Below are 52,584 nucleotides of genomic sequence, written 5' to 3'. Positions count from 1 at the left end.
ACCTGGTGTGCTACGCAGTCAAGGCCAACTCCAACCTGGGTGTACTGAATGTCCTGGCGCGTCTTGGCGCTGGTTTTGACATCGTGTCCCGTGGCGAGCTGGAACGCGTATTGGCCGCCGGCGGCCAGGCGGACAAAATCGTCTTCTCCGGCGTCGGCAAGAGCCGCGAAGACATGCGCCGCGCGCTGGAAGTCGGCGTGCATTGCTTCAACGTCGAATCGACCGACGAGCTGGAGCGCCTGCAGGTGGTCGCCGCCGAGATGGGCGTGCGTGCGCCGATCTCCCTGCGCGTCAACCCAGACGTCGACGCTGGCACCCACCCGTACATCTCTACCGGTCTCAAAGAGAACAAATTCGGCATTGCCATCGCCGACGCCGAAGACGTGTATATCCGCGCCGCCCAACTGCCGAACCTGGAAGTACTGGGCGTCGACTGCCATATCGGCTCGCAACTGACCACACTGCCGCCGTTCCTGGATGCCCTCGACCGCCTGCTGGCTCTGATCGACCGCCTGGGCGAGTGCGGCATCTACCTGCACCACATCGACCTCGGTGGTGGCGTGGGCGTGCGTTATCGCGATGAAGAGCCGCCGCTGATTGCCGACTATATCCAGGCCGTGCGCGAGCGCATCGAAGGCCGCGACCTGACGCTGATGTTCGAGCCGGGCCGCTACATCGTTGCCAACGCTGGCGTGTTGCTGACCCAGGTCGAGTACCTCAAGCACACCGAACACAAGGATTTCGCCATCGTCGATGCGGCGATGAACGACCTGATCCGCCCGGCGCTGTACCAGGCCTGGATGGATGTCACCGCCGTGACGCCGCGCACAAGCGAAGCGCGCGCCTATGACATCGTCGGGCCCATCTGCGAGACCGGCGACTTCCTGGCCAAGGATCGTCAGTTGGCTCTGGAAGAAGGTGATCTGCTGGCCGTGCATTCGGCCGGTGCCTACGGGTTTGTCATGAGTTCCAACTACAACACCCGCGGGCGTACCGCCGAGGTGTTGGTGGACGGTGATCAAGCATTTGAAGTGCGTCGCCGCGAGACGGTAGCCCAGTTGTATGCTGGCGAAAGCCTGCTGCCGGAGTAAGCCATGCTGCTGCGTTTTACCAAGATGCACGGGCTGGGTAATGATTTCATGGTCCTCGACCTGGTCAGCCAGCACGCGCACATCCTGCCCAAACACGCCAAACAGTGGGGCGACCGTCACACCGGCATCGGTTTCGATCAGTTGCTGCTGGTGGAGGCGCCGAGCAATCCGGAGGTGGATTTCCGTTACCGGATCTTCAACTCCGACGGTTCCGAAGTGGAACAGTGCGGCAACGGTGCGCGCTGCTTTGCACGCTTTGTGCTGGACAAGCGCCTGACCGCCAAACGCCAGATTCGCGTCGAAACCAAGGGCGGCGTGATCGAACTGGATATTCGCAGTGACGGCCAGATCAGCGTCAACATGGGCGCGCCACGCCTGGTGCCGGCGGATATTCCGTTCCAGGCCACCGAGCAGGCCCTCAGCTACCCGTTGGACGTGGATGGCAAAACCGTGGAGATCGCCGCCGTGTCCATGGGCAACCCCCATGCGGTGCTGCGGGTCAACGACATCAATAACGCCCCGGTGCACGAACTGGGGCCGAAGATCGAACATCACCCGCGCTTTCCCGCACGGGTCAATGTGGGCTTCCTGCAGGTGATCGACCGTACCCGCGCGCAATTGCGCGTTTGGGAACGTGGCGCCGGCGAAACCCAGGCTTGCGGTACCGGCGCTTGTGCCGCTGCCGTAGCTGCGATCAGCCAGGGGTGGATGGATTCGCCGCTGCTGATCGACCTGCCCGGTGGACGCTTGTCTATCGAATGGGCAGGCCCTGGCCACCCGGTGATGATGACCGGGCCGGCCTCGCGCGTATACGAAGGACAGGTCCGTCTATGAGTGAGCCAAACCAATGACCGATAAGCCTCAAGTACCCGCACACGCTACCCCGAGTGAAAGCCTGGAGGCCGCTGCTGTCGCGGCGTACCTTGAGGCTAATCCGGACTTCTTCGTCGAGCATGAAGAACTGCTGCCGGCCTTGCGCATTCCCCACCAGCGCGGCGATACCGTGTCGCTGGTGGAGCGGCAGATGAAGATCCTGCGCGAGCGCAATATTGAAATGCGCCATCGACTCTCCCATCTGATGGACGTGGCGCGCGACAACGACCGCTTGTTCGACAAGACCCGCCGCCTGATCCTGACCCTGATGGACGCCGCCAGCCTGGAAGAAACGGTGATCGCCGTGGAAGACAGCCTGCGCGAGGATTTCCAGGTGCCCTTTGTCAGCCTGATCCTGTTCAGCGACAACCCGATGCCGGTGGGTCGCTGGGTCACAGGTGGTGAAGCACAGACTGCCATCGGCGGCCTGCTGTCCGAAGGCAAGACGGTCAGCGGCACCTTGCGTGAACATGAACTGGACTTCCTGTTTGGCGCCGAGCAGCGCAAGCAGATCGGCTCTACGGCCGTCATCGCCCTCAGCCATCAAGGCTTGCACGGCGTGCTGGCCATCGCCAGCCGCGATCCTGCGCACTACAAAAGCTCGGTAGGCACGCTGTTCCTGACCTATATCGCCCAAGTGCTGGGCCGCGTCCTGCCGCGCCACACCACCACACTGCGCGCGGTGCGCTGACCATGGAGCGGCAACTGGACGCCTACTGCGCTCACCTGCGCAATGAGCGCCAGGTGTCGCCCCACACCCTTGAAGCCTATCGGCGGGACTTGAACAAGGTCCTGGCCTACTGTGAGAAACAGCACGTCAGTAGCTGGAAAGCCCTGGATATCCAGGCCCTGCGCAGCCTGATCGCCCGGTTGCACCAGCAAGGCCAGTCCTCGCGTAGCCTGTCTCGGCTGCTGTCGGCGGTGCGCGGCCTCTATCACTACCTCAATCGCGAAGGCTTGTGCGATCACGACCCGGCCAATGGCCTGTCCCCACCCAAGGGCGAGCGGCGCCTGCCCAAGACCCTGGACACCGACCGTGCCTTGCAGCTGCTCGATGGCGCGGTAGAGGATGACTTCCTGGCCCATCGCGACCAGGCGATCCTTGAGCTGTTCTATTCCTCGGGCCTGCGCCTGTCGGAGCTGACAAGCCTGAACCTTGATCAGTTGGACCTTGCCGATGGCCTGATACAAGTGCTCGGCAAAGGCAGCAAGACCCGCGTGCTGCCGGTGGGCAGAAAAGCCCGCGAAGCCTTGCAGCTATGGCTGCCACTGCGCCTTTTGACCAACCCGGCGGACGATGCGGTGTTTGTCAGCCAGCAAGGCCGACGCCTGGGGCCACGCGCCATCCAGCTTCGGGTCAAGGCCGCCGGCGAGCGGGAGCTGGGGCAGAATCTGCACCCGCACATGCTGCGCCATTCCTTTGCCAGCCATCTGCTGGAGTCCTCTCAGGATCTGCGCGCGGTACAGGAACTGCTCGGCCACGCCGATATCAAGACCACCCAGATCTACACACACCTGGACTTCCAGCACCTGGCAACGGTGTACGACAGCGCCCATCCACGGGCCAAACGCATCAAAGGCAGCGACTCATGAGTATCAAGCTGATCACCTTCGACCTGGACGACACCCTCTGGGACAACGTACCCGTCATCATCAGCGCCGAAGCGTCGATGCGCGAATGGCTGGCGCTTAACGCCGCCAAGGTCGGGGACCTGCCCCTGGAGCATTTCGCCAGCCTGCGTCAGCAAGTGTTGCAGCGCCATCCCGAGCTCAAGCACCGCATCAGCGTCCTGCGTCACCGGGTGTTGATGTTGGCATTCGAGGAGGCCGGCTATCCCCAGCCTGAAGCGATGCAAATGGCGGATGTCTGCTTCGAAGCGTTTATCCATGCTCGCCACCAGCTCACCGTGTTCCCGGAAGCGGAGCCGATGCTCAAAGCGCTGCGCCAGCATTTCCTGCTGGGGGTGATCACCAATGGCAATGCCGATGTGCAGCGCGTTGGCCTGGCGGACTATTTTCACTTTGCCCTGCGCGCTGAAGATATCGGCATCGCCAAGCCGGATGCACGGCTGTTTCATGAAGCGCTGCAACGTGGCGGTGTGGACGCCAGCGCGGCGGTGCATGTGGGCGATCATCCGGGAGATGACATTGCCGGCGCGCAGCAGGCGGGGCTGCGGGCGGTGTGGTTCAACCCTACGGGCAAGGCCTGGGAGGGAGATAAGCACCCGGATGCGCAGATTCGCAGCCTGACAGAGTTACCGCCACTGCTGAGTCGCTGGAGCTAACACTGACCCCAATGTGGGAGCTGGCTTGCCTGCGATAGCGGTGGATCAGTCAACACAGGGCTCGCAGATAGACCGCTATCGCAGGCAAGCCAGCTCCCACAGGGTATTGCAGCAAACCGGTAAATTGCTCCAGGCATGAAAAAGCCCGCAGCGACGGCGGGCTTTTTCTTACAAGCAGGAGGCAGACCCTAGATAGGTCGGCTGCCGTACTTGTTATCCGGCTTCTTCGGTGGGTCTGCGACCACGTTAGCCTCAACTTCGACCACTTTGCCGCCTTTAGCGAGGAATTCCTCCATCGCACGGGCCAGGGCATCGCGCTCTTTGTTCTTGGCTTCAACGCTTGGCAGCTCGTCTACCGAAACCGCAGCCTTGGCTTTGCCCTTGGCTTTGGGCGCCGCGTCATCGGCACCGCCGTCATCGGCATCGTCAGCAACGTCTTCCGCCGCTACTTCAAGACCTTCTTCGGTGTCGTCTTCATCACCTACTTCGAGGTCGTCTTGTTCCAGATCATCGTCGCTCATGTTCTACCTCATGACTTGCGAAAAGCAGATTAGTTATAGCCCAGCTTCACCCTCTGTCGAGGTCGCCGGAAAAAAATCAACATCCACCGGATCTCCAGTGGCTTAAGCCTCTTCACCGTGCAAGGTGGCGAGGACTTTACGAGCACCGCCATGATCACGGTGCTCGCCCAGATAAACACCTTGCCATGTCCCCATCGCCAAGCGGCCGGCCTTGACCGGCAAACTCAGCTGGCAGCCCAGCAGACTGGCCTTGAAGTGCGCCGGCAGATCATCCGGACCTTCGTCGTTGTGCTCAAACCCTGCGCGACCCTGTGGCACCAGCAGGTTGAAAAAACGCTCGAAGTCACAGCGAACCGCCGGGTCGGCATTCTCGTTGACGGTCAACGAGGCCGAGGTGTGCTGCAGCCACAGATGCAACAGGCCCACACGGCAAGCCTTCAATTCAGGCAAGCCGGCAAGCAACTCGTCCGTTACCAGGTGAAAGCCCCGGGGCTTGGCCCGCAGGGTAATCAGGGTCTGTTGCCACATACAGTTCTCCGCCCATCGGCGCGCATTCTAGCGCGCTCTGGGAAAAAACAAAGTGCCGAATACGCCTTCATGCCTGTAAGACATTTGCACTCTGAAAAGTGCCGTGTGGATCCCATCACAAAGTTGATAAAAAACCCATACACCTTTAGCCAAAGACAAACACCAGACAAAAAAATGCCCGGCAAGCCGGGCATGTTTTTTTCACGTAGTTACAAGTTGTAGCCACGCTCGTTGTGTTGCGCCAGATCGAGGCCCACAGCCTCTTCTTCCTCAGTGACGCGCAGGCCCATGACCATATCCAGCACCTTGAGAATGACGTAGGTCACGATGGCTGTGTAGATCACTGTGAAGCCGACGCCTTTGCACTGGATCCAGACCTGGGCGGCGATGTCGGTCACGGTGCCGAAGCCGCCGAGTGCCGGGGCTGCGAACACACCGGTGAGGATCGCACCGACGATACCGCCGATACCGTGAACACCGAAGGCATCCAGGGAGTCGTCGTAGCCCAGCTTGCGCTTGAGGCTGGTGGCGCAGAAGAAGCACACCACACCGGCGACCAGGCCGATCACCAGGGCACCCATCGGGCCCACGGTGCCAGCGGCCGGCGTCACGGCGACCAGGCCGGCCACCACACCCGAGGCAATGCCCAGTGCACTTGGCTTGCCGTGGGTGATCCACTCGGCGAACATCCAGCCCAGCGCCGCAGCAGCGGTGGCAATCTGGGTGACCAGCATCGCCATGCCCGCCGTGCCGTTGGCCGCCGCAGCAGAACCTGCGTTGAAGCCAAACCAGCCGATCCACAGCATGGCCGCGCCGATCAAGGTGTAACCCAGGTTGTGGGGTGCCATCGGTGTGGTCGGGAAACCTTTACGCTTGCCGAGCACGATGCACGCCACCAGGCCGGCCACACCCGCGTTGATGTGCACGACGGTGCCACCGGCGAAGTCCAGCACGCCCCAATCCCACATCAGGCCACCGTTGCCGCTCCAGACCATGTGCGCGATAGGCGCATAGACCAGGGTGAACCAGACAGCCATGAAGATCAGCATCGCGGAGAACTTCATGCGCTCGGCGAAAGCACCGACGATCAGCGCCGGGGTGATGATGGCGAAGGTCATCTGGAAGGTGATGAACACCGCTTCCGGAAACAGCGCCGCAGGCCCGGTGATGCTGGCCGGGGTGACACCCGCCAGAAACGCCTTGCCCAGGCCGCCGAAGAAGGAGTTGAAGTTGACCACACCCTGTTCCATACCGGTGGTGTCAAACGCGATGCTGTAGCCGTAGACGACCCACAGGATGCTGATCAGGCCGGTGATGGCAAAGCACTGCATCATCACCGACAGAATATTCTTGGAGCGGACCATGCCGCCGTAGAACAGCGCCAGGCCAGGGATGGTCATGAACAGCACCAGAGCGGTGGCGGTCAGCATCCAGGCGGTGTCGCCGGAGTTGAGGACTGGAGCAGCCACTTCGTCTGCCGCCATGGCCAGGCTTGGCATTACGATGGACAGCAGGGCTCCGAGCCCTGCGAATTTACGCAGAGTCATAGTGTTTTCTCCTGGGGCGTTGGGGTTTGGCGGCTTAGATTGCGTCGGTATCGGTTTCGCCGGTACGGATGCGAATAGCCTGTTCCAGATTGACCACGAAGATCTTGCCGTCACCGATCTTGCCGGTGTTGGCCGCCTTGGTTATCGCCTCGATAACCCGGTCAAGATCCTTGTCGTCAATGGCGACATCAATCTTCACCTTCGGCAGGAAATCGACTACGTATTCCGCGCCGCGATACAGCTCGGTATGACCCTTCTGCCGACCGAAGCCCTTGACCTCAGTAACGGTAATGCCCTGCACGCCGATCTCGGACAGTGACTCGCGTACATCGTCCAACTTGAACGGCTTGATGATGGCAGTGACTAGCTTCATGAAAACTCTCTCCCGAATTGGTGGACTTGCCCCAGGAAAACAAACCCGTCTCAAGTCTAAGCGCAGTGCCTGGCTTTGTAACGCATCGTCGCCTCGGCATTTACCGTTGCGACGCCAGCGATCCACTGGTGACGAAACCTGTACCCCTGATCCGTCGGCGCACTGCATTCGTCACAGCGACTGCATCAGTGCATGGGTCATGATCGTCTAAGCAGAAACCTTGCCAGCTCCGTAAAAATCACTGAAATCAGTCCCTTGCCCACTTGTGCCCACCCACGGGGCGTGTGCGCGGCCGCAATGCGCATCAAAACGGTGCGAAGCCGCCCGCCTTGATGCGCGAAAACCGTGCGCAACGCGGCATGAAAAAGACTATAGACGCTGCGTGATACACTGCCGGCCAACTGTTTTCCGGAATATTTCCCATGCTCGCGCCCAAAGACCTCCTCGACGCCCTGAGCGGCCACGCCTCTCGCCTGTTCAGCAGCGACACCCCCCTGCCCCGCAATGAAATCGAAAGCCAGTTCAAGGCTTTGCTACAGAGTGGTTTCAGCAAGCTCGACCTGGTCAGCCGGGAAGAGTTTGACAGCCAGATGGTCGTACTGGCCCGCACACGTGCGCGATTGGAGAGCCTGGAGGCGAAGGTAGCTGAACTTGAAGCACGGTTGGCGCCATCCTCTGCTGAATAAACATGGTTAGTGTGGGAGCTGGCTTGCCTGCGATGGCGGTGCATCAGCGGATGATTCTTTGCTGACATACCGCTATCGCAGGCAAGCCAGCTCCCACATTTGTTTTGCATTGCCGCCCGGATACGTTCTGTAAAACCTCCCTACCTCGCTAGACGCCCACCTCGTCTACCCTTGAAAAATCCGCAGGAAGCGGCCCACCCTTTCAAGGAACGAGCATGTCCCTCGCTATCGTGCACAGCCGCGCCCAGGTCGGCGTCGAAGCCCCCGCCGTCACTGTTGAAGTGCATATGGCCAATGGATTGCCATCGCTGACGCTGGTGGGCCTGCCGGAAACTGCGGTGAAGGAAAGCAAGGACCGCGTCCGCAGCGCCATTCTCAACTCAGCGCTGCAATACCCGGCCCGGCGCATTACCCTCAATCTCGCGCCCGCCGACCTGCCCAAGGACGGCGGGCGTTTTGATCTGGCGATTGCCCTGGGGATCCTGGCGGCCAGTGTGCAGGTGCCGGCCTTGATGCTTGATGACGTGGAGTGCCTTGGGGAGCTGGCGTTGTCGGGCGAGGTGCGGGCGGTGAAAGGTGTGCTGCCGGCCGCGCTGGCGGCGCGCAAGGCCGGGCGCACCGTGATAGTGCCCAGGGCCAATGCCGAGGAAGCCTGCCTGGCATCGGGGCTCAAAGTGATTGCGGTGGACCACCTGCTGCAAGTGGTGGCGCACCTCAATGGGCACGTGCCGATTGAGCCCTACAGGTCCGATGGCTTGCTGTACCTGAACAAGCCTTACCCGGACCTGAGTGAAGTGCAGGGCCAGTTGGCAGCCAAACGTGCCTTGCTGATTGCGGCGGCCGGCGCACACAACCTATTGTTCAGCGGGCCACCTGGCACCGGCAAAACTCTGCTGGCCAGCCGTCTGCCGGGCTTGCTGCCACCGCTGAGCGAGCAGGAGGCATTGGAAGTGGCCGCAATCCAATCCGTGGTCAGCCTGGCACCGCTGAGCCATTGGCCTAATCGCCCGTTTCGCCAGCCGCACCACTCGGCATCCGGCCCTGCGCTGGTGGGTGGCGGCTCGAAGCCGCAGCCGGGGGAAATCACCCTGGCCCATCACGGCGTGCTGTTTCTGGATGAGCTGCCGGAATTTGATCGCAAGGTACTGGAGGTGCTGCGCGAGCCATTGGAGACAGGGAGGTGTTATTCTCACACTTCCAGAATCATCGCAGGACGCTCGGAATGCCTACCGCATACGCTTACATCCGTTACTCATCGAAAGCCCAAGGCGAAGCCGGTAGGGACTCCGTAGACAGACAAATGTCGTCAATCCAAGCCATTACCAAGCAGCAAGGTATCGAGTTGCTGCCGGAAAATATTTTCAGCGACACTGGCGTATCTGGATTTGATGGTTCAAACAAAAATAAAGGCAAACTAAAAGACCTTATTGACTTAATCATTAGTCAAACAGTCCAAGAGGGAGACTTCATTTTTGTTGAATCAATAGACCGATTGTCTCGACAAAAAATGAGACTATCAAAAGAGCTTGTCTATTCCATTTTAGACCGTGGCGTAACTCTTGTAACCACCATTGACGGCCAAATGTATAGCCGCAATAAAGATGGCATGGAACAAGATATCATGCTTTCCGTTATTTCAACCCGTGCTCACGAAGAAAGCAAAACAAAATCAGTTCGTCGTAAATCTGCTTGGAACAGAGCAAAAAAACTAGCAGATGAAGACAAAGCCATTTTCAATGGTCACAATCCACCATATGGCATATCTTACAACAAAGAAGAAAACCGCTTTGAAATCGTAGAAGACGAAGCCCAAGAAATAAGAAATATTTTTGAAAGTCTAAAATATGTCGGCGTCTCGCTAACTATTCGCAAGATTAACGCTTACGCCAAAAGAAAGTGGACCAACAAGAATATTCATCTATTACTTCAAACAAAATATGTTCTTGGCTCCTACATGGCTCAGCGTAGGGACGAAAATAAAAACAAAGTTTTTGAACGTTTTATTGAAGGTTACTATCCGCAGATTGTTTCATATGAGTTATTCAATGAAGCTCTTGAAGCAATGAAATTGCGGGCACATAGAAAACATTATGGCAATCAAACAGTAGGCAGTTTGAATATTTTTAGACATTCCATAAAATGTGATTGCTGCAATGCTTCCATGCTATTTGAAAAACAAACAAATCCCAAAGGTGTTTGCTACGGATATTTCCATTGCTTCACCAGAAAGGAGTTAAAGACGAATTGCAACCAGCCACGATTTCGTTTTGATTTAGCCTATGGTCTATTTTTAGAGTTGGTATATCAAGCTACCACAAAAGAAGATTTTGATGTTCACCCTTGGCAGAACTTAGAGCTTGAAGAAGAAAAGAGAAACCGTGATTATGTCACTATCGGGGAGAGCACCCGCCTTTACATGGCAACCCCAGAAGACAACGAAATCGATGAAAAGATAGAAAGTTTCAGAGAGCTGCTAATCAGCTTGCTATCAAACAAAAAACGTCAAGCAGCAGATAACAAGAAGCTTGTGGAACTACGCAATGCACTGCTTGAACAAAAAAGTTACAAAGATAACCTATTGAAGTCATTTGCAGGTTTTACGAACGGCATTATCCCACATGAGTTCTTAGCAGTCGTCAGCAGCACAGAACTAAAAATCAATGATATTGAAGCCGAGCTTTCTAAGCTACAAGTAGAAATAAACACCCGCAAGACTTCAATCAACATCTATTCGGAAAACGATATTATTGAGCTATACAACACAGAAGAAGGCAGGTTGAAAATAAATCAATTCTTCATCACAAATGATATCGTGTTCAAATTCAATTTTGAAAAAGAAACCAGAACACTATATTGCAAGATTCACTATCAGGGAATGATGATTGACCGGATTGCAAAACAGTTTGACCTTCATAATCCTTTGAAAGAATTTGGTATCAACAATCTGAACGAATACTTCAACTGACAACGCCTTTATTCCAGATTACCAAGCCACCTTTCTAGGTGGCTTTTTTGTGCTTTCTATACATTTTTGACTTCATGTTTTCTGTTTTCAATAACGTGGCAGTCTTGGGATACTTGAAAGCATTAAAATATATGTTAACTTATTTATATGGAAGTCTAACTACATGCGAGCAATAACAATGGAGTGCCACTTCGTGGACTTCCATTGTTGCTCGATTTTCTGCACTTCGTTTAGAAAATGGAAAAGCGGAAAGACTGCCACAATTAAGATAACAATTTATGAGGTTAACATGAGTGAATTATTTCCACCTAAACAGAACAAACCAGTAAACAGAAGTAAGCAATCAACCATCACTATCAGAACCACAGAGCAGACTGCAAATGCTTTCAAAGAACTGAAAGAAAAGACCGGTCTAAACTATGACCAATTGATTGAGAAAGTTATCGAGGATGGTTTCGGCTTAATTATCGAAATCAATAGTAAATCCCTAAAAGATACTTACGAAATTTTTGAGAAAAAAATAGCAGAGCCGTATAACAATCTTAATCAAATAGCTAAACATCTCAACGGTCACGAAAACGTTCCCGATAATCTCTGGAAATCATTAGAGTCAATTGAAAAAATGTTCAACATGTTAAATGGATACCTTCGTGACCAAAAGAGATATGTGAAGGTAGAAAAGAAAAACAACAACAAGGAGTAACATGATAAGAAAAAAAGCCAGCAGCCAAAAAACCAAAAGAGGTATTAAAAAAACAGCCAATTACATTCTTAAAGATAAAGGCTGCTGTCTTTATGAGGCCAGCTTTATCCACAACCCAAAAACCATAAAGGGTGATTTAGTCGAAAGGTTGTCCAAAGAAATTGATGATGATGTGAACTATCACAACAGCAATAGAAAAGTAGGCTCCGCCCAACAAGTAAGAACTTATCATGATATTGTGAGCTTTCACACCAATGATGATATGAATCCACAGAAAGCATTACAGATTGCAAAAGAACTTTATGAGAGAACCCATAATCTCAGCAATCGTAAATATCTCATGGCCGTTCATAATGATACAGATGAAATGCACGTTCACATCATCTGGTCAGTTAGAGATAACAATGGAAAGACCTACAAGCAAAAAGATGACTATCGCATCATAGAAATTGAATGCGACAAGCTAGAAGATAAATACACATTGTTTAAGCCGCAAAATCGAAAAGCTACATCCACGAAGAAAAACGACCTTGAAAAACTTCCTTCAACTAATGAAAGAATGCTTGATGTTCGTGGCATTACTTCTAACAAAAAACAGTTGAAAGACGCCTTAAAGCCTTTCCTTGACAAAGCAAAAAGCCCATCAGATTTTATAAATCGGATATCACAGAATGGCTTTAATATCATTCATAATGGGAAATCAGCTTTTTCAATTCAACATGATGACCAGATATTCAAAGCATCAGAGTTGAACCTTTCCTACAAAACATTAAAAGCAAAGCTTGGAGAAGATTTAGAATTTGAGAAGACCCTTGCTTTAAGGCATGGAAAAAAAGAATATGAGCAATGTGGCATTTCTTCTAATGATGACAAGCCAGAATTCATGAAAAGAATTCACCCGCAATCAACACTTGCCAAGCATTTCACCTGCACGCCTTTTAATGACAAGGTTGAGTATTTCTATAATTCAGCAAAAGACAAGAAAGCTTTTGAATATCATAAAGACCCTGCAAAGGTTCTCTTTAATGACATATCAAGAAAATCAGCAAAAGCTGGCTTGCAACGTCTTGTAGCTGACACAAAAGCACCATCAACCCTAACTGTATTTGGTGCAAAAGAATTCAGACGTAATGCTTGGATAGAGGCTCAGCTAATGGGATTGGAAGCCAAAGGCTTTAAGCTTGAAGGTTACACCCCAACCCCAGCAGACTTGGAGCTGGTGAAGAAAACCCAAGAGCAATATGCTTCTATGAATAAGAAGCCAGAACCCAAACCAGAAGCTCCTACGGTGGCCGTAGAGCCACCTAAACCAGTAGATTCTATTGTTCCACCTGTCATGTCTACACCCGTTCACAACGAACCAGAACAGCTTGTAGAGTCTACAAAGCAAGTTGAACAGGAAAGCAATTTCGATAGCTTATTTGATGAACTGGAAGATGAGTTCAGTGACAAAACATCCCCAGTGGATAGCTTTAAAGAAATTTTGTCAAAGGTCACAACAGACATGCTTTGCGTTACACACGGCAGCATAACTTGCCGCATCTGCTTTGGTTCAAACATGGAAAATGCACCGGCATTTCAACATGATGAGTTCATTAGCATCAATCATGAAATAGCAACCGCATATGCTGATGCTGGCAGAGCGTTGAAAGATGAATTTAATCAGCTATTGAGTGACAAGATTGACGAATTGAAATCAACACAAGAGCATCAAGAGAAAATTGAAGCCGAACATATTGCAAATGTAGAAACTGATTTTCATGACTTTATTGAAAGCCTTATTGATAAACATACAGACTACAAGAAGATTGAAATATTAAGGCATGTTCAAGACGTTTTAGAAGACAACGGCAATATTATTCCAGACGCGGCTCTGTATGATGATATCACGGAGAAAGTTAATCAATTAGATAACCATGAGCGTGAAATATGTTCAGCTTATGTTCAAAAGCTAATTGATGATGATGGCTCAGGTGCTCCAATTGATGGAGAGTTGAAGAACGCAGATGTAAAAAGCAAAAGAATAATTAGATACAAACCGTATTAGTGTTTGGGCGGCTTATAATTTGACTTTTAGAATGTAAATGATAACATACATATAAGTGAACCCCGAATATGGTTAGTATTCAGGGTTCGGCGTTGATACTGATAGCAGCAGTTTCAACTTGTAATTAAAGTTATAACATACAAATTAACTTATTCAAGTCAACCTGCCGCAAAAATCTCAAATCATAATAATAAATTTCAGTATTCACGCCTTGAACAATGTAGGAAATACAAGTGATTGTTTCGTTGTTCTAGCGAAGAAAATAAAACGGGGATACTGGAAATTTTCGACCCGCCAGCCATATGAAAATATGTTAAACAGGGTTCCAGTTAGGTGCTGATATAGCCTATAAGTGTTTAAAGTTTAAACTGAATATCACAGATTTAAACCCCGAGCTAAAAAGTTCAGGTAAAGCGAAACTGATTTTAATTGATAAAGTCAGGAAGACCAGCTTTGCCCGAGCTTTATTCTGGTAAGAATAAAAGCGAAGGGCAAGGCTGGAAAAGCTAAAAGCGAAAACCCCTTAGGGTTTTCAAGACACGCATGTAGGCACGTACACATGTATGACCCACATACACCTAACACACCCACCCATCCCTACACTGACCCTGCCCATTTTTCTCCCTTACTTCAAAATTCGGTCATTTGCTGGTGTTTCTTGTTCTAGTGATAGTAAATCACCAATGAAACTAAAAAACGCTTAAAAGGCATATTCCTGTAAGCCATATTTGCGGTTTTCATTTTTCCAAGAAGGGCAAAATCAAAAGCATCTGGTTATTGCGAACTATGTTCACATGTTAAAGCAAAGGCAGGTTGGCTAGTAAAATTTGTGAAAATCAAAACAGACGGAATCGCCGTTTTATGAGGGGGATTTAACGCTTGTGTATAACAATACGGGAAATTTAAATACGCCATAATTTGCCCATTTCCGTTAGTTGGCAAAAAATAGCGTAGGAGGATATTTTTGGATTTGTTACTGTTTTTTTGAGTTTTGATTATTTGACACAGTCATTTTTTGGCTTGCAATCAACAAAAATCACTGTCAATAGCAAAGCAAAAATAAATTTAAGGTCTAACCCTATTTGTCAAATAGGGTCGGACTCTAATCAGAATAATCACCTGCTCATTTTTCGCACTTGAACAAGTTCAAGCACTCAAAACGACCATCAAATATTCCTACCTATGCTTAGCACCGCTTTCCGCAATTAACAAACCTACGATACGGGCACCCCATGTAACAACCAAAACGCCAATAACGATAAAGAAAACTATCCACATCCCTTTAAAAGCACTAGCCAACAATGCAAACGGCACTACTGCCCCACCAAGTAACATCATCCCCAAAATAGCCCAAAAACCACCCCAGAGAAACCATGTAGTCAAAAGACTAATGAGGAAAGTCAGCAGAGCGAACACATAGGAGAATATGAATATCGTTGTACCAGTAAAGACCCGAAGCCGTTTAAAAATTGAAAGTGGAAGAAGCACGAACAAAATTAGCCCTACGCATATCCAGCCTATGGATATTAAGGGGGGGAGTATGTGCTCGTAAGCCGTTGTAATACCGGCAAAAAACAAAAAAGGTAGAGCAAATAACCCCAGAAAAACGGCAATGCCGAACGCAATGCTTCCAGCCTTCGATAGAAACTCCATACAACCTCCTGTTGGCGAGAGGATCATTTTCGTCCCAAACGCTAGCAAAAAGCCATTCCAATAAAATGTGTGATATTTATGGCTACCATTCGAGTCGGGGCATATCGTGATCTCCCGAGCCCGTGACCGGGTGAGTTTCCCGGCGCGCTTCCAACTGGTCGCGGCCATGAACCCCTGCCCTTGCGGCTACATGGGCGAACCCAGCGGGCGTTGTCGGTGTACGCCGGAGCAGATACAACGCTATCGCAACAAGCTATCCGGGCCGCTGCTGGACCGGATTGATTTGCACCTGACAGTCGCGCGGGAGGTCACCGCACTGAACCCCTCACAACAGGCCGGCGACACCACCGCGCAAGCGTCCGCCCAGGTGGCGCAAGCCCGTGAGCGCCAGCACCAGCGCCAGGGTTGTGCCAATGCATTCCTCGATCTGCCCCGGCTACGGGAACACTGCCAGTTAGCCAAAGCCGATGAAAGCTGGCTGGAGAGCGCGTGTGAACGGCTGACATTGTCGCTGCGTGCAGCCCACCGACTGCTCAAGGTCGCTCGCACCCTGGCGGACCTTGAGCAAGTGGAAGGCATCGCCCGTCATCATCTGGCGGAAGCCTTGCAGTACCGACCAGCCGCTCATGGCTAGCGCGTGTCAGGAGAGAGCGGCGCGGCGGGCGCTGGCCGGGGCGACCACTAAGCCTCAACGAAACCGATCCACCTCCTGACGCAAACCTGCCGCCAGGGTCTCCAGTTCCTTGGCGGTGACTGCCAGGTTCGACACCACTTCACGCTGCTCGCTGTTGGCCAGGGCAATGCTTTGCAAGTTACTGCTGAGCAGGGTTGCGGTGCTGCTCTGCTCCTGGGTGGCGGTGGTGATCGCAGCGAATTGCTGGCCGGCCGAGCGGCTTTGCTCATCGATACGCGCCAGGGCCGAGGCGACGTCGGCGTTGCGCGACAGGCCGTCCTGCATCAAGACCTTGCCGTGCTCCATGGTGCTGATGGCGTTGCCGGTTTCCTGCTGGATGCTCTGGATCATCGCCGAAATTTCATCGGTGGCCTGGCGGGTGCGCGAGGCCAGGTTACGCACTTCGTCGGCGACCACGGCAAAACCACGACCTTGCTCACCGGCGCGGGCGGCTTCGATGGCGGCGTTGAGCGCCAGCAGGTTGGTCTGTTCGGCAATGGACGTGATCACGCCGACAATCCCACCGATTTCCTGGGAGCGCTGGCCCAGGGTATTGATCACCGAGGCGGTACTGTTCAGGGCAGTGGCGATATGTTCCAGCGACGATGACGCCTCTTGCATCGAGCTGCGGCCGATCCGGGTCTGCTGGGCATTCTCTTGCGCCAGGCGCTCGGTATTGCCCATGTTGTCGGCGATGTTCAACGAAGTGGCACTGAACTCTTCCACCGCGCCGGCCATGCTGGTGATCTCGCCAGACTGTTGCTCCATGCCTTCATAGGCACCGCCGGATAACCCCGACAACGCCTGGGCACGGCTGTTGACCTGTTCGGCCGCGCTGCGGATATGCGAAACCATGGTCGACAGCGCTTCACCCATCTGATTGAAGCTGCGCGCCAACTGCCCGATTTCGTCATGGCTGGACACGTTGAGGCGTGCGCTCAAGTCGCCCGCGCCCAGAGCCTCTGCCTGGCGTACGAGGTCGCTCAATGGCGCCAGTTTGCTGCGCAACAGCCACACCGTGGCGCCCACTGCCAGCAACATCGCCAGCACACTGCCGATCACCAAGCGGATACCGACTTCCCACGTCACAGCGCGAATTTCCGCCTTGGGCATACTCGCCACCACCGCCCAGGGGCCTCCTTCGAACGGCACCGAGACACTGTAGAAGTCTTCGTTGTTGTCGCTCCAGAAACGCCCTACCCCCGGCGTCTTTGCCAGGTCGAGCATCACGGCAATGGCCTGATCCGGTGCTTGCACGCCGGCTGGCGGTACCAGCCAGTGCTTCTGTTCATCCAGCAGCGCCAGGGAGCCGGTCTGACCGAGACGGAAGCGCTTGAGATTTTCAAACTGAGCGTTCTGGGCGTCGGTGTAATCGAAGCCGATAAACAGCACGGCGATGACCTTGCCGCTGCTGTCACGCACCGGGCTGTACTGGGTCATGTAGGAACGGTCGAACAATACCGCACGGCCGATATAGGTTTGCCCGTCGGCCACACGCTGGTAAGCCGCGCCCTGGCGGTCAAGCACAGTGCCGATGGCGCGGTTGCCATCCTGCTTGGTCAGGGACGTGCTGACGCGGATAAAGTCGTCGCCGCTGCGCACGAATACGGTGGCCACACCGCCGGACATTTGCTTGAACTCATCCACTTCTTCGAAGTTATTGTTCAGCACCTCGTTACCCAGATACAGGCTCGGCGTTTGTACACCGGCCACGGCCACGGGTTGGTCGGCACGCACACTCAAGCCGGCGCCGAAGCGCTTTTCAAACAGCCCGCTCAAACGCTGGGTACTCTCGCGCAAGGTGCTGTGGAAGGTATTGAGTTGGTCGGCGAGCAAACGCGCCTCGCTGGCCAGGTGTTCCTCACGAGTATCGAGGTTGGCGGAATCGAGAGAACGCAGGGCAAACACGGTACTGCCGCTGATAACGACAGCCAGAATCACGGCAAGGGCGAGACCTAACTGGGAGGCAATCCGGGCACGAGGTTGAGACATGACAGCTCCTGGCCGAGGCCAGGATCATCCTGATCTCATAGCGCTGCTCGGCAAATTATCTAGTGGGAAACGTTGGTGCACGATGGTTCCAACACACCTTCTTCGGCGGCACTTGGTAATACTTGAGCGAATCACAGGGGTATCCCGCAAACGATTGCATGGATTGCCGGCCCCTGCTCAATCGAGACGTTCAACCTGGGGCAATTCCATCGCTTTGACTTCACCTTGAAGAAACTCCGCCAGCCGTCGCAAACGTTCTCCACCGGGACGGGTTTTCGGCCACACCAGGTAGTAGCTTTCCCCACTGGAGACCGCCGTGGGCCACGGCAGGCTCAGGCGTCCCTGGGCCACGTCTTCAGCCACCATCAGCAAATCGCCCATGGATACGCCATAGCCACGCGCCGCCGCGATCATGCCCAATTCAAGGGTATCGAACACCTGCCCGCCCTTGAGAGACACCTGGGACGACAACCCCATGCGCGCCAGCCAACTGCGCCAGTCGCGACGGTCAGGCGTGGGATGCAATAACTCGGCACTCGCCAGGCGTGCGGCGTCCCAAGGGCCATCCTCCAGCAGGTTCGGCGCGCCCACGGGGATCAGCAATTCGGGGAACAGGTAACTGGCCTCCCAATCCGCCGGAAAATGCCCGTCGCTCAACAACACCGCACAGTCGAAGGGTTCCTGGTTGAAGTCCACTTCATCCACGCTCATCCACGCACTGGTCAGTTGCACCTCATTGCCTGGCTGCAAGGCGCGGAAGCGACTCAGGCGCGCCAACAGCCAGCGCATGGTCAAGGTGGACGGCGCCTTCATGCGCAGAATGTCATCTTCAGTATTCAAGGTATGACAGGCGCGCTCCAACGCCGCGAAGCCCTCGCGCACGCCTGGCAGCAACAGGCGCGCGGCTTCAGTGAGCTGCAGGTTGCGACCGCTGCGCTGGAAAAGGCGGCAGGCGAAATGCTCTTCAAGGGTGCGGATATGTCGGCTGACCGCACTTTGGGTAATGGACAGTTCCTGCGCCGCACGGGTGAAGGAGTTGTGCCGGGAAGCGGCTTCAAATGCACGCAGGGCATACAAGGGAGGAAGACGACGAGACATTGGGAAAGCTCCGACAGCGCAATGTCGGCACCCTATCAGAATCAGTCAGGCATGAGTTTTTATCATGTGAATGATCGCATTTATCCTTTTGTGTAAAGCGCCCAAAGCGCCGAGAATCAACCGTCCCCACCTTTCTGACTATTCGAGTGTGATGATCATGCAACATCCGGCACGTACCGAACTCTGGGCCATTCTGCGGCTGTCGGGGCCGTTGATTGCCTCACAGTTGGCGCACATGCTGATGGTGCTGACCGACACCCTGATGATGGCGCGCCTGAGCCCCGAAGCCCTGGCCGGCGGCGGCCTGGGCGCGGCGAGCTATTCGTTCGTGGCGATCTTCTGCATCGGCGTAATTGCAGCGGTGGGCACCCTGGTCGCCATTCGTCATGGCGCAGGCGATATCGACGGCGCCACCCGCCTGACCCAGGCCGGGCTGTGGCTGGCGTGGTTGATGGCCCTGGCAGCGGCCCTGTTGCTATGGAACTTGAAACCGGTACTGCTGATGTTCGGCCAGACCGAAACCAACGTGCAAGCGGCGGGGCAATTCCTCACGATCCTGCCGTTCGCCCTGCCCGGCTACCTGACGTTCATGGCACTGCGCGGTTTTACCAGCGCCATCGGCAAGGCAACGCCGGTGATGGTGATCAGCCTGTGCGGCACGGTGATCAACTACCTGCTCAACCACGCATTGATCGAAGGCATGTTCGGCTTGCCGAAACTGGGCCTGATGGGCATTGGCCTGGTGACCGCCATCGTTGCCAATGGCATGGCGCTGGCCTTGATGTGGTACATCCGCAGCAACCGCGCCTACGCCGCCTACCCGTTGGGTACCGGCCTGCTGCGCCTGAATACTCACTATTTGCGCGAATTGTGGCGCCTGGGCCTGCCGATCGGCGGCACCTATGCAGTAGAGGTCGGGCTGTTTGCCTTTGCCGCGTTGTGCATGGGCACCATGGGCAGCACGCAGTTGGCCGCACATCAGATTGCCCTGCAAATTGTCTCGGTGGCGTTCATGGTGCCGGCGGGGATGTCCTACGCAGTGACCATGCGCATCGGCCAGCATTACGGTGCCGGGCAGTTGTTGCAGGCACGCATGGCGGGTCGGGTCGGCATAGGCTTTGGCGCCATGGTAATGCTGGGATTCGCCGTGGTGCTGTGGCTGTTTTCCGATCCGTTGATCGGGCTGTTCCTCGACCATGACGACCCGGCATTCCATGACGTGATTGTCCTGGCCGTCAGCCTGCTGGCCGTCGCCGCGTGGTTTGAATTGTTCGACGGCGTGCAGACTATCGCCATGGGCTGTATTCGTGGTTTGAAGGACGCCAAGACCACCTTTCTGGTGGGGCTGGGTTGCTATTGGCTGATTGGCGCACCGTCGGCCTGGTTGATGGCGTTCACCTTGGGCTGGGGCCCCACTGGCGTCTGGTGGGGACTGGCACTGGGCCTGGCGTGCGCAGCGGTGAGCCTGACATGGGCGTTTGAGGCGAAGATCAAGCGGATGATTCGGCAGGAGCCGGATGCTCCTGTCGGATTCCGAGCGGCCCTGCCTGACTAGCGAGTGCACGCGATCCATGTGGGAGCTGGCTTGCCTGCGATAGCGGTGTGCCAGGCTAATCATTATTAGCTGAACGACCGCTATCGCAGGCAAGCCAGCTCCCACATTTGAACCACTTTGAAGGCTTAGCCCAACAACACCTGCTGGCTTTGCCCAAACATCAGGTACTCCACCAGTTCCGGCAATGGCAACGGCTTGCTGATCAGGTACCCCTGGGCCTGGTCGCAACCGAACAAGCGCAACAGCTCAAGCTGCTCGGGTGTCTCCACGCCTTCGGCCACCACTTCCAGGTTGAGGTTGTGAGCCAGGTTGATCATCGCGTGCACCAACTTGCGGTTTTCTTCGCGCTCTTCCATGCCGCCGACAAAACTCTTGTCGATCTTCAACAAGGCGATCGGCAGGCTGTTGAGGTGCACGAACGACGAAAAACCGGTGCCGAAGTCATCCAGGGAGAACCGCACGCCGAGGCGGCCCAGGGCGTCCATGGTCTGTTTGACCAGGTCACTGCGGCGCATCACCGCGGTTTCGGTCAATTCGAACTCCAGCCATTGCGCTTCCACGCCACGTTCGGCAATCAGGCGACTGAGTGTGGAGAGCAATTGGCCGTCCTGAAACTGGCGAAACGACAGGTTGACGGCCATGTGCAGCGGCGGCAGGCCGCGTTCGCGCAGGTCTTGCATGTCGCGCAGGGCCCGGGAAATCACCCAGTAGCCCAATGGCACGATCAGACCACTCTGCTCGGCCAGCGGCACGAATTCGCTCGGCGGCAACAAACCGCGCTCGCCGTGGCGCCAGCGCACCAGGGCTTCAAGGCCGACGATATGGCCGTCGTCCAGGTCCAGGCGCGGCTGGTAATGCAGCTCCAGCTCATCGCGGCGCAAGGCCCGGCGCAGCTCACTTTCCAGGTCGGCCAGGCTGCGCGCGTTGCGGTTGATGCGTTCATTGAAGATGTGAAAAGTGCAGCCCTGGGTGCTTTTGGCCTGTTGCATGGCGATATGGGCGTGCCACATCAATGGGTCGGCGCCGGCGCGGGCGCGGGCATGTGCCACGCCCAGGCTGCAGCCGATCAACAGGCTTTCGCCATCGACCCAATAAGGCTCGGCCATCACTTCGGTGATGCGCTCAGCCATCCACTCGGCACGCTGGGGCGCGCGGCGGGTGTCGATCAGCAGGGCAAATTCATCGCTGCCCAGGCGCGCCAGTTGGTCCCCGGCTTCGAGCTGGCTCTTGAGCCGCGACACCACTTGCAGGATCAAACGGTCGCCGGCCTGGTGGCCAAGGGCGTCGTTGGCATGACGGAAGTTGTCCAGGTCCAGGTGGCCCAGAGCCAGGCCGCGACCCTCGTTTTCCGCCAGCCGCGCCGCCAGCAACGTCTGGAAGCCCTGGCGGTTGGCAATGCCCGTGAGCGGGTCCTGCTCGGCCAGGCGCTGCAAGGTGTTTTCCAGAACACCGCGCTCGCGCACATGGCGCAAGCAGCGGCGCAATGTTTCAGCGTTCAGCCCGTTCAGAATCAACCAGTCGCTGACCCCGAGCGGCGACACCAGCGGCTCCTCCTCCAACAGCAATACACATGGCAGGCTGCAGCGGCCAGGGCCGGGCTGCAGGCTTGGCGTGGTCAATAGCACGGCACCCTGGTCGTCATCGAACAGACGACTCACCGAGTCCCAGTTGGGCGCACTGATCAGCACAGCCCCTTCGCCCATCGGCACCAGGCACTCGCGCAACAACGCTGCCCATGCAGGCTCTTCGGCCAGCAGCAGCAAACGCAAGGGTTCGACAGGCGTAGACACGCTAACTCCCTAGACTCTGCAAAATTTCATTAGCGGTGCCATTATGACGTGCGGCCTGACAATGACAAAGGATGACAAATGATAGGTGTTATCAAATACGCAGACTGTAAATAATCGTCTCGGATATTCCTCCACATCCTGCGGCAAAGTAGCAAAACCGGCAAATTTAGATCGAGTGGTACGTCACACCGTCGTTCTATGGCGGCAGAATCTTTCCAGCCTGTTAAAATGCCCGCCCTTTTGAACAACGACCCCTAAAATTCCGTATGTCCCGACTCAATCCCCGGCAGCAAGAAGCCGTGAACTACGTCGGCGGCCCTCTATTGGTGCTCGCCGGTGCAGGCTCCGGCAAGACCAGCGTGATCACGCGCAAGATCGCGCACTTGATCCAGAACTGCGGCATCCGCGCCCAGTACATCGTCGCCATGACCTTTACCAACAAGGCGGCGCGGGAAATGAAAGAGCGGGTCGGCACCCTGCTCAAAGGCGGCGAAGGCCGCGGCCTCACCGTGTGCACCTTCCACAACCTGGGCCTGAACATCATCCGCAAGGAGCATGTGCGACTGGGCTACAAGCCCGGCTTCTCGATCTTTGACGAGACCGACGTCAAGGCCCTGATGACCGACATCATGCAGAAGGAATACGCGGGCGACGACGGCGTAGACGAAATCAAGAACATGATCGGCTCGTGGAAAAACGACCTGATCCTGCCCGCCGAAGCCCTGGAAGCCGCACGCAACCCCAAGGAGCAGACCGCCGCCATCGTCTACACCCACTATCAGCGTACGCTCAAGGCGTTTAACGCAGTGGACTTCGACGACCTGATCCTGCTGCCGGTCAAGCTGTTCCAGGAACACAAGGACATTCTGGAAAAGTGGCAAAACAAGGTGCGCTACCTGCTGGTGGACGAATATCAGGACACCAACGCCAGCCAATACCTGCTGGTGAAGTTGCTGATCGGTACGCGCAACCAGTTCACCGTGGTGGGCGACGACGACCAGTCGATTTACGCCTGGCGCGGCGCCCGCCCGGAAAACCTGATGCTGCTCAAGGAAGACTACCCGTCGCTGAAAGTGGTGATGCTGGAGCAGAACTATCGCTCCACCAGCCGCATCCTGCGTTGCGCCAACGTGCTGATCTCCAACAACCCCCACGAGTTTGAAAAACAACTGTGGAGCGAGATGGGCCATGGCGATGAGATCCGCGTGATCCGCTGCCGCAACGAAGACGCCGAAGCCGAGCGCGTGGCCGTGGAGATCCTCAGCCTGCACCTGCGTACCGACCGGCCCTACAGCGACTTTGCGATCCTGTACCGCGGCAACTACCAGGCCAAGCTGATCGAGCTGAAACTGCAGCACCACCAGGTGCCGTATCGCCTGTCGGGCGGCAACAGCTTTTTCGGACGCCAGGAAGTAAAAGACCTGATGGCCTACTTCCGGCTGATCGTGAACCCGGACGACGACAATGCCTTCCTGCGCGTGATCAACGTACCGCGCCGGGAAATCGGCTCCACCACCCTGGAAAAGCTCGGCAACTACGCCACCGAACGCAAGATTTCCATGTATGCCGCCACCGACGAAATCGGCCTGGGCGAACACCTGGATACGCGCTTCACCGATCGCCTGTCGCGCTTCAAGCGTTTCATGGACAAGGTGCGCGAGCAGTGCGCCGGCGAAGACCCGATCAGCGCCCTGCGCAGCATGGTCATGGACATCGACTATGAAAACTGGCTGCGCACCAACAGCTCCAGCGACAAGGCTGCGGATTACCGCATGGGCAACGTCTGGTTCCTGATTGAAGCGCTGAAGAACACCCTGGAAAAAGACGAAGACGGCGAAATGACCGTCGAGGACGCCATCGGCAAGCTGGTGCTGCGCGACATGCTTGAGCGCCAGCAGGAAGAGGAAGACGGTGCCGAAGGCGTGCAGATGATGACCTTGCATGCCTCCAAGGGCCTGGAGTTTCCCTACGTGTTCATCATGGGCATGGAAGAGGAAATCCTCCCGCACCGCTCCAGCATCGAAGCCGACACCATTGAGGAAGAACGGCGCCTGGCCTACGTGGGCATTACCCGCGCACGTCAGACCCTGGCCTTCACCTTCGCCGCCAAGCGTAAGCAATACGGCGAAATCATCGATTGTGCGCCCAGCCGGTTCCTCGACGAGTTGCCGCCGGATGACCTGGCCTGGGAAGGCAATGACGACACCCCCACCGAGGTGAAGGCCGTTCGCGGCAACACTGCCCTGGCGGATATACGCGCGATGCTAAAGCGCTAGAATCGACTACTTTTTAATCTACTTTCGGCGCCTGCTGCGCCATCAGAGGAAGCTTTCCGTGGAAGCACTGCACAAGAAAATTCGCGAAGAGGGCATCGTGCTTTCCGATCAGGTTCTGAAGGTCGATGCCTTTTTGAACCACCAGATCGACCCGGCGCTGATGAAACTGATCGGCGACGAATTCGCCGCGCTGTTCAAGGATTCGGGGATCACCAAGATCGTCACCATCGAAGCCTCGGGTATCGCCCCGGCGATCATGACCGGGCTGAACCTGGGCGTGCCGGTGATCTTTGCGCGCAAGCAGCAGTCGTTGACCCTGACGGAAAACCTGCTGTCGGCGACGGTGTATTCCTTCACCAAGAAAACCGAAAGCACCGTGGCGATCTCCCCACGCCACCTGACCAGCAGCGACCGCGTGTTGGTGATCGATGACTTTTTGGCCAACGGCAAGGCTTCCCAGGCGCTGATTTCGATCATCAAGCAAGCTGGCGCAACCGTGGCCGGCTTGGGCATCGTAATCGAGAAGTCGTTCCAGGGTGGGCGTGCGGAGCTGGATGCGCAGGGTTATCGGGTTGAATCGCTGGCGCGGGTGAAGTCGCTGGCCGGTGGTGTCGTGACCTTTATCGAGTAATCACTGTGTGGGAGCTGGCTTGCCTGCGATAGCGGTGTGTCAGTCGACAGAGATGTCGACTGACAGGCCCTCATCGCAGGCAAGCCAGCTCCCACATTAGGTTTTGCGTTGCGCTGTCAGTGGGCGGTGGCCTGCAGTCCGGCCAGCAGCAAGCGTTGATACAGGTCTTCCTTGATGCCCTCCGGCTTATCCAAGCGCATCCGCTGCAAATGCTCGGGAAACGCCTCCGGCTCCGGCGCGTCGAGTGCCGCCTTGCCCAACTCCAGAATTTCCGTGAGCTTGAATTTGCTCTTGAGCCAGTTCAGCGCCCGCAACAAGTCCCGCTCCTCATCCGTGAAGTCACTGCCCAGGGGGTATTCGGGAAACAAGCGACGGTGCCTGGCCTGAATCGCCTGGAGCCGCTGCGGCGTGTTGTCGGCAAAACGCGGATCCAACTGGAAATCCTTGGCCAGTTTGCCGGCCTTTTGCGCCTGCTCAATCAAGTCGTGCTGGAACCTTGAGTCAGTGATGTTCAGCAACGCTTCGATCACCTTGGCATCCGTCTGCCCGCGCAAGTCGGCAATGCCGTACTCGGTAATGACAATATCGCGCAGGTGCCGGGGAATGGTGCAGTGGCCGTATTCCCAAACGATATTGGAACTGACATCTCCCGCCGACTCACGCCAGCTGCGCAAAATCAGGATTGAACGCGCACCGTCCAGCGCGTGCCCTTGGGCAACGAAGTTGTACTGCCCACCCACACCACTGAGCACGCGACCATCTTCCAGTTGGTCGGCCACACCGGCACCGAGCAATGTCACCATGATCGCGCTGTTGATAAACCGCGCATCCAGGCGCTGCAGGCGCTTGAGCTCTTCCTGGCCATACAGCTCGTTGATATAGCTGATGCCGGTCATGTTGAATTCGAGACGCTTGGCGTGGGTCATTTCCTGCAAGCGCTGGTAGAAACTTCGTGGTCCCAGGAAGAAGCCACCGTGGATCGACACGCCATCGGGTTGCGCCGCATCGTCCAGGGTGCCTGCGTTGGCCTGCCTCTGAGTTGCAACATCCGGGTAGACCTTGCGGCGCACAATGCCCGCATCCGCCAGAACCAACAGCCCGTTGACGAACATCTCACTGCAACCGTAAAGGCCCCGAGCGAAAGGCTCGACCCCGCCTTCTCGGCTGATCAGTGGCGCCCACTGATAAACATCCAGGTCCGTCAACAGCAATCGATAGGCTTCGTTATCGGCCTGGCGCGCCAGCAAGGCGGCGGTCAGCGCATCGCCCATGGAGCCAATGCCAATCTGCAAGGTGCCGCCGTCACGCACCAGGGTGCTGGCGTGCAGGCCAATAAAATGATCCTGGAAACCCACCGGCATATTCGGCGTGGAGAACAACGTGGTGCTGTCTTTTTCATCGAGCAGGTAGTCGAATTCATCCATGCCCAGCTCGGCATCACCGGGCATGTAGGGCAACTCAGTGTGGACCTGACCCACCACCAGGATGGTTTCCCCGGCCTCGCGGCGCTTGGCGATCATCGGCAGCAGGTCGAGGGTGATATCCGGGTTGCAACTCAGGCTCAGTCGATCGGGATGCTCGGCGCTGCTGGCAACCAGTTGCGCCACCAGGTTCAGGCCGGCGGCATTGATGTCGCGAGCCGCATGGCTGTAGTTGCTGCTGACGTAGTCCTGCTGCGCCGAGGCACTATGGAGCAGGCTGCCGGGCTGCATGAAAAACTGCTGCACCTGAATATTCTTCGGCAGGCTGTCCTTGTGCAGGTCAGCGAGGAAATCCAGCTCTGGATAGTCGCCAAATACCCGCTCGATGAAGGGTTCGATGAAACGCTTTTGCAAACCATCGCCCATTGTGGGGCGGCCGAGGCTCAGAGCGGTGTAAATGGTCAGCGCCCGCTCCGGCAGTTTGGCGATACGCCGGTACAGCGCGTTGGCAAACAGATTGGGCTTGCCCAGGCCCAGCGGCATGCCCATGTGGATATGCGCCGGCAACCGCGCCAGTACGTCGTCAACTGCTTGCTCGATTGAACACAACTGCACCATCCGACTGCTCCCGAACGTTCCGTGAATTGGGGTTGGACCGAGCTTGCCGGGTCTTTGCTGCAATGAACAGCGTCGAAACATAAATCGCGAGCACAAAAAAGCCGCTCGTAAGCGGCATTTTTGACGAAGATCAGCCGATCAGAGCCCGGACATCTTCTTGATGGCGCCTTTGAGGTCGTCATCCGAGCAATCAGCGCAGGTGCCCTTAGGCGGCATGGCATTGATACCGGTGATCGCCTTGGCCAGGATGCCATCGAGACCGCCCTGGTGGTCTGCGCGCTCTTTCCATGCGGCGGTATCACCGATTTTCGGTGCTCCCAACAAGCCAGTGCTGTGGCAAGCGTTACAGTGCTTGGCGATGATCTCGTCCGGGGTTCTCGCACCGCCGCCACCTGCCGCAACGGCCACTTCCATGCCCTTGCACTCCTGACCCTGGACGCAAACCTGGCCCACAGGCTCCAGGCGCTTGGCAATGTCGTCATTGGTCGCAGCTTGAGCGCTGACAGCCCATAGGGCCAGTACGGTTGCTGGTGCAGCCAGCATTTTCATAATTAGGTTCACGCGTTCACCCTCAATGGTGGCTATTCACGCCTGCGGCCACGGTTTCGCAGGCGGCGAAAGTATAACGGTTAGCCCGGGCCGCCGAAACAACCCTATTAAATAAAGGGAGATTCAGCCGCACGGATACAGCTATGGGCGCCTCTGCAACGCTGGCAGGGCGCCTCTTTTGTTAAAAGTTCGCGGGCGTGGCTGCGCTGATTAGTCGCGCCGGCACATCGAACGGGTTGCGAAAACGATGAGGCTTGGTGCTTTCAAAGTAGTAGCTATCGCCAGCTTCGAGCACAAAAGTTTCAAGACCAACCACCAATTCCAGACGACCTTCCAACAGGATCCCGGTTTCCTCGCCCTCGTGGGTGAGCATTTCTTCGCCCGTGTCGGCGCCCGGCGGGTAAATTTCATTGAGAAAGGCGATGGCCCGGCTCGGGTGCGCCCGGCCCACCAGTTTCATGGTGACGGCACCGTCAGAGATGTCGATCAGCTCATTGGCTTTATAGACGATCTGCGTCGGTATTTCCTGGAGGATCTCCTCGGAAAAGAACTCGACCATGGACATGGGGATACCACCCAGCACCTTGCGCAGGGAGCTGATCGAGGGGCTGACGCTGTTTTTCTCGATCATCGAAATGGTGCTGTTGGTGACGCCCGCGCGCTTGGCAAGCTCGCGCTGGGAAAGACCTTTGAGTTTACGGATGGATTGCAGTCGTTCGCCGACGTCCAATGCAGGAGCCTCCTAGGATTCAGGCTTTGTTGTAATTGAGCGTTATCATGGCGACAGCGTTCAGTATTTACAACACTTGGGCCTAAATCCCGGACAGCTGCATTCGTACCCGGCCATCAAGCGCCGTGATAGAGCCTTGGCACCCGACGCAGGTTGCAAAAAATCTGGTAGGGAATGGTGTCGGCAGCAGTGGCGACGTCACTGGCGAGGATGTTCTTGCCCCACAACTCCACGGTTGAGCCCAGGCCTGCCTGGGGTACGTCGGTGAGGTCGACACACAGCATGTCCATGGACACGCGCCCCAGCAGTTGGCTGCGCTGGCCCGCCACCAGCACCGGCGTACCGGTTGGCGCGTGACGGGGGTAACCGTCGGCATAGCCCATGGCAACCACTGCGATGCGCATCGGCTTGGGCGTGACGAACCTGGCGCCATAGCCCACCGGTTCTCCGGCCGGCAGTTCGCGTACACAGATGATTTTGGACTCCAGGGTCATCACCGGCTGCAAACGTGCGGCGAAAGCCTGGTCCTCACCAAAGGGCGTTGCCCCGTAGAGCATGATGCCTGGGCGTACCCAGTCGCTGGCCACGCTTGGCCAGCCCAATACAGATGGGGAGTTGCGCAGGCTGACTTCGGCCGACAAGCCTTGGCGGGCCGCTTCGAATACCGTGACTTGTTCGTTGCTGCTGACGCAATCGAGCTCATCGGCGCGGGCAAAATGGCTCATCAATACGATCTTCGCGACTTTGCCGCTGGCCAGCAGACGCTGATAAGCCTCTTGATAATCCTTGGGGTGCAAGCCGACACGGTGCATGCCCGAGTCCAGCTTGAGCCACACGGTCAGCGGCTTGCTCAGGCTGGCCTGCTCGATGGCCTCAAGCTGCCACAACGAATGCACCACACACCACAAATCCTGTTCGATGATCAGCGGTAACTCGTCCGCCTCGAAAAAACCCTCCAGCAACAGCACCGGCCCGCGAATGCCGGCGGCACGCAGCTCCAGGGCTTCCTCGATGCACGCCACGGCAAACCCGTCGGCTTCGGCTTCCAGTGCCTGGGCCACGCGCACGGCACCATGGCCGTAGGCATCCGCCTTGATTACGGCGAGCGCCTTGGCACCCGTGACTTCACGGGCCAATTGGTAGTTGTGGCGCAGGGCTTGAAGGTCGATCAGGGCACGGGCTGGACGCATGACGGCAGGCTTCTAGGCAGCAAATTAAAGAAAAAACCGGTGCCGACCAACAACGTCGGCGCCGGGAGAGGGATCGTTGTTAAGGCAGCGCTGCCACGACGGACAGCTCCACCAGAATTTGCGGTTCGCACAACTTGGCTTCAACCGTGGCGCGGGCCGGGGCGACACCTTTGGGCAGCCATTTGTCCCACACCGCGTTCATGCCGGCGAAGTCGGCATCGATATCCTTCAGGTAGATGGTCACCGACAGCAACCTGGACTTGTCGGTACCGGCAAGGTCCAGCAAACGCTCGATATTGACCAGGGTTTCACGGGTTTGCTGTTCAATCCCGGCGCTCAGATCGTCGCCGACTTGCCCGGCCAGATACACGGTACCGCTATGAACAACGATCTGGCTCATGCGCTCATTGGTGAGCTGGCGCTGGATTGACATGTTGTGCGGACTCCTGGTGATTGCCATAACGGGAAATATCGAGGCCTGCGGCGCTGATCTGCGGCGTTTTTTTCGCCATCAGGTCAGCCAGCAAGCGGCCAGAGCCACAAGCCATGGTCCAACCAAGTGTGCCGTGGCCGGTATTCAGGAACAGGTTCTTGAATGGGGTGGCACCGACAATCGGCGTGCCGTCGGGTGTGGTCGGGCGCAGTCCAGTCCAGAAACTGGCTTGGGCCAAATCACCGCCCTGAGGATAAAGGTCGTTGACGATCATCTCCAGGGTTTCACGTCTTTGCTGCTTCAGCGACAGATCAAAACCGGCTATTTCAGCCATGCCGCCGACCCGAATGCGGTTGTCGAAACGGGTGATCGCGACTTTGTAGGTTTCATCGAGAATGGTCGAGGTCGGCGCCATTGCCGGGTTGGTGATCGGCACAGTCAGCGAATAACCCTTGAGCGGGTACACCGGCGCCTTGATCCCCAATGGCTTGAGCAACTTGGGCGAGTAACTGCCGAGGGCCAGGACATAACGGTCGGCGGTTTCCAGCTTGCCGTCGATCAGCACACCATTGATGCGGTCGCCTGCGTAGTCCAGGCGCTGGATGTCTTGTTCGAAGCGGAATTCCACGCCCAATTGTTTGCACATTTCGACCAGGCGCGTGGTGAACATCTGGCAATCGCCCGTCTGGTCGTTCGGCAGGCGCAAGGCACCAGCGAGGATATCGGTGACGCTGGCCAGGGCCGGCTCCACACGGGCAATGCCGGCGCGATCGAGCAATTCGAAGGGCACGCCGGACTCTTTCAGCACGGCGATGTCCTTGGCGGCGCCATCGAGTTGGGCCTGGGTGCGGAACAGCTGGGTAGTCCCGAGGCTGCGCCCTTCGTAGGCAATGCCGGTCTCGGCGCGCAATTCGTCAAGGCAGTCGCGGCTGTACTCGGACAGGCGCACCATGCGCTCCTTGTTCACCGCATAGCGGCTGGCTGTGCAGTTGCGCAGCATCTGCGCCATCCACAGGTACTGATCGATATCGGCGGTCGCCTTGATCGCCAGCGGCGCGTGGCGTTGCAGCAGCCACTTGATCGCCTTGAGCGGCACGCCCGGCGCGGCCCATGGCGAGGCGTAGCCAGGGGACACCTGACCGGCGTTGGCGAAACTGGTTTCCATGGCAGCGGCAGGCTGACGGTCGACCACCACAACATCGAAGCCGGCCCGCGCCAAATAGTAGGCACTGGTCACCCCAATGACACCGCTACCCAAGACCAGAACGCGCATTTTTATATCCTCATCACGGGCTTAGCCGCTGACGTGTGTTATTCGAGCAATGATGGGCGCAGTGTAAAAAACAATCACCAGTGCATTTCACTATATAAATGCCTATATTTGGCGACAATTCTTGGCAAAAACCCTTTTCACAGAGGCGTATCCCCTATGCGTACCAACACCCAGACCAAGCGGGAGCTGGACAAGATCGACCGCAATATCCTGCGCATCCTGCAAACCGACGGGCGCATCTCGTTCACGGAGTTGGGGGAAAAGGTCGGGTTGTCCACCACACCCTGTACCGAGCGGGTGCGGCGCCTGGAGCGCGAAGGGATCATCATGGGCTACAACGCACGGCTCAACCCGCAGCATTTGAAGGGCAGTTTGCTGGTGTTTGTCGAGATCAGCCTGGATTACAAGTCGGGTGACACCTTTGAGGAATTTCGCCGCGCCGTGCTGAAACTGCCTCACGTGCTGGAGTGCCACCTGGTGTCGGGGGACTTCGACTACCTGGTGAAGGCGCGTATCTCGGAGATGGCCTCGTACCGCAAGTTGCTCGGCGACATCCTGCTCAAGCTCCCCCATGTGCGCGAATCCAAGAGCTATATCGTGATGGAAGAGGTGAAAGAGAGCCTGAACCTGCCGATCCCTGACTGACCCAGTGACACAACACGGTCAAATGTGGGAGCTGGCTTGCCTGCGATAGCGTCGGTTCAGAGGCATAGGCGTTAGCTGACCCACCGCTATCGCAGGCAAGCCAGTTCCCACAGTTTTAACCGAGTACATCCGCTAGACCAACACCTGCCGGGTACTCGCCATGTACTCATGAATCTGCTTCTCCACCCGCGGATGAATCAGCTCCACCGGCCGCCTGCCATTGGGGCACGGCAAGGTCTTGGTGGTGCCGAACAGGCGACAGATCAGCGGCCGTTCGTCATACACCGTGCACCCATGGGGCCCCAGGTGCACGCAGTTCAGCTCATCCATGGCGGCCTCCTGTTCGGCGGCCGTCTTGCGCGGCAGGCGCGACATTTCCTCAGGCGAAGTGGTCACTGGCCCACAGCAGTCGTGGCAACCCGGGACACATTCAAATGACGGAATCTGCCTGCGCAGCGCGCTGACTTTCTGACTATTGCAACTCATCGAAACCCATACCGAACGGCGAATAGGCGTGGATTCTGACGCAAAACGCCGCGCGCAGACAGCTTCATCGGACCGCTGTATCCTGCGTCAAATTTTCCAAACAGGGAGCCTCCCCATGACCGCCAGCGCCCGGCACACCGCGTCCTACTACGCCGCCAGCAGCGTGCCGCACTCCGAATATCCGGCGTTGACAGGCGAGCTGCGCGCCGATGTCTGCGTGATTGGCGCAGGGTATTCCGGGCTCAACACGGCTTTGGAGCTGGCCGAGCGCGGCTTCAGCGTGGTGGTGCTGGAAGCGCGCCGAATCGGCTGGGGCGCCAGCGGGCGTAATGGCGGCCAGTTGATTCGCGGCGTGGGCCACGGGCTGGATCAGTTCACCCCTGTGATCGGCAGTGACGGCGTGCGTCAGATGAAGCTGATGGGCCTGGAGGCCGTGGAGATCGTGCGTGAACGCGTGGAGCGCTTCCAGATCCCTTGCGACCTGACCTGGGGCTATTGCGATCTGGCCAACAAACCCCGTGACTTGCTGGGCCTGGCCGAAGACGCCGAAGAACTGCGCAACCTGGGCTACCGCCACGAGGTGCGCCTGCTGCAAGCCAGCCAAATGAGCAGCGTGATCGGCTCTGGGCGCTACGTGGGCGGCATGATCGATATGGGTTCAGGTCACCTGCACCCACTGAACCTGGCACTGGGCGAGGCGGCCGCCGCGCAGCAGTTGGGCGTGAAGCTGTTCGAGCAGTCTGAAGTGACGCGCATCGATTACGGCCCCGAGGTCAAGGTGCACACCGCCCAGGGCCATGTACGTGCCACCACCCTGGTACTGTGCTGCAACGCCTACCTCAATGGGCTCAACCCGCAGCTCAGTGGCAAGGTACTACCGGCCGGCAGCTACATCATCGCCACCGAGCCATTGAGTGAAGCCCAGGCGACCCGCTTGCTGCCGCAGAATATGGCGGTGTGTGACCAGCGCGTGACGGTGGATTATTTCCGCCTGTCCGCCGATCGCCGCCTGTTGTTCGGCGGCGCCTGCCATTATTCCGGGCGCGATCCCAAGGATATCGGCGCTTATATGCGACCGAAAATGTTGCAGGTCTTCCCGCAACTGGCCGACGCGAAGATCGACTACCAATGGGGCGGCATGATCGGCATCGGCGCCAACCGCCTGCCGCAGATCGGCCGGTTGGCGGATCAACCCAATGTGTATTACGCCCAGGCTTACGCGGGCCACGGCCTGAACGCCACGCACCTTGCAGGCAAATTGCTCGGCGAAGCCATCAGCGGCCAGCAACAAGGGCGTTTCGACCTGTTTGCCCAGGTGCCGCACATCACCTTCCCCGGCGGCAAACACCTGCGTTCACCGCTGCTGGCGCTGGGGATGCTTTGGCACCGTCTCAAAGAACTGGTGTGATCAACTGCGCCAGAACGGCTTCAAGCCTTCCTGGCGCGCCTGTTCAGCGGTCAAGCCCACGTCGAGCAGCTGCTCGCGGGTCAGCGTAAGCAACGCCTTGCGCGTGTGACGACGTTGCCAGAACAGGCTCCAGCGGCTGCCGACAGGCGCAGCCGTCGCCCGCTCCTGCCCTGCTTCCAGCTCTTGACTGTGTAACGCCAGCCGCACATCGCTCATGCCGTTCATTTTGCTGCCCCTCGTTGGCTTTTTGCCTTGAGTGACTAGGATGAAGGCACGGGCAAAACCATTACAGATCCAGCCAGTTTTTATTAAATCCATACAGATACTGCCTAAGGATGGCTGAATCCTGTATTTTCACTGCATCTGTACTGGTCCATCAGGAGTGACCGTCATGACCCTTTACGTCAACCTCGCTGAATTGCTGGGCACTCGCATCGAGCAAGGCTTCTATCGCCCCGGTGATCGCTTGCCCTCCGTGCGCGCCTTGAGCGTGGAACACGGGGTCAGCCTGAGCACCGTGCAGCAGGCCTATCGGTTGCTGGAAGACAACGGCCTGGCGATGCCAAAGCCCAAGTCCGGTTACTTTGTACCGGCTGGCCGCGAGCTGCCGGCCCTGCCGGAGATAGGCCGCCCGGCCCAACGACCGGTAGAGATTTCCCAATGGGACCAGGTGCTTGAACTGATTCGCGCGGTGCCCCGCAAAGATGTCATACAGATGGGCCGCGGTATGCCGGATGTATTGTCACCCACCCTGAAACCTTTGCTGCGTAGCCTGGCGCGGGTGAGTCGTCGCCAGGATCTGCCGGGCCTGTATTACGACAACATCCTCGGCTGTATGGAGTTGCGCGAGCAAATTGCTCGGCTGTCGCTGGACGCCGGCTGCCAACTGACCGCCGAAGACATCGTGATCACTACCGGCTGCCATGAGGCGTTGTCGGCCAGCATCCGTGCGATCTGCGAGCCCGGCGATATTGTCGCGGTGGACTCGCCCAGCTTCCATGGCGCCATGCAGACCCTCAAGGGCCTGGGTATGAAAGCCCTGGAAATCCCCACCGACCCGATCACCGGCATTAGCCTGGAAGCGCTGGAACTGGCGCTGGAACAGTGGCCGATCAAAGTCATCCAGCTCACGCCCAACTGCAACAATCCGTTGGGCTACATCATGCCGGAGGCGCGCAAACGCGCACTGCTGACCCTGGCTCAGCGCTATGACGTGGCTATCATTGAAGACGATGTGTATGGCGAATTGGCCTACAGCTACCCACGCCCGCGCACGATCAAATCCTTCGATGACGATGGCCGTGTGCTGCTCTGCAGCTCGTTCTCCAAGACCCTGGCACCCGGACTGCGCATTGGCTGGGTCGCGCCGGGACGCTACCTGGACCGGGTGCTGCACATGAAGTACATCAGCACCGGCTCTACCGCCACCCAGCCGCAGATTGCGATTGCCGAATTTCTCAAAAATGGCCATTTCGAACCGCATTTGCGTCGGATGCGTACGCAATACCAGCGCAATCGCGACTTGATGCTCGACTGGGTGAGCCGCTACTTCCCGGCCGGCACTCGCGCCAGTCGGCCACAGGGCAGCTTCCTGCTGTGGATCGAACTGCCGGAGGGCTTCGACACCTTGAAGCTCAACCGCGTGCTGGTGGAACAAGGCGTACAGGTAGCGGTAGGCAGCATCTTTTCTGCCTCCGGCAAATACCGTAACTGCCTGCGCATGAATTACGCGGCCAAGCCAACCCCACAGATTGAAGAAGCGGTGCGCAAAGTGGGCGCCGCCGCAAGCAAGATGCTGCTGGAAACGATGCACTGACCTTTCGCCAGAAAAGGCCGTCATATAACGATAATCGCCCTGACCTGGAAGCAGCTCCCTTGATGATTCGACGGCTATTACCGTTTTTCCTGTTGGGCACCCTGGCCCTGGGCGGCTGCGCCACGGTCGACACACCGCGTATACCCAGTGACGCCATGCCAGCGAACGACTCGTCCTTCGGCCGCTCGATCCAGGCCCAGGCGGCGCCGCACCAGGGGCGCTCGGGTTTTCGCTTGCTGCCCAACAGCAGTGAAGCCTTCATGGCGCGCGCCGAGCTGATCCGCAACGCCCAAACCAGCCTGGATCTGCAGTACTACATCGTTCACGACGGCATCAGCACCCGTATGCTGGTGGATGAACTGCTCAAGGCCGCCGACCGCGGCGTGCGCGTGCGTATTCTGCTGGACGACACCACCAGCGACGGCCTCGACCAGATCATCGCCACCCTCGCCGCTCACCCTAAAATCGAAATCCGCCTGTTCAACCCGCTGCACCTGGGGCGCAGTACCGGCGTTACACGGGCCATGGGCCGGGTATTCAACCTGTCACTGCAACATCGGCGCATGCACAACAAACTGTGGCTGGCCGATAACAGCGTGGCCATTGTGGGCGGTCGCAATCTGGGGGACGAATATTTCGACGCTGAGCCCAACCTGAACTTCACCGATATCGACATGCTCAGCGTCGGGCCGGTGGCAGAGCAACTGGGTCACAGTTTCGATCAGTACTGGAACAGCGCCTTGAGCAAACCTATCGATGAGTTTGTCTCGAAGATGCCGTCCAAAATCGATCTGGCCGTCGCTCGCGGGCGCCTGGAAGCTTCATTGGCGCAATCGCGCCAGCAGAACCACGCGCTGTATAACCGCCTGCGTACCTACCAGACCCAACCACGCATGGACATCTGGCGCCGCGAGCTGATTTGGGCCTGGAACCAGGCGCTGTGGGACGCACCGAGCAAGGTACTGGCCAAGGCTGACCCGGACCCGCAGTTGCTGCTCACCACCCAATTGGCGCCGGAGCTGGAGGGGGTCAGCCGCGAACTGATCATGATTTCGGCGTACTTCGTTCCGGGGCCGCCCGGGCTGGTGTACCTGACGGGTCGGGCTGATGCCGGGGTGTCGGTGAAGTTGCTGACCAATTCCCTTGAAGCCACTGACGTACCGGCCGTGCACGGCGGCTACGCGCCCTATCGCAAGGCATTGCTGGAACATGGAGTCAAACTTTATGAGCTGCGCCGACAACCCGGAGACCCCAGCGCCAGCAGCGGCCCGCACCTCTTTCGTCGAGGCAGCCTCTACGGTTCCGATTCCAGCCTGCACAGCAAGGCGATGATCTTTGATCGCGAGAAGTCATTTATCGGCTCGTTCAATTTCGACCCGCGCTCGGTGCTGTGGAACACCGAAGTCGGCGTGCTGGTGGACAGCCCCGAACTGGCCGAACACGTACGCAACCTGGCGCTGGAAGGTATGTCGCCGGCGCTGAGCTATGAGGCGAAATTGCAGGATGGCAATGTAGTGTGGGTGACCGAGGACAACGGGCAACTGCACACCCTGACCCGCGAGCCCGGCAGCTGGTGGCGCCGCTTCAATGCCTGGTTCGCCACCAGCGTCGGCCTGGAACGTATGCTCTAACAGTGCGACAGATCACCTGTAGGAGTGAGCTTGCTCGCGAAAAACGTTAACGATGACGCGTTCATGCTGGATAAACGCGGCGCCTTCAAGTTCTTCGCGAGCAAGCTCGCTCCTACAATTGATTGCATTTCAGGCAGGTTGCGTTGCGCCAAACGCCCCTTGGCGCAGCAACAATACCACCAGCCCCAACGCCCCCGCCGCCATCAGCAACGGCAGTGCGTGACCGCTGACCCACTGGCTGCCCGCACCGGCCACCAGCGGTCCGATCAGGCAACCAATGCCCCAGAGCTGCGCCACGTGGGCATTGGCGCGCACCAGCGCGTCGTCACGGTAGCGCTCGCCAATCAAAATCAGCGACAAGGTAAACAGCCCACCCGCGCTGGCGCCGAACAGCACCCACACTGGCCAGATCAGCAACGTGTGCATCAACAACGGAATCGCCAGGCTCGATGCCAGCAACAGCAGCGCACACCCCAGGAACAACGTGCGGCGCGGCAAATAGTCGGCCAGGGCGCCGATGGGTAATTGCAGCAACGCATCACCCACGACCACCGTGCTGACCATCGCCAAGGCGATTTCGGCAGTGAAGCCCTGTTGCAGGCAGTACACCGGCAACAGCGTCAGGATCATCGCTTCGAACGCCGCGAATAACGCCACCGCCCAGGCAATCGCGGGCAGGCTCAGGCAAAAGCGCCACAGCTCGCTGAAAGTGACGCTGAACGCATCAGCCGTGGGCGCCCCGGATCGCCCCAGCAACAGCAGCGGCGCCACGAGCAAAAGGCCAACGCCTACCCAGAACCCGTAATCATGATCGGTGCCCATCAGGCCCAGCAGCAAGGGTCCGGACAGTTGGCTCAAGGCATAAGTGCAGCCATACAGCGCCACCAAACGGCCACGCCACTGCTCGACCACCAATTGGTTGATCCAGCTTTCGCCCAGGATAAATACGATGGTCAGGATCACCCCGATCATCAACCGCAGCACCAGCCACACCGGGTAGCTGGGCAGGATCGCCAGCAAGCCGATAGACAGCGCCCCCGCCCACAGGCACAAGCGCATCAGGTTGGCAGTGCCGAGCCAGGACGCCATTCGGCTGGAGACCTTGGCCCCCAGCAATACGCCGAACGCCGGCATCGCGGCCATCACGCCAATGGCGAAGCTGCCGTAGCCCCAGCCTTCCAGGCGCAGGGATACCAACGGCATACTCACGCCCAGGGCCAGGCCAACACTGAGTACCGAGGCCAGGACGGCGAAATAAGTCGCCCAACGCATTGCCACGCTCCTGTGGATAAATTTTCGATTGTGCAAAACGAACTGTAGGAGCGAGCTTGCTCGCGAAAAACGTTAACGATGACGCGTTCATGCTGGATAAACGCGGCGCCTTCAAGTTCTTCGCGAGCAAGCTCGCTCCTACAGGAGGATCAGCAGTGCTGCTTAGAGTTTGATCCAGGTCGCCTTCAGCTCGGTGTACTTGTCGAACGCATGCAGCGACTTGTCGCGGCCATTACCTGACTGTTTGAAACCACCAAACGGTGCGGTCATGTCGCCGCCATCGTACTGGTTAACCCAGACGCTGCCGGCACGCAGGGCTTTAGCGGTCAGGTGCGCCTTGGAGATATCCGCCGTCCACACCGCTGCGGCCAGGCCGTATTGGGTGTCGTTGGCAATGGCGATGGCTTCTTCTGCGCTGTCGAAGGTGAGCACCGACAATACCGGGCCGAAGATTTCTTCCTGGGCAATTTTCATGGCGTTGGTCACACCGTCGAAAATGGTTGGCTCGACGTAGGTGCCACCGGTTTCTTCCAGTGTGCGCTTACCGCCGGCGACCAGCTTGGCACCGTCAGCATGACCGGACTCAATGTACGACAGCACGTTGTTCATTTGCTGCGTATCCACCAGCGCACCCACGTTGGTGGCCGGGTCCAACGGGTTGCCCGGCTTCCAGCCTTTGAGCGCCTCGATCACCAGCGGCAGAAAGGTGTCCTTGATAGAACGCTCCACGAGCAGGCGCGAACCGGCAGTGCAGACTTCGCCCTGGTTGAAGGCGATGGCGCCGGCCGCGGATTCGGCGGCGGCTTGCAGATCCGGCGCATCGGCAAATACGATATTGGGGCTCTTGCCACCAGCTTCCAGCCACACGCGCTTCATGTTCGATTCGCCGGAGCGGATCAGCAGTTGCTTGGCGATCTTGGTAGAGCCAGTGAACACCAGGGTGTCAACGTCCATATGCACCGCCAGGGCGTTCCCCACGGTGTGGCCATAGCCAGGCAATACGTTGAACACGCCTTTTGGAATGCCGGCCTCAACGGCCAGGGCGGCGATACGGATGGCGGTCAGCGGGGATTTTTCGGACGGTTTGAGGATCACCGAATTACCGGTGGACAACGCCGGGCCGAGTTTCCAGCAGGCCATCATCAACGGGAAGTTCCACGGCACGATGGCGCCGACCACGCCGACTGGCTCGCGGGTCACCAGGCCAAGTTGATCATGGGGGGTGGCTGCGACTTCGTCGTAGATCTTGTCGATGGCCTCGCCGCTCCAGCTCAGGGCATTTGCCGCGCCGGGAACGTCGATGTTCAGGGAGTCGCTGATCGGCTTGCCCATGTCCAGGGTTTCAAGCAGTGCCAGCTCTTCGGCATTGGCCTTGAGCAGCGCGGCGAAACGGATCATGGTGGCTTTACGCTTGGCCGGCGCCAGGCGCGACCAGACACCGGAATTGAAAGTGGCGCGGGCGTTTTCCACAGCGCGCTCGGCGTCAGCCACGTCACAGCTGGCGACAGTGGCCAGCAGACGACCGTCCACCGGGCTGATGCATTCGAAGGTGTCACCGGAAACGGCGGCGGTGTATTCGCCATTGATGTAGGCGCGGCCTTCGATCTTCAGGTCCTTGGCGCGTTGTTCCCAGTCGGCACGGGTCAGGGTGGTCATGCGAGTGTCCTCCTCTTATTGAATACAGGGCCAGGCGGATGTCCCCCCGGCAGCCTCAAAGAATTCTTGCCCGCCAGCCATCGGTTCGGCGCAAGGCAGCTGCCACCCTAAACCAGCGGCTGGGGATGTTTCAATATATTTGACATAACGGCAGTAAACGCCCTTGCGATGTTCATTTTAATAAACATAGACTTTGGGCTCTCCAACCGCAGGCCAGACGGGACACGCACATGAGCATCCAGGATATCGTCGACTTCAGCCAAGCCAGCACGGCCCCCGAACGCTACCGCCCTGGCGCGGAAAAAATCCTCAAGGGCGATCCCGAGCAAACGATCTACAACCACTACAACAGCCCGTGCGGCCAGATGAATGCCGGGGTATGGGAAGGTGAAGTCGGGCAGTGGAAGGTCAATTACACCGAGCACGAATACTGCGAAATTGTGCAGGGGGTTTCCGTACTGCGTGACGCCGAGGGCAACGCCAAGACCTTGCGTGCCGGCGACCGCTTTGTGATCCCCGCCGGTTTCAGCGGTACCTGGGAAGTACTGGAAGCGTGCCGCAAGATCTACGTGGTGTTCGAAGAAAAAGCCTGATCAGCAAATCCCAGGCAAAAAAAAGCCCGTATCGTGAGATACGGGCTTTTTTTCACAAGGAAGAAAATCAATTACTTGATTTTGCCTTCTTTGTAGATCACGTGCTTGCGAACGCGCGGGTCGAACATTTTCTTTTCGAGCTTGTCCGGGGTAGTACGCTTGTTCTTGTCGGTAGTGTAGAAGTGACCAGTACCGGCGCTAGAGATCATTCGAATCAATTCACGCATGATAGAGCTCCTTAGATCTTGCCGGCGGCGCGGATTTCGGCCAGCACGACAGTGATGCCACGCTTGTCGATAATACGCATGCCTTTGGCAGATACACGCAGGCGAACAAAACGTTTCTCTTCTTCAACCCAGAAGCGGTGATGCTGCAGGTTCGGCAGGAAACGACGACGGGTTTTGTTATTTGCGTGGGAAATGTTATTCCCAGTCACCGGACCCTTACCGGTAACTTGACAGACTCTCGACATGCCTCAGCCCTCTAAAACCACATGCCCAACCCGGCATGGGTTGGCCGCTTAATCTCTCAGTCATTTGGCGCCAGGCGCCGCGTTTCTTTAGGGTCTTACCGGCTACACCTACAAGCGAAGGAACCGGGCCCCTAGAAAAGAGCGCTGCTTTATACCAGAAAGACCCCAGTGCAACAACAGCCCGTGTGTTTTTACCTGAGTAATTCTTGGTACCAAACGCCTGAACCGCTGCCAGGAGGGGCCGCTGTAACAGCCGACCGCTCGTCGCACAGAATGTTTTCCAGCGCCCGCAGGCACGGCTAAGTGCAAGGCGAAACGCGCTGAGGCGCCATCAAAACAGCATTTTGGCCAAAAGCACAGGCAAAAATGGGCTAGTCATTTATCAATCAGACCTCTACGGTAGGCTTTTTCCAGACTGCACTCGCAGATGGGCCTTCGATCTGCACAGGAAACCGAATATGCGCCTCGCTGCCCTACCGCTACTGCTTGCCCCACTCTTTATCGCACCGATGGCCGTTGCGGCCACCAACCTGAGCGTCTGCACCGAGGCCAGCCCCGAAGGGTTCGATGTGGTGCAGTACAACTCACTGACCACCACCAATGCCTCGGCGGATGTGCTGATGAACCGCCTGGTGGACTTTGATGCGGCCAGCGGCAAGCTGGTACCGAGCCTGGCAGACAGCTGGGAAGTTTCCCCCGATGGCCTGACCTACACCTTCAAGCTGCACCCTGGCGTGAAATTTCACCGCACCGATTACTTCAGCCCAAGCCGCACGCTGACCGCCGAAGACGTGCGTTTCAGCTTCGAGCGCATGCTCGACCCGGCCAACCCATGGCACAAGATCGCCCAGAGCGGCTTCCCTCACGCCCAGTCCCTGCAATTGCCGACACTGGTCAAGAAGATCGACGCCCTCGATCCGTTGACGGTACGCTTCACTCTCGACCACGCCGATTCCACCTTCCTCCCGGCGTTGAGTATGGGTTTTGCTTCGATCTACCCGGCTGAATATGCCGACAAACTGCTTAAGGCCGGCACGCCCGAGAAGCTCAACAGCCAGCCCATCGGCACCGGCCCGTTCGTGTTCGTGCGCTTCCAAAAGGATGCCGTGGTGCGCTACAAGGCCAACCCGGACTATTTCGCGGGCAAACCGTCTGTGGATAACTTGATTTTCGCCATCACCCCGGATGCCAACGTACGTCTCCAGAAACTGCATCGCAATGAGTGCCAGATCGCCCTGTCGCCCAAGCCCCTGGATGTGGGCGAGGCGGAGAAAGACCCTGCGCTCAAAGTGGAAAAAACCGCCGCTTTCATGACCGCATTCGTGGCCATCAACAGCCAGCACCCGCCGCTGGACAAGCCCGAAGTACGCCAGGCGATCAACCTGGCCTTTGACAAGGACAGCTACCTCAAGGCCGTCTTCGAGGGCACCGCCGAAGCGGCCAACGGTGTCTACCCGCCCAATACCTGGAGCTATGCCAAGGATTTGCCAGGCTACCCACAGAATCTGACCAAGGCCAAGGCGCTGCTCGAGCGTGCCGGGCTCAAGGACGGCTTCAAAACCACGATATGGACGCGCCCTACCGGCAGCCTGCTGAACCCCAACCCAAACCTCGGCGCCCAACTGCTACAGGCGGACCTGGCCAAGATTGGCATCCAGGCCGAGATTCGTGTGATCGAATGGGGCGAGTTGATTCGCCGCGCCAAGGCCGGCGAGCACGACCTGCTGTTCATGGGCTGGGCTGGCGACAACGGCGACCCGGATAACTTCCTGACGCCGCAGTTCTCCTGCGCCGCGGTGAAGTCCGGCACCAACTTCGCCCGCTACTGCGACCCCGCGCTGGATAAGTTGATCAGCGCCGGCAAAACCACCAGCGAGCAAGGCGTGCGCACCAAGCTGTATCAACAGGCCCAGGCGCAGATCCAGCAACAGGCGCTGTGGCTACCGCTGGCGCACCCGACGGCGTTCGCATTGGCGCGCAAGAATATCGAGGGTTACCAGGTAAGCCCTTTCGGCCGCCAGGATTATTCGAAGGTCAGCCTCAAGCCCTAAGGCGCAACCCACTTCCCTGTAGGAGCGAGCTTGCTCGCAAAGACCGTCAACGATAACGCGCAGAATCCAGTGCCCTGCGCAGTTCTCGGTTTTTTCGCGAGCATGCTCGCTCCTGCAGAGCCAGAGGTGGTTATACCCAGCCGTATTCAGCCATCGACAGCGGATCACCATCCCCCACGATGATGTGATCCAGCACCCGCACATCCACCACCTCCAACGCCTTCTGCAGCATTTTGGTCAATCTGCGATCAGCCGCACTGGGCTCCGCATTCCCGGAGGGGTGGTTGTGGCACAAAATCACCGCTGCCGCGTTGTGCGCCAGGGCACGCTTGACCACTTGCCGCGGGTAAACAATCGCAGTGTCGATGGTGCCCTGAAACAACGCCTCGAACCCCAGCACGCGATGCTTTGAGTCCAGAAACAGACAGCCGAATATCTCATGGGGCTCATGGCGCAACAGCGCCTTGAGGTATTGGCGCACAGCCAGCGGGCTCTCCAGTACCGAGTCCGCGCGCAAGCGTTCGGCCAGATGGCGCCGGGACATTTCCAGCACCGCCTGCAATTGGGCGAATTTCGCCGGCCCCAGCCCCAGATGCTGGCTGAACAGCGTCTGACTGGCCTCCAACAGCGGGCGCAGGCCGCCAAACTGCGCCAGCAGATGACGCGCCAGGTCCACCGCGCTTCGACCGGCAACCCCGGTACGCAGGAAGATCGCCAACAGTTCGGCATCGGACAGGCTCGCCGCGCCGCCTTCCAACAGCTTCTCCCGTGGACGCTCCGCCACGGGCCAATCACGAATACTCATCCCACCTCCGTCTGTATCTGCTGCGCTGTTGCGCGGCAGACGCTGTGTTATCGTAGGCCCTCTTTTTTGCATGCGATTTCACCTGGGGAGGGGTCATCGCAGGCGTCACTGAACTGGCATCACTGAACTGGAAAGGCAAACCAATGCAGCGTCTGTATCGGAAACGCATCGTTCTCGGCGTCGGCGGCGGCATTGCCGCCTACAAGAGCGCAGAGTTGGTTCGCAGGCTCCTGGACCAGGGCGCCGAAGTGCGCGTGGTCATGACCCGTGGCGGCAGTGAGTTCATCACCCCGCTGACCATGCAGGCCCTGTCCGGCCACCCGGTTCACCTCGACCTGCTGGACCCGGCGGCCGAAGCCGCCATGGGCCACATCGAACTGGCCAAATGGGCCGACCTGGTACTGATCGCCCCGGCCACCGCCGACCTGATCGCCCGCCTGGCCCAGGGCATCGCCGATGACCTGCTGACCACCCTGGTATTGGCCACCGACGCCACCGTCGCGATCGCTCCGGCCATGAACCAGGCCATGTGGCGCGACCCGGCCACCCAAGCCAACACCCAACTTCTGCAAAGCCGCGGCCTCAAGGTGTTTGGCCCCGCCTCCGGCAGCCAGGCCTGTGGCGACGTCGGCATGGGCCGGATGCTCGAAGCCACCGACCTTGCGCTATGCGCCGCCGAGTGTTTCCAGCACCTGGCCCTGACCGGCAAGCACGTGCTGATCACCGCAGGCCCGACCCAGGAAAACATCGACCCGGTGCGCTACATCACCAACCATAGCTCAGGAAAAATGGGCTTTGCGCTGGCAGAAGCTGCGGTCGAGGCAGGCGCACGGGTGACCTTGATCACAGGTCCCGTGCATTTGCCGACCCCTGATCGCGTCACGCGAATCGACGTAGTCAGCGCCCGGGACATGCTGGCGGCCTGTGAAGCCGCCATTCCCTGCGACCTGTTCATCGCCTCGGCAGCGGTTGCGGATTACCGCCCGGAAGTCGTGGCCCCGCAAAAGCTCAAGAAAGACCCTACAAGCGGCGACGGCCTGCTCCTGCAAATGGTGCGCAACCCGGACATCCTGGCCACCATCGCCACCCGTCCGGACCGTCCGTTCAGTGTTGGTTTCGCTGCCGAGACCGAGCACCTGCTGGACTACGCCGCACGTAAATTGAAAGATAAAAACCTCGACTTGATCGTTGCCAATGATGTCGCCAACCCGAGCATCGGCTTCAACAGCGAGGAAAATGCCTGCAGCGTGATCGATCGCGAGCTGCACGCCACCCTTTTCGCCCAGACCAGCAAGGGCAAGATTGCCCGCCAACTGATCTCTTTTATCGCCCAACGGCTGAACCAGGTTTAATTTTCATGCACGCTTTGCAAGCCAAGATCCTCGACCCCCGCATCGGCAACGAATTCCCGCTGCCCGCCTACGCCACACCGGGCTCCGCCGGCCTGGACCTGCGCGCCATGCTCAAGGAGGACACCGTCCTTGAGCCGGGCCAGACCCTCCTGATCCCGACCGGCCTGTCGATCTACGTCGGCGACCCGGGCCTGGCGGCGCTGATCCTGCCGCGCTCCGGCCTGGGCCATAAACATGGCATCGTGCTCGGTAACCTGGTCGGCCTGATCGACTCCGATTATCAGGGCGAACTGATGGTCTCGTGCTGGAACCGTGGCCAGACCGCCTTCAACATCGCGGTCGGCGAGCGCATTGCCCAGCTGGTATTGGTGCCCGTGGTACAGGCGCACTTCGAACTGGTCGAAGAGTTCGACGAAACCCAGCGTGGTGCAGGCGGTTTCGGGCATTCCGGCAGCCACTGACTAAGCTGAATCAGGCCAGACACCCTCGTCTGGCCCGATGCCACCGCATGGCGTTCCAGGATGAAGAATGCGTAAATCTCACAAGCGAAATTTACCTAGTGAAATCAACGAGTTACGCAGCCATGCGGGCAAAGCCATGACCCCGATGGCACTTTTACACCACGAACTCTCTGCCGAAAACGCCGTCATACCCTTCAGTTTGAGCCTGCCGGCCAGCCACATTTCAGGCCAGCCCTGCCCCTTTCAGATGGAGTTCTCCCCGCGATGAGTACCGCAGCCCGCGTAGCCCCGACCTTTCCCGACAGCATTTTTCGCGCCTATGACATTCGTGGCGTGGTACCCAAGACCCTGACCGCCGAAACCGCCTACTGGATTGGCCGCGCCATCGGTTCGCAGAGCCTGGCCCAGGGCGAGCCCAACGTCTCGGTGGGTCGTGACGGCCGTTTGTCCGGCCCCGAACTGGTCGAGCAACTGATCCAGGGCCTGGCCGACAGCGGTTGCCATGTCAGCGACGTCGGCCTGGTGCCGACACCCGCGCTGTACTACGCCGCCAACGTACTGGCCGGCAAATCCGGGGTCATGCTCACCGGTAGTCACAACCCGTCGGACTACAACGGCTTCAAGATCGTCATCGCTGGCGATACGCTGGCCAATGAACAGATCCAGGCCCTGCACACCCGCCTGAAGACCAATGACCTGACCAGCGGCACCGGCAGCATCACCAAGGTCGACATCCTGCAACGCTACTCCGATGAAATCACTCGCGATGTCAAACTCGCCCGCCGCCTAAAAGTGGTGGTGGATTGCGGCAACGGCGCGGCTGGCGTGATCGCCCCGCAACTGCTCGAAGCCCTGAACTGCGAAGTGATCCCGCTGTTCTGCGATGTCGACGGCAACTTCCCCAATCACCACCCGGACCCGGGCAAACCGGAAAACCTGGTAGACCTGATCGCCAAGGTCAAGGAAGTGGGCGCCGACGTCGGCCTGGCCTTCGATGGCGACGGCGACCGCGTGGGCGTGGTGACCGAAACCGGCGAGATCGTCTTCCCCGACCGCCTGCTGATGCTGTTTGCCCGTGACGTAGTGGCGCGCAACCCCAACGCCGAGATCATCTTCGACGTGAAATGCACCCGCCGTCTGACACCACTGATCAAGGAATACGGCGGTCGCCCGCTAATGTGGAAGACCGGTCATTCGTTGATCAAAAAGAAAATGAAGGAAACCGGCGCACTCTTGGCCGGCGAAATGAGCGGCCACGTATTCTTCAAGGAGCGCTGGTTCGGGTTTGACGACGGCATTTACAGCGCCGCTCGTCTGCTGGAGATCCTCAGCAAGGAAAAATCCACCGCCGAAGAACTGTTTCAGACCTTCCCGAATGATATTTCTACGCCAGAGATCAATATCCATGTGACCGAGGAGAGCAAATTCAGCATCATTGACGCATTGCACGATGCGCAATGGGGTGAAGGCGCCAACCTGACCTCTATTGATGGTGTGCGAGTCGATTACGCCAAAGGCTGGGGCCTGGTTCGCGCGTCCAACACCACACCGGTGCTGGTCCTGCGTTTCGAGGCGGATACCGAGGCTGAGTTGCAGCGCATCAAGGACGTGTTCCACGCCCAGTTGAAACGTGTTGCCCCTGATCTCCAATTACCGTTCTGATTTTTTGCCCGGAGCCCTGAATGACCCTCGAACGCGAAGCCGCTGCCAACACCGCCAAGGTCCTGTCCGAAGCGTTGCCTTATATTCGACGCTACGTCGGCAAGACGCTGGTGATCAAGTACGGCGGCAATGCCATGGAAAGCGACGAGCTGAAAACCGGCTTTGCCCGCGACATCGTGCTGATGAAAGCCGTGGGGATCAACCCGGTGGTGGTCCACGGTGGCGGCCCGCAAATCGGCGACCTGCTCAAGCGCTTGTCGATCGAGAGTCACTTCATCGATGGCATGCGCGTTACTGACGCGCAGACCATGGACGTAGTGGAAATGGTCCTCGGCGGCCAGGTCAACAAAGACATCGTCAACCTGATCAACCGCCACGGCGGCAGCGCCATCGGTCTGACCGGCAAGGATGCGGAACTGATCCGCGCCAAGAAACTGACCGTGACCCGCAAGACGCCGGAGATGACCCAGCCGGAAATCATCGATATCGGCCAGGTGGGCGAAGTCATCGGCATCAACACCGATTTGCTCAACCTGCTGGTCAAGGGCGACTTTATCCCGGTAATTGCGCCGATCGGCGTGGGCGCCAATGGCGAGTCCTATAACATCAACGCCGATCTGGTAGCCGGTAAGGTGGCGGAAGCACTGAAGGCTGAAAAGCTGATGCTGCTGACCAACATCGCCGGCTTGATGGACAAGGAAGGCAAGGTACTGACCGGCCTGACTACCCAGCAGGTAGACGACCTGATCGCCGACGGCACCATCTACGGCGGCATGTTGCCGAAGATCCGTTGCGCACTGGAAGCGGTGCAGGGCGGCGTCGGCAGCTCGCTGATCCTGGATGGCCGCGTGCCAAATGCAATCCTGTTGGAAATCTTCACCGATACCGGTGTGGGCACGCTGATCAGTAACCGCAAGCGTCCTTAACCGCTGCAAAGCAAAAGGCCCCGCTCAATTGAATTGAGCGGGGCCTTTTGTTTGTAGACAGTTCACATGTGGGAGCTGGCTTGCCTGCGATGACGGCAGTACATGCAAAAATACACCGCCTGACACACCGCTATCGCGGGCAAGCCCGCTCCCAAAGGAGTCAGTGTCAGACGCCGAACTGCTCGCGGTACGCCCGCACTGCCGGCAAATGCTGCTTGAGCTGCGGGTCATCTTCCAGGAACTGCAACACCTGGTTCAACGACACAATACTTACCACCGGGATGCCGAAATCGCGCTCCACTTCCTGGATCGCCGACAACTCACCGTTGCCGCGCTCCTGGCGGTTCAGCGCGATCAGCACGCCAGCGGCCTTGGCGCCGTCCTGGGAAGCGATGACCTGCATCACTTCACGGATAGCAGTACCCGCGGTGATCACGTCATCGATGATCAGCACATCGCCGGTCAATGGCGCGCCGACCAGGCTGCCACCTTCACCATGGGCCTTGGCTTCCTTACGGTTGAAGCACCACGGCAAGTCCTGCCCGTGATGCTCTGCCAGGGCTACCGCCGTCGCCGCTGCCAGAGGAATACCCTTGTAGGCCGGGCCAAAGAGTACGTCGAAGGAAATACCGCTCTCAACGATGGCTGCCGCATAGAAACGACCCAGCTGAGCCAGGGCCGAACCCGAGTTGAACAAGCCAGCATTGAAGAAGTACGGGCTGGTGCGCCCGGACTTGAGAGTGAACTCACCGAAGCGTAAAACGCCGCGATCGATGGCAAAACGAATGAAATCGCGTTGATACGCCTGCATGAAAAAAGCCTCAGATACCACGGATTTAGCTAATTAGGTGGACGGCGTGTATCATACACGCACGCGATTTTTGGGGCCATTTATGCGGATCATCAGTGTGAACGTTAATGGTATTCAGGCTGCAGTCGAGCGTGGTTTGCTCAGTTGGCTGCAAGCCCAGAATGCCGACGTCATCTGCCTGCAGGACACCCGCGCCTCCGCCTTTGAACTGGACGACCCAGCCTTCCAACTGGATGGCTACTTCCTTTATGCCTGCGATGCCGAAGTGCCCACCCAAGGTGGCGTGGCTTTGTACTCGCGGTTGCAACCCAAGGCGGTCATCAGCGGCCTCGGCTTCGAGACAGCCGACCGCTACGGGCGCTACCTGCAAGCCGATTTCGACAAGGTCAGCATCGCGACCTTGCTGCTTCCTTCGGGGCAGAACGGCGATGAAGACTTGAACCAGAAATTCAAGCTTATGGACGATTTCGCCCGTTATCTGGATAAACAGCGGCGCAAACGTCGCGAGTACATTTATTGTGGCTCGCTGTACGTGGCGCAACAGAAGCTGGATATCAAAAACTGGCGTGACAGCCAGCAATCACCGGGCTTTTTGGCGCCGGAACGGGCCTGGATGGACGAGATTGTCGGCAACATGGGCTATGTTGATGCCCTGCGCGAAGTCAGTCGCGAAGGCGACCAGTACAGCTGGTGGCCGGATAACGAACAGGCTGAAATGCTCAACCTGGGCTGGCGTTTCGACTATCAGTTGCTGACCCCGGGCCTGCGCCGGTTCGTACGCAGCGCTCGCTTGCCACGCCAGCCGCGCTTCTCGCAGCACGCGCCACTGATCGTGGACTACGACTGGACCTTGACCATCTGAGGTCTTTTTCCAGGCACAAAAAAACCGACAGCGATGTCGGTTTTTTTGTGGCCGCTCGATTACTTGATCAGACGCCAGGTCCACGGATAACGATAGGCAATGCCCTTGTTGGCCTTGATCCCGGCAATGATCGTCAGTATCAACGCCCCTATCACCAATACGGTCATCAACAAAAAGCCGACCACCACAAAGCCCAGCACCAGACACACCAGCCAGGCGATCGCCACGGTGATCTGGAAGTTCAGGGCTTCCTTGCCCTGATCATCGATAAGCGGATCCATGTCCTTCTTGAACTGCCACAGGATCAGCGGCCCCAACAAGCTGCCGAAGGGGAATACCAACCCTGCAAACGCCGCGAAATGACACAGCATTGCCAACTGGCGTACTTCCTTGGACGGTGCCGGAACCGGCAATTGGCTGTCATTCATGGCGTTTTCTCCTCGGGACGGGCTTATTCAGCCAGTGCGGCGGTCTGCAGTGCAAAGATTTCGTTCATGCCCTTCTGGGCCAGGGCCAGCATCGCGTTCAACTCAGCCGGCTGGAATGGCGCGCCTTCGGCGGTGCCCTGCACTTCGATGAAACCACCGGTGCTGGTCATGACCACGTTCAGGTCGGTCTCGGCGGCCGAGTCTTCCAGGTAATCCAGGTCCAGCACAGGCTCGCCCTGGTACATACCGACCGACACGGCAGCGATCATCTGCTTGAGCGGGTCACCTGCTTTCAGGCCGCCACGCTTTTTGATCACTTTCAACGCGTCGACCAGGGCCACCATGGCGCCGGTGATGGATGCAGTACGGGTGCCGCCATCAGCCTGGATCACGTCGCAGTCGACGTACAGGGTCACGTCGCCCAGCTTGGACATGTCCAGAGCAGCACGCAGGGAACGGCCGATCAGGCGCTGGATTTCCAGGGTACGCCCGCCTTGCTTGCCACGGCTGGCTTCACGCTGGTTACGCTCGCCGGTGGCGCGCGGCAACATGCCGTACTCTGCGGTCAACCAGCCTTGGCCCTGACCCTTGAGGAAACGCGGCACGCCGTTTTCGACGCTGACGGTGCAAATCACCTTGGTATCGCCAAACTCGACCAGTACGGATCCCTCGGCGTGTTTGGTGTAGTTGCGGGTGATGCGGATCGAGCGGAGCTGATCGGCAGCGCGACCACTTGGACGTTTCATAGGGGATACCTGTACTGAGGACGAAAAACTGCCGAGCATTATAGAGCCGCAAGCCGGTTCGGGGCACTTCTAAAAAATCCGGTTACCAATGCCCGGGTTTGGGCGCCTCCCTCCCACTGCGCTACAATCCTGCGCCTCCAGGTCGGCCTGGCCAATTTCTATTTATCCAACGCGAGGTACCTCCATGGTGCACAGCATGACCGCCTTCGCCCGTGTCGAAAAAGCCGGCGCCCAAGGCACCCTCAGCTGGGAACTGCGCTCGGTCAACAGCCGCTACCTGGAGCCGCACCTGCGCCTGCCGGAGTCATTGCGCGACCTCGAAGGCGCCGTCCGGGAAGCACTGCGCCAGGGCATTTCCCGCGGCAAGCTGGAATGCACACTGCGCTTTACCGAAGAAACCACTGGCAAACCGCTGCAGCTGGACCGCGACCGCGCCGCCCAACTGGTGGCCGCCGCCGAAACCATCGCCGGCCTGATCAAGCAACCGGCCGCGCTGAACCCTCTGGAAGTCTTGGCCTGGCCCGGCGTACTGGTGGGCGACGCCACCGACCCGCAAGCCCTGAACGCCGAAGCACTCGCCCTGTTCAACCAGGGCCTGAAGGAGCTCAAGGCGGGCCGTGAACGCGAAGGCGCTGAACTGGCGCGCCTGATCAACGAGCGCCTGACATCGATCGAAGCCGATGTGGTCACCCTGCGCGAACTGGTGCCGCAGATGCTTGCCACCCAGCGCCAGAAGATCCTCGACCGCTTCACCGACATGAAAGCCGACCTCGACCCGACGCGACTGGAACAGGAAATGGTCCTGCTCGCCCAGAAAAGCGACGTGGCTGAAGAGCTCGACCGCCTGAGCACCCACATTCTTGAAGTACGCCGCGTGCTCAAGTCTGGTGGCGCCGCCGGTCGGCGCCTGGACTTCCTGATGCAGGAACTCAACCGCGAAGCCAATACACTGGGCTCCAAGGCGTTCGACCCGCGCAGCACCACGGCAGCGGTCAACCTC

Annotated in this window: 48 protein-coding genes and 4 pseudogenes (1 of these 52 only partly in view); 27 read left to right on the top strand and 25 right to left on the bottom strand. The window is 58.0% G+C overall.

Annotated elements, in window-relative coordinates; translation table 11 throughout:
* From lysA to JFT63_RS10915, 5 genes are all read left to right on the top strand, one after another.
* On the top strand, positions 1-1,091 hold a 1,091-nt coding region (gene lysA / locus JFT63_RS10935; RefSeq protein WP_198843922.1), incomplete at its 5' end, for a diaminopimelate decarboxylase.
* A gap of 3 nt (positions 1,092-1,094) precedes the next feature.
* Entirely contained in the window at positions 1,095-1,925 is an 831-nt protein-coding gene (dapF, locus tag JFT63_RS10930; RefSeq protein ID WP_186561038.1) for a diaminopimelate epimerase, read from the top strand.
* 13 nt (positions 1,926-1,938) lie between these two features.
* A complete protein-coding gene (locus JFT63_RS10925; RefSeq protein WP_057701993.1) occupies positions 1,939-2,655 on the top strand; it encodes a DUF484 family protein in 717 nt (238 codons plus the stop codon).
* Positions 2,656-2,657: 2 nt separating this feature from the next.
* The gene (gene xerC, locus JFT63_RS10920) at positions 2,658-3,557 is read left to right on the top strand and encodes a tyrosine recombinase XerC (RefSeq protein WP_032878757.1); all 900 of its coding nucleotides are present in this window, start codon (positions 2,658-2,660) and stop codon (positions 3,555-3,557) included.
* Entirely contained in the window at positions 3,554-4,249 is a 696-nt protein-coding gene (locus tag JFT63_RS10915; protein WP_198707195.1) for an HAD family hydrolase, read from the top strand. The genes xerC and JFT63_RS10915 overlap by 4 nt, the downstream gene beginning before the upstream one ends.
* Before the next feature lie 188 nt (positions 4,250-4,437).
* On the opposite strand, the gene sutA is transcribed toward JFT63_RS10915, so the two are convergent.
* From sutA to glnK, 4 genes are all read right to left on the bottom strand, one after another.
* A complete protein-coding gene (gene sutA, locus JFT63_RS10910) occupies positions 4,438-4,770 on the bottom strand; it encodes a transcriptional regulator SutA (RefSeq protein ID WP_198707194.1) in 333 nt (110 codons plus the stop codon).
* A 102-nt stretch (positions 4,771-4,872) separates the two neighbouring features.
* Positions 4,873-5,298, bottom strand: coding sequence for a secondary thiamine-phosphate synthase enzyme YjbQ (locus JFT63_RS10905; protein WP_198843921.1), 426 nt, complete (start codon positions 5,296-5,298; stop codon positions 4,873-4,875).
* 209 nt (positions 5,299-5,507) lie between these two features.
* Entirely contained in the window at positions 5,508-6,845 is a 1,338-nt protein-coding gene (locus JFT63_RS10900; RefSeq protein ID WP_057701990.1) for an ammonium transporter, read from the bottom strand.
* Between the two features lie 34 nt (positions 6,846-6,879).
* Positions 6,880-7,218 (bottom strand): P-II family nitrogen regulator, encoded by a 339-nt coding sequence (gene glnK / locus JFT63_RS10895; RefSeq protein WP_002555808.1) that lies wholly within the window; start codon positions 7,216-7,218, stop codon positions 6,880-6,882.
* 422 nt (positions 7,219-7,640) lie between these two features.
* Between glnK and JFT63_RS10890 the strand changes: the two genes are divergently transcribed.
* From JFT63_RS10890 to JFT63_RS10870, 5 genes and pseudogenes are all read left to right on the top strand, one after another.
* On the top strand, positions 7,641-7,904 hold the full coding sequence (locus JFT63_RS10890) for an accessory factor UbiK family protein (protein ID WP_198843920.1): 264 nt from the start codon (positions 7,641-7,643) through the stop codon (positions 7,902-7,904).
* 215 nt (positions 7,905-8,119) lie between these two features.
* Positions 8,120-9,082 (top strand): annotated as a pseudogene (locus JFT63_RS10885) (YifB family Mg chelatase-like AAA ATPase); the annotation flags it as partial.
* A gap of 44 nt (positions 9,083-9,126) precedes the next feature.
* Positions 9,127-10,869 carry a recombinase family protein gene (locus JFT63_RS10880; protein WP_198843919.1) on the top strand — a complete coding sequence of 581 codons (1,743 nt, stop codon included), beginning with the start codon at positions 9,127-9,129 and terminating at the stop codon, positions 10,867-10,869.
* 289 nt (positions 10,870-11,158) lie between these two features.
* Complete coding sequence (locus JFT63_RS10875) at positions 11,159-11,572, top strand: plasmid mobilization relaxosome protein MobC (RefSeq protein ID WP_198843918.1); 414 nt, start codon at positions 11,159-11,161, stop codon at positions 11,570-11,572.
* A 1-nt stretch (position 11,573) separates the two neighbouring features.
* On the top strand, positions 11,574-13,619 hold the full coding sequence (locus JFT63_RS10870; RefSeq protein ID WP_198843917.1) for a relaxase/mobilization nuclease domain-containing protein: 2,046 nt from the start codon (positions 11,574-11,576) through the stop codon (positions 13,617-13,619).
* A 1,176-nt stretch (positions 13,620-14,795) separates the two neighbouring features.
* Here JFT63_RS10870 and JFT63_RS10865 read toward each other — a convergent pair.
* The gene (locus JFT63_RS10865) at positions 14,796-15,272 is read right to left on the bottom strand and encodes a hypothetical protein (protein ID WP_198843916.1); all 477 of its coding nucleotides are present in this window, start codon (positions 15,270-15,272) and stop codon (positions 14,796-14,798) included.
* Between the two features lie 85 nt (positions 15,273-15,357).
* On the opposite strand from JFT63_RS10865, the pseudogene JFT63_RS10860 reads away from it, so the two are divergent.
* A pseudogene (locus JFT63_RS10860) lies at positions 15,358-15,906 on the top strand (ATP-binding protein); the annotation flags it as partial.
* Between the two features lie 54 nt (positions 15,907-15,960).
* On the opposite strand, the gene JFT63_RS30070 reads toward JFT63_RS10860, so the two are convergent.
* From JFT63_RS30070 to JFT63_RS10850, 3 genes and pseudogenes are all read right to left on the bottom strand, one after another.
* A complete protein-coding gene (locus JFT63_RS30070; protein ID WP_442963711.1) occupies positions 15,961-16,683 on the bottom strand; it encodes a methyl-accepting chemotaxis protein in 723 nt (240 codons plus the stop codon).
* 180 nt (positions 16,684-16,863) lie between these two features.
* Positions 16,864-17,937: pseudogene (locus JFT63_RS30065) on the bottom strand (Cache 3/Cache 2 fusion domain-containing protein); the annotation flags it as partial.
* A 177-nt stretch (positions 17,938-18,114) separates the two neighbouring features.
* Positions 18,115-19,035, bottom strand: coding sequence for a LysR substrate-binding domain-containing protein (locus tag JFT63_RS10850; protein ID WP_198843914.1), 921 nt, complete (start codon positions 19,033-19,035; stop codon positions 18,115-18,117).
* A 151-nt stretch (positions 19,036-19,186) separates the two neighbouring features.
* Between JFT63_RS10850 and JFT63_RS10845 the strand changes: the two genes are divergently transcribed.
* Positions 19,187-20,590: a NorM family multidrug efflux MATE transporter gene (locus tag JFT63_RS10845; RefSeq protein WP_186561025.1), complete on the top strand. Its 1,404-nt coding sequence runs from the start codon at positions 19,187-19,189 to the stop codon at positions 20,588-20,590.
* Positions 20,591-20,715: 125 nt separating this feature from the next.
* On the opposite strand, the gene JFT63_RS10840 is transcribed toward JFT63_RS10845, so the two are convergent.
* A complete protein-coding gene (locus tag JFT63_RS10840; RefSeq protein ID WP_057701986.1) occupies positions 20,716-22,380 on the bottom strand; it encodes a putative bifunctional diguanylate cyclase/phosphodiesterase in 1,665 nt (554 codons plus the stop codon).
* Between the two features lie 266 nt (positions 22,381-22,646).
* Between JFT63_RS10840 and rep the strand changes: the two genes are divergently transcribed.
* On the top strand, positions 22,647-24,656 hold the full coding sequence (gene rep, locus JFT63_RS10835) for a DNA helicase Rep (protein WP_005792464.1): 2,010 nt from the start codon (positions 22,647-22,649) through the stop codon (positions 24,654-24,656).
* A 58-nt stretch (positions 24,657-24,714) separates the two neighbouring features.
* Positions 24,715-25,287 carry a xanthine phosphoribosyltransferase gene (locus JFT63_RS10830; RefSeq protein ID WP_003195447.1) on the top strand — a complete coding sequence of 191 codons (573 nt, stop codon included), beginning with the start codon at positions 24,715-24,717 and terminating at the stop codon, positions 25,285-25,287.
* A gap of 116 nt (positions 25,288-25,403) precedes the next feature.
* Here the strand turns inward: JFT63_RS10830 and JFT63_RS10825 are convergent, their stop codons facing one another.
* From JFT63_RS10825 to dadA, 6 genes are all read right to left on the bottom strand, one after another.
* A complete protein-coding gene (locus tag JFT63_RS10825) occupies positions 25,404-27,326 on the bottom strand; it encodes an acetyl-CoA hydrolase/transferase family protein (RefSeq protein ID WP_198843913.1) in 1,923 nt (640 codons plus the stop codon).
* Positions 27,327-27,464: 138 nt separating this feature from the next.
* Positions 27,465-27,875, bottom strand: coding sequence for a c-type cytochrome (locus JFT63_RS10820; RefSeq protein WP_057701984.1), 411 nt, complete (start codon positions 27,873-27,875; stop codon positions 27,465-27,467).
* 181 nt (positions 27,876-28,056) lie between these two features.
* Complete coding sequence (locus tag JFT63_RS10815; protein ID WP_005792468.1) at positions 28,057-28,605, bottom strand: cupin domain-containing protein; 549 nt, start codon at positions 28,603-28,605, stop codon at positions 28,057-28,059.
* 116 nt (positions 28,606-28,721) lie between these two features.
* Positions 28,722-29,795 (bottom strand): alanine racemase, encoded by a 1,074-nt coding sequence (alr, locus tag JFT63_RS10810; RefSeq protein ID WP_198843912.1) that lies wholly within the window; start codon positions 29,793-29,795, stop codon positions 28,722-28,724.
* A gap of 79 nt (positions 29,796-29,874) precedes the next feature.
* Positions 29,875-30,228, bottom strand: a complete 354-nt coding sequence (locus tag JFT63_RS10805) for a RidA family protein (RefSeq protein WP_005792470.1) — start codon at positions 30,226-30,228, stop codon at positions 29,875-29,877.
* Positions 30,200-31,501 (bottom strand): D-amino acid dehydrogenase, encoded by a 1,302-nt coding sequence (gene dadA, locus JFT63_RS10800; protein WP_057701982.1) that lies wholly within the window; start codon positions 31,499-31,501, stop codon positions 30,200-30,202. The genes JFT63_RS10805 and dadA overlap by 29 nt, the downstream gene beginning before the upstream one ends.
* 156 nt (positions 31,502-31,657) lie before the next feature.
* On the opposite strand from dadA, the gene JFT63_RS10795 reads away from it, so the two are divergent.
* A complete protein-coding gene (locus JFT63_RS10795; RefSeq protein ID WP_003176896.1) occupies positions 31,658-32,146 on the top strand; it encodes an Lrp/AsnC ligand binding domain-containing protein in 489 nt (162 codons plus the stop codon).
* A 132-nt stretch (positions 32,147-32,278) separates the two neighbouring features.
* Here JFT63_RS10795 and JFT63_RS10790 read toward each other — a convergent pair whose 3' ends face one another.
* Positions 32,279-32,632, bottom strand: a complete 354-nt coding sequence (locus JFT63_RS10790) for a YkgJ family cysteine cluster protein (RefSeq protein WP_005792472.1) — start codon at positions 32,630-32,632, stop codon at positions 32,279-32,281.
* Positions 32,633-32,747: 115 nt separating this feature from the next.
* On the opposite strand from JFT63_RS10790, the gene JFT63_RS10785 reads away from it, so the two are divergent.
* Positions 32,748-34,040 (top strand): NAD(P)/FAD-dependent oxidoreductase, encoded by a 1,293-nt coding sequence (locus JFT63_RS10785; protein ID WP_057701981.1) that lies wholly within the window; start codon positions 32,748-32,750, stop codon positions 34,038-34,040.
* Here the strand turns inward: JFT63_RS10785 and JFT63_RS10780 are convergent, their stop codons facing one another.
* On the bottom strand, positions 34,041-34,265 hold the full coding sequence (locus JFT63_RS10780) for a DUF1127 domain-containing protein (RefSeq protein ID WP_057701980.1): 225 nt from the start codon (positions 34,263-34,265) through the stop codon (positions 34,041-34,043).
* A 166-nt stretch (positions 34,266-34,431) separates the two neighbouring features.
* On the opposite strand from JFT63_RS10780, the gene JFT63_RS10775 reads away from it, so the two are divergent.
* Together JFT63_RS10775 and JFT63_RS10770 are read left to right on the top strand one after the other, a co-directional pair.
* Positions 34,432-35,856 (top strand): aminotransferase-like domain-containing protein, encoded by a 1,425-nt coding sequence (locus tag JFT63_RS10775; protein WP_057701979.1) that lies wholly within the window; start codon positions 34,432-34,434, stop codon positions 35,854-35,856.
* A gap of 62 nt (positions 35,857-35,918) precedes the next feature.
* Positions 35,919-37,487 (top strand): phospholipase D family protein, encoded by a 1,569-nt coding sequence (locus tag JFT63_RS10770; RefSeq protein ID WP_198843911.1) that lies wholly within the window; start codon positions 35,919-35,921, stop codon positions 37,485-37,487.
* A gap of 129 nt (positions 37,488-37,616) precedes the next feature.
* Here JFT63_RS10770 and JFT63_RS10765 read toward each other — a convergent pair whose 3' ends face one another.
* Together JFT63_RS10765 and JFT63_RS10760 are read right to left on the bottom strand one after the other, a co-directional pair.
* Positions 37,617-38,759: an MFS transporter gene (locus JFT63_RS10765; protein WP_198843910.1), complete on the bottom strand. Its 1,143-nt coding sequence runs from the start codon at positions 38,757-38,759 to the stop codon at positions 37,617-37,619.
* A gap of 162 nt (positions 38,760-38,921) precedes the next feature.
* Positions 38,922-40,415: an aldehyde dehydrogenase gene (locus tag JFT63_RS10760; RefSeq protein ID WP_057701976.1), complete on the bottom strand. Its 1,494-nt coding sequence runs from the start codon at positions 40,413-40,415 to the stop codon at positions 38,922-38,924.
* Positions 40,416-40,645: 230 nt separating this feature from the next.
* Between JFT63_RS10760 and JFT63_RS10755 the strand changes: the two genes are divergently transcribed.
* Positions 40,646-41,008 (top strand): cupin domain-containing protein, encoded by a 363-nt coding sequence (locus tag JFT63_RS10755; RefSeq protein WP_198843909.1) that lies wholly within the window; start codon positions 40,646-40,648, stop codon positions 41,006-41,008.
* 71 nt (positions 41,009-41,079) lie between these two features.
* On the opposite strand, the gene rpmG is transcribed toward JFT63_RS10755, so the two are convergent.
* Both rpmG and rpmB read right to left on the bottom strand, forming a co-directional pair.
* Entirely contained in the window at positions 41,080-41,235 is a 156-nt protein-coding gene (gene rpmG, locus JFT63_RS10750; protein WP_003176906.1) for a 50S ribosomal protein L33, read from the bottom strand.
* Between the two features lie 11 nt (positions 41,236-41,246).
* Positions 41,247-41,480, bottom strand: coding sequence for a 50S ribosomal protein L28 (gene rpmB / locus JFT63_RS10745; RefSeq protein WP_003176907.1), 234 nt, complete (start codon positions 41,478-41,480; stop codon positions 41,247-41,249).
* Between the two features lie 458 nt (positions 41,481-41,938).
* Here rpmB and JFT63_RS10740 point away from each other — a divergent pair, with 458 nt between their 5' ends.
* A complete protein-coding gene (locus tag JFT63_RS10740) occupies positions 41,939-43,531 on the top strand; it encodes an ABC transporter substrate-binding protein (RefSeq protein WP_057701974.1) in 1,593 nt (530 codons plus the stop codon).
* A gap of 130 nt (positions 43,532-43,661) precedes the next feature.
* Here JFT63_RS10740 and radC read toward each other — a convergent pair whose 3' ends face one another.
* Positions 43,662-44,336: a RadC family protein gene (gene radC / locus JFT63_RS10735; protein WP_057701973.1), complete on the bottom strand. Its 675-nt coding sequence runs from the start codon at positions 44,334-44,336 to the stop codon at positions 43,662-43,664.
* Between the two features lie 143 nt (positions 44,337-44,479).
* Here radC and coaBC point away from each other — a divergent pair, with 143 nt between their 5' ends.
* The 5 genes and pseudogenes from coaBC to argB all read left to right on the top strand — a co-directional run bounded on the left by coaBC (position 44,480) and on the right by argB (position 48,737).
* Complete coding sequence (gene coaBC, locus JFT63_RS10730) at positions 44,480-45,688, top strand: bifunctional phosphopantothenoylcysteine decarboxylase/phosphopantothenate--cysteine ligase CoaBC (RefSeq protein WP_015886530.1); 1,209 nt, start codon at positions 44,480-44,482, stop codon at positions 45,686-45,688.
* Between the two features lie 5 nt (positions 45,689-45,693).
* On the top strand, positions 45,694-46,149 hold the full coding sequence (gene dut / locus JFT63_RS10725; RefSeq protein ID WP_010207501.1) for a dUTP diphosphatase: 456 nt from the start codon (positions 45,694-45,696) through the stop codon (positions 46,147-46,149).
* 67 nt (positions 46,150-46,216) lie between these two features.
* Positions 46,217-46,417 carry a hypothetical protein gene (locus JFT63_RS10720; RefSeq protein ID WP_198843908.1) on the top strand — a complete coding sequence of 67 codons (201 nt, stop codon included), beginning with the start codon at positions 46,217-46,219 and terminating at the stop codon, positions 46,415-46,417.
* Positions 46,408-47,811, top strand: a pseudogene (locus JFT63_RS10715) (phosphomannomutase/phosphoglucomutase); the annotation flags it as partial. The gene JFT63_RS10720 and the pseudogene JFT63_RS10715, both read left to right, overlap by 10 nt.
* A gap of 20 nt (positions 47,812-47,831) precedes the next feature.
* Complete coding sequence (gene argB / locus JFT63_RS10710; protein WP_003213275.1) at positions 47,832-48,737, top strand: acetylglutamate kinase; 906 nt, start codon at positions 47,832-47,834, stop codon at positions 48,735-48,737.
* 166 nt (positions 48,738-48,903) lie between these two features.
* On the opposite strand, the gene pyrE is transcribed toward argB, so the two are convergent.
* Positions 48,904-49,548: an orotate phosphoribosyltransferase gene (pyrE, locus tag JFT63_RS10705; RefSeq protein ID WP_198843907.1), complete on the bottom strand. Its 645-nt coding sequence runs from the start codon at positions 49,546-49,548 to the stop codon at positions 48,904-48,906.
* Positions 49,549-49,630: 82 nt separating this feature from the next.
* On the opposite strand from pyrE, the gene JFT63_RS10700 reads away from it, so the two are divergent.
* Positions 49,631-50,410: an exodeoxyribonuclease III gene (locus JFT63_RS10700; protein WP_003195493.1), complete on the top strand. Its 780-nt coding sequence runs from the start codon at positions 49,631-49,633 to the stop codon at positions 50,408-50,410.
* 59 nt (positions 50,411-50,469) lie between these two features.
* On the opposite strand, the gene JFT63_RS10695 is transcribed toward JFT63_RS10700, so the two are convergent.
* A complete protein-coding gene (locus JFT63_RS10695; protein ID WP_057701970.1) occupies positions 50,470-50,838 on the bottom strand; it encodes a DUF4870 domain-containing protein in 369 nt (122 codons plus the stop codon).
* 23 nt (positions 50,839-50,861) lie between these two features.
* A complete protein-coding gene (gene rph / locus JFT63_RS10690) occupies positions 50,862-51,584 on the bottom strand; it encodes a ribonuclease PH (protein ID WP_057701969.1) in 723 nt (240 codons plus the stop codon).
* 184 nt (positions 51,585-51,768) lie between these two features.
* On the opposite strand from rph, the gene JFT63_RS10685 reads away from it, so the two are divergent.
* Positions 51,769-52,584 carry the 5' portion of a YicC/YloC family endoribonuclease gene (locus JFT63_RS10685; RefSeq protein WP_057701968.1) on the top strand. 48 nt of this gene lie beyond the right edge of the window, so 816 of the gene's 864 nt are visible here — the first part of the coding sequence; the start codon lies at positions 51,769-51,771; its stop codon lies off the right edge, out of view.

The organism is Pseudomonas sp. MF7453 (assembly GCF_016405455.1).
Lineage (GTDB): Bacteria > Pseudomonadota > Gammaproteobacteria > Pseudomonadales > Pseudomonadaceae > Aquipseudomonas > Aquipseudomonas paralactis.
Note: the sequence above shows the minus strand (reverse complement) of the source record. Positions and strands in the feature narration are given on the sequence as shown.

Coding starts and splice junctions, on each gene's coding strand:
- dapF (WP_186561038.1), top strand. CDS start 1,095: ATGCTGCTGCGTTTTACCAAGATGCACGGGCTGGGTAATGATTTCATG.
- JFT63_RS10925 (WP_057701993.1), top strand. CDS start 1,939: ATGACCGATAAGCCTCAAGTACCCGCACACGCTACCCCGAGTGAAAGC.
- xerC (WP_032878757.1), top strand. CDS start 2,658: ATGGAGCGGCAACTGGACGCCTACTGCGCTCACCTGCGCAATGAGCGC.
- JFT63_RS10915 (WP_198707195.1), top strand. CDS start 3,554: ATGAGTATCAAGCTGATCACCTTCGACCTGGACGACACCCTCTGGGAC.
- sutA (WP_198707194.1), bottom strand. CDS start 4,770: ATGAGCGACGATGATCTGGAACAAGACGACCTCGAAGTAGGTGATGAA.
- JFT63_RS10905 (WP_198843921.1), bottom strand. CDS start 5,298: ATGTGGCAACAGACCCTGATTACCCTGCGGGCCAAGCCCCGGGGCTTT.
- JFT63_RS10900 (WP_057701990.1), bottom strand. CDS start 6,845: ATGACTCTGCGTAAATTCGCAGGGCTCGGAGCCCTGCTGTCCATCGTA.
- glnK (WP_002555808.1), bottom strand. CDS start 7,218: ATGAAGCTAGTCACTGCCATCATCAAGCCGTTCAAGTTGGACGATGTA.
- JFT63_RS10890 (WP_198843920.1), top strand. CDS start 7,641: ATGCTCGCGCCCAAAGACCTCCTCGACGCCCTGAGCGGCCACGCCTCT.
- JFT63_RS10880 (WP_198843919.1), top strand. CDS start 9,127: ATGCCTACCGCATACGCTTACATCCGTTACTCATCGAAAGCCCAAGGC.
- JFT63_RS10875 (WP_198843918.1), top strand. CDS start 11,159: ATGAGTGAATTATTTCCACCTAAACAGAACAAACCAGTAAACAGAAGT.
- JFT63_RS10870 (WP_198843917.1), top strand. CDS start 11,574: ATGATAAGAAAAAAAGCCAGCAGCCAAAAAACCAAAAGAGGTATTAAA.
- JFT63_RS10865 (WP_198843916.1), bottom strand. CDS start 15,272: ATGGAGTTTCTATCGAAGGCTGGAAGCATTGCGTTCGGCATTGCCGTT.
- JFT63_RS30070 (WP_442963711.1), bottom strand. CDS start 16,683: ATGGCCGGCGCGGTGGAAGAGTTCAGTGCCACTTCGTTGAACATCGCC.
- JFT63_RS10850 (WP_198843914.1), bottom strand. CDS start 19,035: ATGTCTCGTCGTCTTCCTCCCTTGTATGCCCTGCGTGCATTTGAAGCC.
- JFT63_RS10845 (WP_186561025.1), top strand. CDS start 19,187: ATGATCATGCAACATCCGGCACGTACCGAACTCTGGGCCATTCTGCGG.
- rep (WP_005792464.1), top strand. CDS start 22,647: ATGTCCCGACTCAATCCCCGGCAGCAAGAAGCCGTGAACTACGTCGGC.
- JFT63_RS10825 (WP_198843913.1), bottom strand. CDS start 27,326: ATGGTGCAGTTGTGTTCAATCGAGCAAGCAGTTGACGACGTACTGGCG.
- JFT63_RS10820 (WP_057701984.1), bottom strand. CDS start 27,875: ATGAAAATGCTGGCTGCACCAGCAACCGTACTGGCCCTATGGGCTGTC.
- alr (WP_198843912.1), bottom strand. CDS start 29,795: ATGCGTCCAGCCCGTGCCCTGATCGACCTTCAAGCCCTGCGCCACAAC.
- JFT63_RS10805 (WP_005792470.1), bottom strand. CDS start 30,228: ATGTCAATCCAGCGCCAGCTCACCAATGAGCGCATGAGCCAGATCGTT.
- dadA (WP_057701982.1), bottom strand. CDS start 31,501: ATGCGCGTTCTGGTCTTGGGTAGCGGTGTCATTGGGGTGACCAGTGCC.
- JFT63_RS10795 (WP_003176896.1), top strand. CDS start 31,658: ATGCGTACCAACACCCAGACCAAGCGGGAGCTGGACAAGATCGACCGC.
- JFT63_RS10790 (WP_005792472.1), bottom strand. CDS start 32,632: ATGAGTTGCAATAGTCAGAAAGTCAGCGCGCTGCGCAGGCAGATTCCG.
- JFT63_RS10785 (WP_057701981.1), top strand. CDS start 32,748: ATGACCGCCAGCGCCCGGCACACCGCGTCCTACTACGCCGCCAGCAGC.
- JFT63_RS10780 (WP_057701980.1), bottom strand. CDS start 34,265: ATGAACGGCATGAGCGATGTGCGGCTGGCGTTACACAGTCAAGAGCTG.
- JFT63_RS10775 (WP_057701979.1), top strand. CDS start 34,432: ATGACCCTTTACGTCAACCTCGCTGAATTGCTGGGCACTCGCATCGAG.
- JFT63_RS10770 (WP_198843911.1), top strand. CDS start 35,919: ATGATTCGACGGCTATTACCGTTTTTCCTGTTGGGCACCCTGGCCCTG.
- JFT63_RS10765 (WP_198843910.1), bottom strand. CDS start 38,759: ATGCGTTGGGCGACTTATTTCGCCGTCCTGGCCTCGGTACTCAGTGTT.
- JFT63_RS10760 (WP_057701976.1), bottom strand. CDS start 40,415: ATGACCACCCTGACCCGTGCCGACTGGGAACAACGCGCCAAGGACCTG.
- JFT63_RS10755 (WP_198843909.1), top strand. CDS start 40,646: ATGAGCATCCAGGATATCGTCGACTTCAGCCAAGCCAGCACGGCCCCC.
- rpmG (WP_003176906.1), bottom strand. CDS start 41,235: ATGCGTGAATTGATTCGAATGATCTCTAGCGCCGGTACTGGTCACTTC.
- rpmB (WP_003176907.1), bottom strand. CDS start 41,480: ATGTCGAGAGTCTGTCAAGTTACCGGTAAGGGTCCGGTGACTGGGAAT.
- JFT63_RS10740 (WP_057701974.1), top strand. CDS start 41,939: ATGCGCCTCGCTGCCCTACCGCTACTGCTTGCCCCACTCTTTATCGCA.
- radC (WP_057701973.1), bottom strand. CDS start 44,336: ATGAGTATTCGTGATTGGCCCGTGGCGGAGCGTCCACGGGAGAAGCTG.
- coaBC (WP_015886530.1), top strand. CDS start 44,480: ATGCAGCGTCTGTATCGGAAACGCATCGTTCTCGGCGTCGGCGGCGGC.
- dut (WP_010207501.1), top strand. CDS start 45,694: ATGCACGCTTTGCAAGCCAAGATCCTCGACCCCCGCATCGGCAACGAA.
- JFT63_RS10720 (WP_198843908.1), top strand. CDS start 46,217: ATGCGTAAATCTCACAAGCGAAATTTACCTAGTGAAATCAACGAGTTA.
- argB (WP_003213275.1), top strand. CDS start 47,832: ATGACCCTCGAACGCGAAGCCGCTGCCAACACCGCCAAGGTCCTGTCC.
- pyrE (WP_198843907.1), bottom strand. CDS start 49,548: ATGCAGGCGTATCAACGCGATTTCATTCGTTTTGCCATCGATCGCGGC.
- JFT63_RS10700 (WP_003195493.1), top strand. CDS start 49,631: ATGCGGATCATCAGTGTGAACGTTAATGGTATTCAGGCTGCAGTCGAG.
- JFT63_RS10695 (WP_057701970.1), bottom strand. CDS start 50,838: ATGAATGACAGCCAATTGCCGGTTCCGGCACCGTCCAAGGAAGTACGC.
- rph (WP_057701969.1), bottom strand. CDS start 51,584: ATGAAACGTCCAAGTGGTCGCGCTGCCGATCAGCTCCGCTCGATCCGC.